At 73.9% G+C, this 55,903-nt stretch carries 49 protein-coding genes and 2 pseudogenes (1 of these 51 only partly in view); 30 read left to right on the top strand and 21 right to left on the bottom strand.

Annotation, left to right across the window (positions count from 1 at the left end; genetic code table 11):
• Positions 1 to 651 carry the 5' portion of a dihydropteroate synthase gene (gene folP, locus MID12_RS08890; protein WP_040248657.1) on the bottom strand. It extends 210 nt beyond the left edge of the window, so the window shows 651 of its 861 coding nt (coding positions 1-651); it begins with the start codon at positions 649 to 651; its stop codon lies beyond the left edge, outside the window.
• 213 nt (positions 652 to 864) lie between these two features.
• Between folP and MID12_RS08885 the strand changes: the two are divergent.
• Together MID12_RS08885 and MID12_RS08880 are read left to right on the top strand one after the other, a co-directional pair.
• Positions 865 to 1,194, top strand: a pseudogene (locus MID12_RS08885) (DivIVA domain-containing protein); the annotation flags it as partial.
• A gap of 335 nt (positions 1,195 to 1,529) precedes the next feature.
• Positions 1,530 to 2,117 (top strand): DNA-3-methyladenine glycosylase I, encoded by a 588-nt coding sequence (locus tag MID12_RS08880; RefSeq protein WP_040248653.1) that lies wholly within the window; start codon positions 1,530 to 1,532, stop codon positions 2,115 to 2,117.
• A gap of 21 nt (positions 2,118 to 2,138) precedes the next feature.
• On the opposite strand, the gene MID12_RS08875 is transcribed toward MID12_RS08880, so the two are convergent.
• A complete protein-coding gene (locus tag MID12_RS08875) occupies positions 2,139 to 2,945 on the bottom strand; it encodes an enoyl-CoA hydratase/isomerase family protein (RefSeq protein WP_040248650.1) in 807 nt (268 codons plus the stop codon).
• 339 nt (positions 2,946 to 3,284) lie between these two features.
• On the opposite strand from MID12_RS08875, the gene MID12_RS08870 reads away from it, so the two are divergent.
• Complete coding sequence (locus tag MID12_RS08870; protein ID WP_003966491.1) at positions 3,285 to 3,452, top strand: DUF3117 domain-containing protein; 168 nt, start codon at positions 3,285 to 3,287, stop codon at positions 3,450 to 3,452.
• Between the two features lie 112 nt (positions 3,453 to 3,564).
• Here the strand turns inward: MID12_RS08870 and MID12_RS08865 are convergent, their stop codons facing one another.
• The gene (locus MID12_RS08865; protein WP_263172998.1) at positions 3,565 to 4,197 is read right to left on the bottom strand and encodes an O-methyltransferase; all 633 of its coding nucleotides are present in this window, start codon (positions 4,195 to 4,197) and stop codon (positions 3,565 to 3,567) included.
• Positions 4,198 to 4,459: 262 nt separating this feature from the next.
• On the opposite strand from MID12_RS08865, the gene sigE reads away from it, so the two are divergent.
• The 5 genes from sigE to MID12_RS08840 all read left to right on the top strand — a co-directional run bounded on the left by sigE (position 4,460) and on the right by MID12_RS08840 (position 10,027).
• Complete coding sequence (gene sigE / locus MID12_RS08860) at positions 4,460 to 5,260, top strand: RNA polymerase sigma factor SigE (RefSeq protein ID WP_078844834.1); 801 nt, start codon at positions 4,460 to 4,462, stop codon at positions 5,258 to 5,260.
• A complete protein-coding gene (locus tag MID12_RS08855) occupies positions 5,257 to 6,198 on the top strand; it encodes an anti-sigma factor family protein (RefSeq protein WP_263165908.1) in 942 nt (313 codons plus the stop codon). The genes sigE and MID12_RS08855 overlap by 4 nt, the downstream gene beginning before the upstream one ends.
• A 152-nt stretch (positions 6,199 to 6,350) precedes the next feature.
• On the top strand, positions 6,351 to 8,447 hold the full coding sequence (locus MID12_RS08850) for a S1C family serine protease (protein ID WP_263165907.1): 2,097 nt from the start codon (positions 6,351 to 6,353) through the stop codon (positions 8,445 to 8,447).
• A gap of 249 nt (positions 8,448 to 8,696) precedes the next feature.
• On the top strand, positions 8,697 to 9,128 hold the full coding sequence (locus MID12_RS08845) for a sec-independent translocase (protein ID WP_040248633.1): 432 nt from the start codon (positions 8,697 to 8,699) through the stop codon (positions 9,126 to 9,128).
• A gap of 230 nt (positions 9,129 to 9,358) precedes the next feature.
• Positions 9,359 to 10,027 (top strand): hypothetical protein, encoded by a 669-nt coding sequence (locus MID12_RS08840; protein WP_040248630.1) that lies wholly within the window; start codon positions 9,359 to 9,361, stop codon positions 10,025 to 10,027.
• A gap of 112 nt (positions 10,028 to 10,139) precedes the next feature.
• Here the strand turns inward: MID12_RS08840 and MID12_RS08835 are convergent, their stop codons facing one another.
• Genes MID12_RS08835 through MID12_RS08825 form a run of 3 tightly spaced genes read right to left on the bottom strand, consistent with a single transcriptional unit; the run spans position 10,140 to position 13,210 of the window.
• Complete coding sequence (locus MID12_RS08835) at positions 10,140 to 11,273, bottom strand: Mrp/NBP35 family ATP-binding protein (protein WP_040248629.1); 1,134 nt, start codon at positions 11,271 to 11,273, stop codon at positions 10,140 to 10,142.
• Between the two features lie 10 nt (positions 11,274 to 11,283).
• A complete protein-coding gene (locus MID12_RS08830) occupies positions 11,284 to 11,883 on the bottom strand; it encodes a DUF1003 domain-containing protein (RefSeq protein ID WP_052482204.1) in 600 nt (199 codons plus the stop codon).
• Complete coding sequence (locus MID12_RS08825) at positions 11,873 to 13,210, bottom strand: magnesium transporter MgtE N-terminal domain-containing protein (protein WP_040248626.1); 1,338 nt, start codon at positions 13,208 to 13,210, stop codon at positions 11,873 to 11,875. Before MID12_RS08825 ends, MID12_RS08830 begins: the two co-directional genes overlap by 11 nt.
• Positions 13,211 to 13,471: 261 nt before the next feature.
• On the opposite strand from MID12_RS08825, the gene MID12_RS08820 reads away from it, so the two are divergent.
• On the top strand, positions 13,472 to 14,221 hold the full coding sequence (locus tag MID12_RS08820) for a hypothetical protein (RefSeq protein ID WP_040248624.1): 750 nt from the start codon (positions 13,472 to 13,474) through the stop codon (positions 14,219 to 14,221).
• Between the two features lie 67 nt (positions 14,222 to 14,288).
• On the opposite strand, the gene MID12_RS08815 is transcribed toward MID12_RS08820, so the two are convergent.
• Positions 14,289 to 14,810, bottom strand: coding sequence for a hypothetical protein (locus MID12_RS08815; protein ID WP_040248621.1), 522 nt, complete (start codon positions 14,808 to 14,810; stop codon positions 14,289 to 14,291).
• 61 nt (positions 14,811 to 14,871) lie between these two features.
• Positions 14,872 to 15,987, bottom strand: a complete 1,116-nt coding sequence (locus MID12_RS08810; RefSeq protein ID WP_040248619.1) for a magnesium and cobalt transport protein CorA — start codon at positions 15,985 to 15,987, stop codon at positions 14,872 to 14,874.
• A 655-nt stretch (positions 15,988 to 16,642) separates the two neighbouring features.
• Here MID12_RS08810 and MID12_RS08805 point away from each other — a divergent pair.
• Positions 16,643 to 17,239 (top strand): suppressor of fused domain protein, encoded by a 597-nt coding sequence (locus MID12_RS08805; RefSeq protein ID WP_040248616.1) that lies wholly within the window; start codon positions 16,643 to 16,645, stop codon positions 17,237 to 17,239.
• Positions 17,240 to 17,268: 29 nt separating this feature from the next.
• Here MID12_RS08805 and MID12_RS08800 read toward each other — a convergent pair whose 3' ends face one another.
• A complete protein-coding gene (locus MID12_RS08800; RefSeq protein WP_263165857.1) occupies positions 17,269 to 18,519 on the bottom strand; it encodes an MFS transporter in 1,251 nt (416 codons plus the stop codon).
• 167 nt (positions 18,520 to 18,686) lie between these two features.
• Between MID12_RS08800 and MID12_RS08795 the strand changes: the two genes are divergently transcribed.
• The 3 genes from MID12_RS08795 to MID12_RS08785 all read left to right on the top strand — a co-directional run bounded on the left by MID12_RS08795 (position 18,687) and on the right by MID12_RS08785 (position 21,291).
• The gene (locus MID12_RS08795) at positions 18,687 to 19,328 is read left to right on the top strand and encodes a DUF6758 family protein (protein WP_040248612.1); all 642 of its coding nucleotides are present in this window, start codon (positions 18,687 to 18,689) and stop codon (positions 19,326 to 19,328) included.
• A gap of 247 nt (positions 19,329 to 19,575) precedes the next feature.
• Positions 19,576 to 20,442 (top strand): PHP domain-containing protein, encoded by an 867-nt coding sequence (locus MID12_RS08790; RefSeq protein ID WP_263165855.1) that lies wholly within the window; start codon positions 19,576 to 19,578, stop codon positions 20,440 to 20,442.
• 240 nt (positions 20,443 to 20,682) lie between these two features.
• Positions 20,683 to 21,291: a MarC family protein gene (locus MID12_RS08785; protein WP_040248607.1), complete on the top strand. Its 609-nt coding sequence runs from the start codon at positions 20,683 to 20,685 to the stop codon at positions 21,289 to 21,291.
• Positions 21,292 to 21,430: 139 nt separating this feature from the next.
• Here MID12_RS08785 and MID12_RS08780 read toward each other — a convergent pair whose 3' ends face one another.
• The gene (locus MID12_RS08780; RefSeq protein ID WP_163011107.1) at positions 21,431 to 21,577 is read right to left on the bottom strand and encodes a hypothetical protein; all 147 of its coding nucleotides are present in this window, start codon (positions 21,575 to 21,577) and stop codon (positions 21,431 to 21,433) included.
• Positions 21,578 to 21,848: 271 nt separating this feature from the next.
• Between MID12_RS08780 and MID12_RS08775 the strand changes: the two genes are divergently transcribed.
• The 3 genes from MID12_RS08775 (at position 21,849) to MID12_RS08765 (ending at position 24,122) form a co-directional block, all read left to right on the top strand.
• On the top strand, positions 21,849 to 22,757 hold the full coding sequence (locus MID12_RS08775; protein WP_263165851.1) for an NYN domain-containing protein: 909 nt from the start codon (positions 21,849 to 21,851) through the stop codon (positions 22,755 to 22,757).
• A gap of 223 nt (positions 22,758 to 22,980) precedes the next feature.
• Complete coding sequence (locus tag MID12_RS08770) at positions 22,981 to 23,385, top strand: hypothetical protein (protein ID WP_263165848.1); 405 nt, start codon at positions 22,981 to 22,983, stop codon at positions 23,383 to 23,385.
• A gap of 32 nt (positions 23,386 to 23,417) precedes the next feature.
• A complete protein-coding gene (locus tag MID12_RS08765) occupies positions 23,418 to 24,122 on the top strand; it encodes a Clp protease N-terminal domain-containing protein (RefSeq protein WP_263165846.1) in 705 nt (234 codons plus the stop codon).
• A gap of 22 nt (positions 24,123 to 24,144) precedes the next feature.
• On the opposite strand, the gene MID12_RS08760 is transcribed toward MID12_RS08765, so the two are convergent.
• Positions 24,145 to 25,065: an alpha/beta fold hydrolase gene (locus tag MID12_RS08760; protein ID WP_263165844.1), complete on the bottom strand. Its 921-nt coding sequence runs from the start codon at positions 25,063 to 25,065 to the stop codon at positions 24,145 to 24,147.
• A pseudogene (locus MID12_RS08755) lies at positions 25,062 to 27,349 on the bottom strand (DEAD/DEAH box helicase). Before MID12_RS08755 ends, MID12_RS08760 begins: the two are co-directional and overlap by 4 nt.
• A 531-nt stretch (positions 27,350 to 27,880) precedes the next feature.
• Between MID12_RS08755 and MID12_RS08750 the strand changes: the two are divergent.
• Complete coding sequence (locus MID12_RS08750; RefSeq protein ID WP_040256640.1) at positions 27,881 to 28,609, top strand: ferritin-like fold-containing protein; 729 nt, start codon at positions 27,881 to 27,883, stop codon at positions 28,607 to 28,609.
• A 129-nt stretch (positions 28,610 to 28,738) separates the two neighbouring features.
• Here the strand turns inward: MID12_RS08750 and MID12_RS08745 are convergent, their stop codons facing one another.
• From MID12_RS08745 to MID12_RS08730, 4 genes are all read right to left on the bottom strand, one after another.
• A complete protein-coding gene (locus MID12_RS08745; RefSeq protein ID WP_040248596.1) occupies positions 28,739 to 29,002 on the bottom strand; it encodes a hypothetical protein in 264 nt (87 codons plus the stop codon).
• A 274-nt stretch (positions 29,003 to 29,276) separates the two neighbouring features.
• Positions 29,277 to 29,504: a DUF3107 domain-containing protein gene (locus tag MID12_RS08740; protein ID WP_040248593.1), complete on the bottom strand. Its 228-nt coding sequence runs from the start codon at positions 29,502 to 29,504 to the stop codon at positions 29,277 to 29,279.
• A 172-nt stretch (positions 29,505 to 29,676) separates the two neighbouring features.
• Positions 29,677 to 30,306: a TetR/AcrR family transcriptional regulator gene (locus MID12_RS08735; RefSeq protein ID WP_040248591.1), complete on the bottom strand. Its 630-nt coding sequence runs from the start codon at positions 30,304 to 30,306 to the stop codon at positions 29,677 to 29,679.
• A gap of 207 nt (positions 30,307 to 30,513) precedes the next feature.
• Positions 30,514 to 30,738 (bottom strand): hypothetical protein, encoded by a 225-nt coding sequence (locus tag MID12_RS08730; RefSeq protein WP_040248589.1) that lies wholly within the window; start codon positions 30,736 to 30,738, stop codon positions 30,514 to 30,516.
• Positions 30,739 to 31,023: 285 nt separating this feature from the next.
• Here MID12_RS08730 and MID12_RS08725 point away from each other — a divergent pair, with 285 nt between their 5' ends.
• From MID12_RS08725 to moeZ, 12 genes are all read left to right on the top strand, one after another.
• A complete protein-coding gene (locus MID12_RS08725; RefSeq protein ID WP_052482201.1) occupies positions 31,024 to 32,001 on the top strand; it encodes an alpha/beta fold hydrolase in 978 nt (325 codons plus the stop codon).
• A gap of 785 nt (positions 32,002 to 32,786) precedes the next feature.
• Positions 32,787 to 33,683 carry a DUF3152 domain-containing protein gene (locus tag MID12_RS08720; protein WP_317633367.1) on the top strand — a complete coding sequence of 299 codons (897 nt, stop codon included), beginning with the start codon at positions 32,787 to 32,789 and terminating at the stop codon, positions 33,681 to 33,683.
• A 68-nt stretch (positions 33,684 to 33,751) separates the two neighbouring features.
• A complete protein-coding gene (locus MID12_RS32255; protein WP_312885288.1) occupies positions 33,752 to 33,844 on the top strand; it encodes an Ms4533A family Cys-rich leader peptide in 93 nt (30 codons plus the stop codon).
• Positions 33,845 to 34,073: 229 nt separating this feature from the next.
• Positions 34,074 to 35,795: an ABC transporter substrate-binding protein gene (locus MID12_RS08715; RefSeq protein ID WP_263165837.1), complete on the top strand. Its 1,722-nt coding sequence runs from the start codon at positions 34,074 to 34,076 to the stop codon at positions 35,793 to 35,795.
• A 2-nt stretch (positions 35,796 to 35,797) separates the two neighbouring features.
• Positions 35,798 to 36,832, top strand: a complete 1,035-nt coding sequence (locus MID12_RS08710; RefSeq protein ID WP_052482200.1) for an ABC transporter permease — start codon at positions 35,798 to 35,800, stop codon at positions 36,830 to 36,832.
• The gene (locus MID12_RS08705; protein ID WP_263165835.1) at positions 36,829 to 37,818 is read left to right on the top strand and encodes an ABC transporter permease; all 990 of its coding nucleotides are present in this window, start codon (positions 36,829 to 36,831) and stop codon (positions 37,816 to 37,818) included. Before MID12_RS08710 ends, MID12_RS08705 begins: the two co-directional genes overlap by 4 nt.
• Positions 37,815 to 39,500 carry a dipeptide ABC transporter ATP-binding protein gene (locus tag MID12_RS08700; RefSeq protein WP_263165832.1) on the top strand — a complete coding sequence of 562 codons (1,686 nt, stop codon included), beginning with the start codon at positions 37,815 to 37,817 and terminating at the stop codon, positions 39,498 to 39,500. The genes MID12_RS08705 and MID12_RS08700 overlap by 4 nt, the downstream gene beginning before the upstream one ends.
• A gap of 190 nt (positions 39,501 to 39,690) precedes the next feature.
• Positions 39,691 to 41,913, top strand: coding sequence for a GT4 family glycosyltransferase PelF (gene pelF, locus MID12_RS08695; RefSeq protein WP_411576927.1), 2,223 nt, complete (start codon positions 39,691 to 39,693; stop codon positions 41,911 to 41,913).
• Positions 41,910 to 43,589 carry a hypothetical protein gene (locus MID12_RS08690; RefSeq protein ID WP_317633366.1) on the top strand — a complete coding sequence of 560 codons (1,680 nt, stop codon included), beginning with the start codon at positions 41,910 to 41,912 and terminating at the stop codon, positions 43,587 to 43,589. Before pelF ends, MID12_RS08690 begins: the two co-directional genes overlap by 4 nt.
• 189 nt (positions 43,590 to 43,778) lie before the next feature.
• Entirely contained in the window at positions 43,779 to 44,738 is a 960-nt protein-coding gene (locus MID12_RS08685) for an NAD-dependent epimerase/dehydratase family protein (RefSeq protein ID WP_040248577.1), read from the top strand.
• Complete coding sequence (locus tag MID12_RS08680; protein ID WP_040248574.1) at positions 44,726 to 45,505, top strand: spherulation-specific family 4 protein; 780 nt, start codon at positions 44,726 to 44,728, stop codon at positions 45,503 to 45,505. Before MID12_RS08685 ends, MID12_RS08680 begins: the two co-directional genes overlap by 13 nt.
• 62 nt (positions 45,506 to 45,567) lie before the next feature.
• Positions 45,568 to 46,746 carry an adenylyltransferase/sulfurtransferase MoeZ gene (moeZ, locus tag MID12_RS08675; RefSeq protein WP_263165828.1) on the top strand — a complete coding sequence of 393 codons (1,179 nt, stop codon included), beginning with the start codon at positions 45,568 to 45,570 and terminating at the stop codon, positions 46,744 to 46,746.
• 133 nt (positions 46,747 to 46,879) lie between these two features.
• Here moeZ and MID12_RS08670 read toward each other — a convergent pair whose 3' ends face one another.
• Positions 46,880 to 47,236, bottom strand: a complete 357-nt coding sequence (locus tag MID12_RS08670) for a winged helix-turn-helix transcriptional regulator (RefSeq protein WP_263165826.1) — start codon at positions 47,234 to 47,236, stop codon at positions 46,880 to 46,882.
• Positions 47,237 to 47,331: 95 nt separating this feature from the next.
• On the opposite strand from MID12_RS08670, the gene MID12_RS08665 reads away from it, so the two are divergent.
• Entirely contained in the window at positions 47,332 to 48,231 is a 900-nt protein-coding gene (locus tag MID12_RS08665; RefSeq protein WP_263165824.1) for an NAD(P)-dependent oxidoreductase, read from the top strand.
• Positions 48,232 to 48,456: 225 nt separating this feature from the next.
• Here the strand turns inward: MID12_RS08665 and MID12_RS08660 are convergent, their stop codons facing one another.
• The 4 genes from MID12_RS08660 to MID12_RS08645 all read right to left on the bottom strand — a co-directional run bounded on the left by MID12_RS08660 (position 48,457) and on the right by MID12_RS08645 (position 55,471).
• Positions 48,457 to 50,001 carry an alpha/beta hydrolase gene (locus tag MID12_RS08660; RefSeq protein WP_263165822.1) on the bottom strand — a complete coding sequence of 515 codons (1,545 nt, stop codon included), beginning with the start codon at positions 49,999 to 50,001 and terminating at the stop codon, positions 48,457 to 48,459.
• Between the two features lie 86 nt (positions 50,002 to 50,087).
• Positions 50,088 to 51,644 carry an alpha/beta hydrolase gene (locus MID12_RS08655; RefSeq protein ID WP_040248563.1) on the bottom strand — a complete coding sequence of 519 codons (1,557 nt, stop codon included), beginning with the start codon at positions 51,642 to 51,644 and terminating at the stop codon, positions 50,088 to 50,090.
• A 230-nt stretch (positions 51,645 to 51,874) separates the two neighbouring features.
• Positions 51,875 to 52,840, bottom strand: coding sequence for a D-2-hydroxyacid dehydrogenase family protein (locus MID12_RS08650; RefSeq protein WP_263165820.1), 966 nt, complete (start codon positions 52,838 to 52,840; stop codon positions 51,875 to 51,877).
• 87 nt (positions 52,841 to 52,927) lie between these two features.
• The gene (locus MID12_RS08645; RefSeq protein WP_411576926.1) at positions 52,928 to 55,471 is read right to left on the bottom strand and encodes a lysylphosphatidylglycerol synthase domain-containing protein; all 2,544 of its coding nucleotides are present in this window, start codon (positions 55,469 to 55,471) and stop codon (positions 52,928 to 52,930) included.
• Positions 55,472 to 55,903: the final 432 nt, after the last annotated feature.

Here is a 55,903-nt window from a genome sequence, read left to right as displayed (position 1 = left end):
CGAGACCAGGACGGGCCAGCCGGTCGCGGTCATCTCGCCGAGGCGGCGGGTGGCCTCCAGGCTGTGCCGGGTGTTCTTGCCGAAGTCGTGGCCCGGGTCGATCAGTACCGACTCGCGCGGTACGCCGAGGGCCACGGCGCGCTCGGCGAGCCCCACGGTGACCCGCAGGATGTCCGCCATCACGTCCTGGTAGCCGATCCGGTGCGGCCGGGTGCGCGGCTCGGCGCCGCCCGCGTGGGTGCAGACCAGGCCCACCCCGTGCCGCGCCGCGACCTCGGCGAGCTTCGGGTCGACGCCGCCCCAGGCGTCGTTGAGCAGGTCGGCGCCCGCCTCGCAGACCGCCTCGCCCACCTCGTGCCGCCAGGTGTCGACGCTGATCACCACCTCGGGGTGGCGCCTGCGGACCTCCGCCACGAAGCCGACCGTGCGGCGGGCCTCCTCCTCGGCGCTCACCTCCTCGCCGGGGCCCGCCTTCACCCCGCCGATGTCGATGATCGCGGCGCCCTCGGCCACCGCCTGCCCGACCCGGTCGAGGGCCGCCTCGTCCTGGAAGGTGGCGCCCTGGTCGTAGAAGGAGTCCGGGGTCCGGTTGACGATCGCCATGATCACCGGCTCGTGCCTGCCGAACTCGCGCCTGCCCAGCCTGAGCATCCCCTGTGCACTCCTCGTCCTTGATCGGCCCGCTCGGCCTCGCCTGCCGGGCCGGGCCCGCGTCGCCGGGTGCCGTTCGCCGCCGATCGACCGCCTGCGACCTTAGCTGTCGGTGCCGCATGGCACGATCGGAGCCTGCCGGTTTCCCCGCCCGCGGTGGGCGGGACGACCGGTGACGCACGCCCGGTCAGTCGAACGTGGGGGCCCTCAGCAATGGTCATGTTCCTCTTCCTCGTCGCGGCGCTCGTCGTGGTGGTCGCCGCGGTGACGCTCGCCGTGGTGGGCCGCGGCGAGGACGGCCCGCTGCCCGAGGCCGCCCCCGACGCCCTCACCCACCCGCTGCCCGGGCACCGCCGGGTGGTCGCGGGCGATGTCGAGGCCCTGCGCTTCCCGATCGTGGTCCGCGGCTACCGCATGGCCGAGGTGGACCGCGCCCTGAACCGCCTCGGCGCCGAGATCGCCGAGCGGGACGGGCGGATCGCCCGCCTCGAATCCGCCCTCGCGGGCATACGCGAGAACGGCCGCCCGCACCTCCCGGAGCCCCCCGCCCCCGCCCCGGAGCACCCGGGCCCCGGGGCGGCGGGCGGCGCGTACCGCGAGGTGCCGGGCGACACCCGCCCGTTCGCCCGCCGGCTCCCGGACGAGGACCCCTTCGGCCCGGGCACCCCGCCGCACGGCGCCCACGCGGCACCGCCCGCCCCCGTCCCCACCTGGGCCGACCGCCACGGGGCTCTCCCGCAGGACCAGGGCGGCCCCCTCGGTGAGGACCAGGGCGGCCCCTACGCCGCGGAGGAGCGCGGCCCCGGCGGGGAAGAGCAGAGCGGCCCCTTGGGCGACGGACAGGACGGAACCGGTACGGACGAGCGAGGTGCCGCGCGATGAGCGGTGCGGCGGTGGCCGGTGCGGACGGCGGGCTGCGCTGCCCGTGGGCGCTCTCGGCCGAGGAGTACGTGGCCTACCACGACGAGGAGTGGGGGCGCCCGGTCCACGGGGACGACGCCCTCTACGAACGCCTCTGCCTGGAGGCCTTCCAGTCGGGCCTGTCCTGGATCACCATCCTGCGCCGCCGACCCGGATTCCGGGCCGCCTTCGCGGAGTTCAAGATCGCCGCGGTCGCGGAGTTCACCGGGGCCGACCGGGAGCGGCTGCTCGCCGACCCCGGCATCATCCGCAACCGCGCCAAGATCGACGCCACCCTCGCCAACGCCCGGGTGCTCGCCGACTGGCCCGCGGGCGAGCTGGACGCGCTGATCTGGTCGCACGCCCCCGGCGGCCCGAGGCCCGCCCCGCGCACCCTCGGCGAGGTCCCCGCGATCACCGAGGAGTCGACGGCCCTGTCCAAGGCCCTGAAGAAGCGCGGGCTGCGCTTCGTCGGACCGACCACCGCCTACGCCCTGATGCAGGCCTGCGGCCTCGTCGACGACCACCTCGCCGACTGCGTGGCCCGGGGCGCCGCCGGTTCCTGACACCCGCGCCCCGGACCGGACCTACCGCCCGAGGTAGCGGGGCTTCTCCTTGTTGAGGAAGGACTGCACCGCGATGGTGTGGTCCTCGGAGGACCCGGCCCGGGTCTGCAGCTCGTCCTCCTTCTCCAGCGCCTCCTCCAGGGTGTGCGAGGCGGCGTAGGCGACGGACTCCTTGAGCGCGGCGTAGGCGACGGTCGGGCCCTCGGCCAGGGTGCGGGCGAGGGTCAGGGCCTCCTCGGCGAGGTCGGCGGCCGGGACGACCCGGTTCGCGATGCCCAGCTCGTACGCCTCCTGGGCGCCGATGTTGCGCGGGAAGAGCAGCAGGTCCGAGGCGCGGCTCTGGCCGATCAGGCGGGGCAGGGTCCAGGACAGGCCCGAGTCGGCGGTCAGGGCGACGCCCGCGAAGGAGGTGTTGAACTTCGCGCTGTCCGCGACGATCCGGTAGTCGGCGGCGAGCGCGAAGCCGAAACCGGCGCCCGCGGCCACCCCGTTGACGGCGGCCACCAGCGGCTTGGGCATCCCGGCAAGCGCCCGGGTGATCGGGTTGTAGTGCTCCTTGACGGTCGACATGACCCCGTCGACCGCCCCCGACTCGCGCGCCTCGAAGAGGGTGCCCACATGCTCCTTGAGGTCCTGGCCCACGCAGAAGGCGCGGTCGCCCGCCGCGGTCAGGAGCACGGCGCGCACCGCGGTGTCGCCGGCCGCCTCCCGCGCCGCCTCCCGGAGGGCGACCTTCAGCTCGGTGTTCAGCGCGTTCATCGCCTCGGGGCGGTTCAGCGTGATCGTCGCGAGCCCGTCGCTCACCTCGTAGAGCACGGTGTCGGCCATGGTGGGGATCCCCTCCGGAGTGCGGTTCGGTCTCTGTCCACGGACAGCATGTCGGAGATCGCCGACGCCCGGATGCGGCCCGACATGTGACCTGTGTCAAAGAATTCCGCCCGCGGGGGAGGGCGCCGCCGGGTGCGGGGGCCCGGAGTATGGCAGTTCCCTCGGCGAATTGAGTGGTTTTGCTCGCGCGCGTTGCACAAGCGATGCCGACCGATGTTGGTCATCGGGTCCTGGCATGCGGGATAATGGCTGGGAAGCAATGTGTTCGACGCCGGAGAAGCGCGCCTCTCCACGGGGCCCTCGGCTGACGATGAGCTGGTTTCAGGAAGGGGAACGAGCATGGCGGCCATGAAGCCGCGGACGGGTGACGGCCCGCTCGAGGTGACCAAGGAGGGGCGGGGCATCGTCATGCGCGTTCCGCTCGAAGGCGGCGGCCGGCTCGTCGTCGAGCTGACCCCGGACGAGGCCGACGCACTGGGCGACGCCCTGAAGAAGGTCGTCGGCTGACGCGAGAGCCCCCTGACTGACTGCCCCCGGCCGCCCGCAGGCGCCGGGGGCAGCGCTCTGCCCCCTCCGAACGCCGCAAGCGGAATCCGGTGGCGCGCGCTGGGGCGAGGGCTCAGCGCCGGACCGCGCAGAGCAGGCCGTCGCCCACCGGCAGCAGCGCGGGGACGAGGTCCTGGCTCTCCCGTACGGTGCGGGCGAGTTCGCGGATGCGGAGCACCTCGGCGGGCTGGGGGCCCGAGCCCACGGTGCGGCCGTCGGCGAAGACGCCCTCGAAGCAGACCAGTCCACCGGGCCGCAGCAGGCGCAACGATTCGTCCAGGCAGTCGAGGTACTCGGTCCGGTCGGCATCGCAGAAGACCAGGTCGTACCCGCTGTCGGTGAGCCGGGGCAGTACGTCCAGGGCCCGGCCGGGGATCATCCGGGCCCGGTTGCTGGCGAAGCCCGCCGCCCGGAAGGCCTGCCGCGCGAACTGCTGCCGCTCGGGCTCGGTGTCCACGGTGGTGAGCACCCCGTCGGGGCGCATGCCGTGCAGCAGATGGATCCCGGAGACGCCGGTACCGGTGCCGATCTCGACGACGGCCTTGGCCGCCGCGGTGGCGGCCAGCATCCGCAGCGCGGCGCCGGTGCCCGGGGACACCGGGCGCAGCCCGGCCTCCCGCGCCCGGTCGCGGGCCCAGCGGAGCGCGTCCTCCTCGGCCGAGAAGGCGTCGGCGAAGGCCCAGCTCGTCTGCCGGTTGCCGGTAATGGCCCTCTCCTGTCCCTGTTGGCCGCAGCTCGGTCGCGGTGCGTTCGCGGGTGATTGCTGGGTACGTGCCTGCGCGTGACTGTATCCGTTGGAGGCGGGAACCCGCAGATGGGACCGGGCGTTTGGAGGGAGAGGGGAAAGAAGTCGCCGAGTGGCCGGGGGACAGATGCATCAGGCCGGACAACACGTGCGGATCCTGGCACCGCGCCGGGACCGCAATCCGCGTAAGGACACTTACCCGGAGCTAACGGGCGAGGTGGCTATGGTAGGGGCTCCGCTGGACACCACCAGAGCCGACAGGGGAGGTGCGGCTGAGCCCGGGGATCGAAGGGGAGTGCTGAGGCGCTTGCTCGGATCCGCGGGAGAGCCGAGATCTGTGACCGACACCGCTGACCGATCCATCTCGCACGGCCTCTCGCGCACGGGGGGTGCCCAGACCACCGACACCGCCCAGACCGCGGGTTTCTCCGCCGACGCCGAGACGTGGACTCCGCCCAGCTGGGAGGAGATCGTCAGCACGCACAGCGGCCGCGTCTACCGTCTCGCCTACCGCCTCACCGGCAACCAGCACGACGCCGAGGACCTCACCCAGGAGGTCTTCGTCCGGGTCTTCCGCTCCCTGTCGACGTACACCCCGGGCACCTTCGAGGGCTGGTTGCACCGCATCACCACCAACCTCTTCCTGGACATGGTCCGGCGCAAGCAGCGCATCCGCTTCGACGCCCTCGGCGACGAGGCCGCGGAGCGCCTGCCCAGCCGCGAGCCCTCCCCGCAGCAGGTCTTCAACGACACCCACTTCGACGCCGACGTCCAGCAGGCGCTCGACACCCTCGCCCCGGAGTTCCGCGCGGCCGTGGTGCTGTGCGACATCGAGGGCCTGTCGTACGAGGAGATCGCGGCCACCCTCGGCGTGAAGCTCGGCACCGTGCGCAGCCGTATCCACCGCGGCCGTTCGCAGCTGCGCAAGGCGCTCCAGCACCGCTCTCCCGAGGCGCGCGCGGAGCGTCGCGCGGTGGCACCGAGCCCGGTGCCCGCGCTGGGAGGAGGGGGCACGCCCGCGTGAGTGGATCACGTCCCACCCCGGCCGAGCAGCACCTCGGAGACCGGCTCGCCGCCCTGATCGACGGCGAGTTGGACCATGACGCCCGCGAGCGCGTGCTGGCGCACCTGGCGACCTGTACCAAATGCAAGGCGGAGGCGGACGCCCAGCGGAGCCTGAAGAAGGCCTTCGCCCAGGCCGCCCCGCCCCCGCCCACCGAGAGCTTCCTCGCCAGACTGCAGGGCCTGCCCGCGGGCGGCGACGACACCCCCCGTGACGGCTTCGGCGGCGGGGTCTTCCCCCTGCACCCGGAGCCCTTCGCCTACGCGCCCACCCAGGGCCACGGTGTCCTGCCGCCCGCCGACCGCGGCTTCCGCATCCACCCCATGGGCCGCGCCGAGGCCGAGCGCGCGGCGCCTGTCGGCGGTCGCGGGCGCCGGTTCGCCTTCGCCGCGGCCGGGGCGGTCTCGCTGGCCGCCATCGCCCTCGGCGGTGTCTCCGCCAGCTCCGCGGGCACCGGCGGCGCCGGCGGCGGCGAGGTCCGCGGCTCCGGCAGCAATGCGACCCCGCAGCGCACCCAGGGCACCGCGGCCGGGGCGAGCGCCGACACCAGCCGCAGGCGCGCCGCCGAGCTGGTCGCGCAGGAGGGCCGCGGACATCGCCAGGAGTACCAGAACGGGCACACGGCGCCCGCGCCCGCCGAGGTCCTCGGCGCCGGTCAGGCGCTCACCCCGCTGCTGGCCGCCGGGATGCGCCCACCGGCCCCGGAGCCCGCGGCCGCGGCGAGCCGGCGCCCGCTCTCCCCGCTCCTGGCCGGGATCACCGCGGACCCGCATCCCTTCCTGCGGTCCGCCAACGCGCCCCGGGCCGCCCTGCTGGCCCCGCTGCTCGCGGCCCCCAGCGAATCGGCCACGGCGATGACGGAGCCCTCGCCCTCGTCCGCCTCCTCGCCGCTGCGCTGACCGGGGCCCCTGCACGGCAGCGGGCGAACCTGGTTGAATTCCCGGGCGGGTCGCGCCCGGGAAGCAGCCGGAGCGCGGCATCGGTAAGGCATAGGTGCGGCGGGCGCCGCGGTCGTCCGCGGGCCGGGCCCGAGTCGGCTGTTGGGGAGACGATGGACGAGCAGAGGCCGACCAAGGCGGCATGGTGGAGCCGTCCCGGGCCGGTCACGGCCCCGGGTACGGACTCCACGGCGAGTGACCCGGCGGGGACCGGCACCGCCGCGACGGGCCCCACGGACGGGGACTCCACCAGCCGGGACACCGCGGCCAGGGGCTCCACGGGCCCGGCCGCCGCGCACCCGGACCCCGGCACCGCGACCCCCGGAACCACGCCCCCCGCCGCCGGGGACTCCGGCACCGGTGCGGTACGGGCCCCCGCCGCCGAGGAACCCCGGGACGCGGTCCCCGCCGACCGCCCCCGCCCCCTGCACGACCCCGACCCGTACAGCACCCCGCCCTACGGCGAGCCCGGCCCCTGGGCCCCCGCGCCCCCGGTCCAGCACCCCCGGGCCACCCCGGCCCACGGCACGGTGCTCCCCGAGCAGCCGGGCCACCGCACCGACGGCCTCGGCACCCCCCTGCCGGGCGCGACGGCGCGCCACGGCACCCCTCCGCCCGGAGCCACCCCGCCTCCCGGCGCGACTCCGGGCCACGGCACCCCGATACCCCCGGGAGCCCAGGGGACTCCGGCCCACGGCATCCCGGCGCAGGGGACTCCGGCCCACGGTGTCCCGGCGCAGGGGACTCCGGCTCACGGTGTCCCGGCGCAGGGGACTCCGGCTCACGGCATTCCTGCGCAGGGCACCCCGGCCCACGGCGTCCCGGCCCAGGGCACTCCACCTCCGTACGGCACCCCGGCCCCCCTCGCGGAGCCGACCCAGCAGATGCCCCCGGCGCATCCCCACCCGGCGGGCGCGCACCCTCACCAGACGTCCGCGCACCCTCAGCAGGCCGCCCCGCACACCGGTTCCGCCCCGTACGCCGGGCCCGCCGGTCAGTCGCAGCAGCCCGGTGGGCACTGGCAGCAGTACGACCCCTGGGCCGCGCCGCTGCAGCAGACCGGGGCCGCCGCCGAGACCGCCGAGGGGCGCAGGAAGCGCAGGCGGCGCGGGCTTGTGCTCGGCGCGGTGGTGATCGCGCTGGTGTCCGGCGGGGTCGGCGGGGCGATGGGCACGTATCTGGAGCGCAACGGCGGGGTCGGCGGCGGCGTGGAGCTGAGCCAGTCCGGGGAGGGGCCGAAGGACAGGTCGCCGGGTTCGGTGGCGGGCATCGCGGCGAAGGCGCTGCCCGGGGTCGTCACCCTGCACGTGAGCGGCTCCGACGCCTCCGGTACCGGCACCGGCTTCGTGCTCGACGGCCGCGGCCACATCCTGACCAACAACCACGTGGTGGAGCCCGCCGGTTCGGGCGGCGAGATCACGGTGACCTTCAGCGGCGGGCAGTCGGCCCGGGCCAAGGTCGTCGGCCGGGACAGCGGCTACGACCTCGCGGTGGTGAAGGTCAGCGGCGTCCGCGGGCTGAAGCCGCTGCCGCTCGGCAACTCCGACGGGGTGCAGGTCGGCGATCCGGTGGTGGCCATCGGCGCCCCCTTCGACCTGGCCAACACGGTCACCTCCGGCATCATCAGCGCCAAGGAGCGGCCCATCACGGCGGGCGGCGAGAAGGGCGACGGCACCGACGTCAGCTATGTGGACGCCCTGCAGACCGACGCCCCCATCAACCCCGGCAACTCCGGCGGGCCGCTGGTCGACTCCGGGGGCCGGGTGATCGGCATCAACAGCGCGATCCGGTCCGCGGACGGCGGCAGCGGCCCCGGCGGGGAGGGCCAGTCCGGCTCGATCGGGCTCGGCTTCGCCATCCCGGTCAACCAGGGCAAGCGGGTCGCCGAGGAACTCATCAACACCGGCAAGGCCACCCACCCGGTGATCGGGGTCACCCTCGACATGGAGTACGCGGGCGACGGCGCCCGGGTCGCGGCCAAGGGAGCCGAGGGCGGACCGGCGGTCACCCGCGGCGGGCCAGGCGACAAGGCGGGCATCCGCTCCGGGGACCTGATCACCGCGGTGGACGGGCAGTCGGTCGACTCCGGGGAGGCGCTCATCGTGAAGGTGCGCGCCCACCGGCCGGGCGACCGCCTGAAGTTGACGGTCGAGCGGGACGGCAAGGAGCGCGAGGTCTCGCTCGTGCTCGGCTCCGCGGGCGGCGAGTGAGCGCCCCCGGCGGCGCGCGCCCGCCCGGTGCGGCAGCCGCCGCGCGCGGGCCGGGCGGCGGCCGGGTGCGAAGGTCCGGGCGGCGGCCCGCGGCGGCCCCGGGGACCGGCCCGCGGCCGCGGGGGAGTCGGGACCGTACCGAACTGGGCGCCTCGGGCAGTACCGAACTGACCGGGCGGCCGGGTACCGTGGAGCGGGCCCGGACCACGGAAGGCAGCGGCGGGCGAAGGGCATCGCAAGGAGCGCAGGATGTTCAATGATCTGGGACCTCTGGAGCTGGTCACGCTCGTGGTCCTCGCCGTGCTCGTGTTCGGTCCGGACAAGCTGCCCAAGCTGATCCAGGATGTGTCGCGTTTCATACGCAAGGTGCGCGAGTTCTCGGACAGCGCCAAGAACGACATCCGCACCGAACTCGGGCCGGATTTCAAGGACTTCGAGTTCGAGGACCTGAACCCCAAGACCTTCCTGCGCAAGCAGCTGGACAGCGATGAGCTGGGGCTCAAGGAGATCCGCAACGGCTTCGACCTGAAGAAGGAGATGGCCGAGGTCGCCGACTCGGTGAACAGCCCGGGCGGTGAATCCCCGGGTCCCAAGGGCTCCGGTGGCCGGATCGACATGACGAAGAAGGACGAGGCGTCCGGATCCGACGACCGCCCGCCCTTCGACACCGACGCCACCTGAGCCCGCCGCCCGGCGACCGGATTCCCGCGCTGACCTGCTGCGCGGCCACTCCGGGTGCCCGGCGGCCGTCCGTGCGGCCGCGTAGCCCGGGCGGCCCACAGCGGGGGCGATTTCCCGGCTCCCGGATGCCGTGTGGCTATCCTGCCTAGTTGTGCGTGGACCGGACGCTCAGAACGCCCGAGGGGGGCGGGCCCGGTGCACGGCCACGAGAAGCGAGGAGGCGTCCGGGCATGGAGTCCACGAAGCAGGTGAGCACGCGGGCCGAGGCCCCCGAGGGCGGCAGACGCAATCCCGCTGCCCTGCGGACCCTCGACAGCTACCTTCTCGCGCCGTTCCCCTGGTACGGCCTCGACGAGGCGTTCACGGGGCCGCGGCGCCTGATGCAGGTCGGCACCGCCGCGGACGGCAGCGTCGAGCACGGGTCCACCGGGCACGGCGACCCCTCCTGGGTGCGTGCCGAGGGCCGCGGGGGCGGGGAGCGGGAGCGGTTCGCGGTGGTCGTCACGGTCGGCGCCAGCCCCGTACGCAAGAGCCCGGACGGCACCGGCACCCTGGAGGCCACCTCGGTCTCCTCGGCCGCCTGGCTGGCCGGGGTCGGTCTGCTCGGCGTGACCTGGCCGGAGCGGATGGACCACAGCCTGCGCGACGACTGGCTGGACCAGCAGGCCGAGACCGCCTGGACCCTCGCCGACGACCTGGCGGGCCCGGACTGGTCCGAGCTCTCGCTGCCGGTGGACGGCGTCCCCTCCCCCTTCCACTACCGCGAGACGGAGTACGGCTGGATCCTCGCGGGCTCCACGCCCACCGGCACCCACCTCGGTGCCTACGGCCGCGGGCTGAGCGCCTACGGCCTCGGCTTCTGCGTGATCAAGGACCTGACGGAGTACGCGGAGGACTGAGTCCGCTCGGCCGGGTGCGCGGGACCCGGCCCCGCGCACGCCGAAGGGGCGGCCCCTGGGAGCCGCCCCTTCGTCAGATGCGCACCGGAAGTGCGCAGGAAGTGCGCCGGAGTCAGAACTTGTTGCGCGGGGTGAGCCCCAGCGACATGCCCGACAGGCCGCGCTGGCGGCCGCCGAGCTTGCCCGCGATGCCGCGCAGGGCCGCGCCCGCCGGGGAGTCCGGGTCGCTCAGCACGACCGGCTTGCCGTTGTCGCCGCCCTCGCGCAGGCGGACGTCGATCGGGATCGAGCCGAGGACCGGCACGGTGGCGCCGGTGGTCCTGGTGAGGCCGTCCGCGACCAGCTGGCCGCCGCCGGTGCCGAAGATGTCGACCATCTCGTCGCAGTGCGGACAGGGCAGCCCGGACATGTTCTCGACCACGCCGGCGATCTTCTGGTGGGTCTGCACCGCGATCGCCCCGGCCCGCTCCGCGACCTCGGCCGCGGCCTGCTGCGGGGTGGTGACCACCAGGATCTCGGCGTTCGGGACCAGCTGGGCGACCGAGATGGCGATGTCGCCGGTGCCGGGCGGCAGGTCGAGCAGGAGGACGTCGAGGTCGCCCCAGAAGACGTCCGCGAGGAACTGCTGGAGGGCGCGGTGCAGCATCGGGCCGCGCCAGACGACGGGGGCGTTGCCCGGGGTGAACATGCCGATCGAGATGACCTTCACGCCGTTCGCCGAGGGCGGCATGATCATGTTCTCGACCTGGGTGGGGCGGCCGTCCGCGCCGAGCATGCGCGGCACGCTGTGCCCGTAGATGTCGGCGTCGACCACGCCGACCTTCAGCCCGTCCGCGGCCATCGCCGCGGCGAGGTTCACCGTCACCGAGGACTTGCCGACGCCGCCCTTGCCGGATGCCACGGCGTAGACCCGGGTCAGGGAGCCGGGCTTGGCGAAGGGCACCTCCCGCTCGGTCTGGCCGCCGCGCAGCGCGGAGGCCAGCTCCTTGCGCTGCTCGTCGCTCATCACGTCCAGCGAGACATCGACCCGGCTGACGCCCTCGACCGCGGAGACCGCGTCGGTGACGTTCTTGATGATGGTCTCGCGCATCGGGCAGCCCGAGACCGTCAGATACACGGCGACCGCGACAGCGCCGTCCGCGCCGATCTCCACCGACTTGACCATCCCCAGCTCGGTGATGGGCCGCTGGATCTCCGGGTCGTTCACTGTCGCCAGTGCTTCACGCACCGCGTCTTCCGTAGCCATGAACCCGAGTTTACGGGCCTTCGCGGCTCCCCCGGAAAGGCCCTGCGCGGTCGTCTACATCACGTCCGCCCTCACCCTCCGCAGGGAATACGGCACGCTGCTCGTCCAGCTCCCGCGCCAGCTGCTTGACCAGGTCCTCCAGCTCGCTGCGGATCCAGTCCCGGGTGGCGACCTCGCCGAGCCCCATCCGCAGCGCCGCCACCTCCCGGCTGAGGTACTCGGTGTCCGCGATGGAGCGTTCGTTCTGCTTGCGGTCCTGCTCCAGGTTGACCCGGTCCCGGTCGTCCTGCCGGTTCTGCGCGAGCAGGATCAGCGGGGCCGCGTAGGAGGCCTGGAGGGAGAGCATCAGGGTCAGGAAGATGAACGGGTACTGGTCGAAGCGCAGCCGCTCCGGCGCCGAGACGTTCCACACCACCCAGGCGATGATGACGAAGGTCATCCAGACGATGAAGCGGCCGGTGCCCAGGAAGCGCGCGATGCGCTCGGAGAGCCGCCCGAAGGCCTCCGGGTCGTAGTCCGGCAGCAGCCTGCGGCGCGGGGCCCGCGGCTGGTCCAGGCGGATGCGCCCGCGGGCACTCTCCGTCCGCACCTCGCGCTGTTCAGCGACCACCGCGCACCCCGTCCAGCTCCCCGAGCGGCTCCTCCGTCACGAAGTCCGACTCGCGCCAGTCCCCGGGCAGCAGATGGTCCAGTACGTCGTCCACCGTGACCGTGCCGAGCAGCGAGCCGCTCTCGTCGACCACCGGGGCGGCCACCATGTCGTAGGTGGCGAAGAAGCCGGCGACCGCGGGCAGCGGCGTCTCCGGCGAGAGCGAGAGCAGGTCCTCGTCGATCAGCGAGCTGACCAGCGTGTACGGGGGGTCGCGCAGGAGCCGCTGGAAGTGCACGGTGCCCAGGAACTTGCCGGTCGGCGTCTCGTCCGGCGGGCGGCAGACGTAGACCTGCGCGGCGAGCGCGGGGGACAGGTCCTGGTTGCGCACCCGGGCCAGCGCGTCGGCGACCGTGGCGTCCGGGCGCAGCACCACCGGCTCGGTGGTCATCAGCCCGCCCGCGGTCCGGTCCTCGTAGGCCATCAGGCGGCGGACGTCGGCTGCCTCCCCGGGCCGCATCAGGGCGAGCAGGCGCTCCTTGTCCTCCTCGGGCAGCTCGCCCAGGAGGTCGGCGGCGTCGTCGGGGTCCATCGCCTCCAGGACGTCCGCGGCCCGCTCCTCCTTGAGCTTGCCGAGGATCTCGATCTGGTCGTCCTCGGGCAGCTCCTCCAGGACGTCCGCGAGCCGCTCGTCGTCGAGGGCGGCGGCGACCTCGGCCCGGCGCTTGGGGGAGAGGTGGTGCAGGACGTTGGCGAGGTCGGCGGGGCGCAGCTGCTCGAAGGTGGCGAGCAGGCTCTCGGCGCCCTGGCCGTGCTCCTCCAGGGCGAAGCCGGTCACCGCCGACCACTCGACGGTGAGCGCCTCGCCCTTGCTGCGCCGGAAGGCGCCGGTCTTGCCCTTGCGGACGAAGACCCGGTCGATCTCCCAGTCCCGGCGGGCCGGCAGCTGCTGCACCGAGATGTCCAGGACAGTGACCTCCTCGCCGGTCTCCACCAGGCGCACCCGGCGGTCGAGCAGTTCGCCGAGGACGAGCCGCTCGGTCGGCCGCTGCTCGAAGCGCTGGACGTTGAGCACCCCGGTGGTGATGACCTGGCCGGACTCGATGCCGGTCACCCGGGTCATGGGCAGGAAGATGCGGCGCCGGGTGGCCAGCTCCACGACCAGGCCGAGCAGCCGGGGCGGGCGTCCGGCGGGGGCCAGGGCGCGGCCGTCCGGGCCGGTGCGGGCGCCCTGGATGCGCAGCATCGCCACCAGGTCGCGGACCCGGCCGACCTGGTCGCCGTTGGGGTCGAAGACGGCGGTGCCCGCGAGATGCGAGACGAAGACCCTGGGCGCGCTCGCCGCCATCTCCGCGCCTCCTTCGCCCTGGTCGCCGCACGCCCTCGCGTGCCGTCCGCGCAGCCCGCTGGGCTGTTCGCGTAGTTCAGGCTAGTCCGTGGCGGTCGCACCCGCCTTGGCGGGCGGTCCACAAGGACTCCTGACACCGCCCGCGCGGCGCACCGGTACGCTGCCGTAGCGCCGCGCGCAGCGGACGGCACGGCTCCGTTCCGGCCGCCGCCTGCTGCCCGCGCCACCGTACGTCCCGCTCGACGAGAGGCAGCGCCACCAGTGAGCCCCTTCCCCCCGCGCCGCAGCAGCCGAGCCACCCCGGCCCTCGCCCTGTGCGCGGGTCTCGGGCTCGCGGTCGCCGGGGGCACGCTCGTCGCCTGCGGCGCGGACGACCCGGACGCCGGGACCAACGGCGTGGGCAAGCTGGCGGCGCCGGAGATCCAGCGCAAGTACAAGGCGGCGGCGAACGCGGCCGGGGCGGTGCACATCTCCGGGACGCTGGTCAGCAAGGGCGTCGCGTACAAGCTCGACATGCGGCTGAAGAACAACGGCGGCACCGGCGCGGTGAGCACCAAGGGCCGCACCTTCCGGCTGCTGCGGGTCGGCGAGCGGATGTATCTGAAGGCGGACGCGCAGTTCTGGCGCGGCGACGGCAAGAACGACTCGGCGGCGGCGCGCAAGCTCAGCGGCATGTACGTACGGGTGCCGACGGACGACCCCGCCTACGACCGGCTCAGCGGCTTCACCGACAAGAAGACGCTGCTCGACGGGGTGCTCACCCTGCACGGCAAGCTCGACAAGGGCGAGCGGGCCCGCAACTCCGGGGTGCGCACCGTCGAGCTCACCGGGGACGGCGGCGCGGGCGGCATCCTCGATGTCAGCCTGGAGGGCCGGCCCTATCCGCTGGAGCTGGAGCGGGCCGGGAACGCGGGCACCATCCGCCTCGCCGAGTGGAACAAGGAGTTCCGCCTCGCCGAGCCGCCCGAGGACGACCGCGTGGACTACGGCGCGAAACTCCCGAACTCCTGAGCCGGGGACGGCGGTCGGGCCCGCTGGCCGGTCCTGCTGAGCCGTTCCCGGTGCTCCTGGGCGCCCGCTAGCCGCGCTTCTTGCGCCCCCGCAGCAGCAGCCGCGGCAGAGCCTTCGGGATCGGGCGGCGGGTGGTCGCGGTGGTCGGCAGGGGAGCGGCGGCGAGGCTGCCGTCGGGCAGCGGGGGCGGCTCGGCCGGGGGGTCGGCCGGTTCCAGGCGCAGGACGCGGCACTCGCGGGCCCAGCGCTCGGGCATCGCCTCGCCGTCGGGCGCGTTCAGCCGCTTGCCCTTCAGCTCGCCGACCGCGGCCTCCCACCGCTCGCTCCCCGGGGCCAGCTCCACCACCCGGGCCTGCCAGCCGACCAGGCGCCCGCCCTTGTCCTTGCTGCGCACGGTGACGGTGGCGGTGCCGCCGTCGGTGAGCCCGGGCAGCGGCTGCTCGCCGGGTCCGTCGCCCACCAGGAGGGCGGCGCCCTCGTGCCAGACGTGCCACAGGCCGCGGGCGGGGCCGGTGCCGCGTACCCAGATCAGGCCGGACTTCTTGGTGGCCTCCTCGACGAGGGCGCGGCCGAGCAGCTCACGTGTCATGGGGACAGGGTAGTGAGCCGCCCGCCGGGCCCGACAGCGGACCGGCCCGAGGGCCCGCGGCTCACAGCCAGCCGTTGCGCTTGAGGGTGCGGTGGATGGCGAAGCAGATGGCGACCGTGACCAGGGCCACGGTCGGATAGCCGTAGCGCCAGCGCAGTTCCGGCATGTGGTCGAAGTTCATGCCGTAGACCCCGCAGACCATGGTGGGCACCGCGATGATCGCCGCCCAGGAGGTGATCTTGCGCATGTCCTCGTTCTGCGCGACGGAGGCCTGGGCGAGGTTGGCCTGGAGGATCGAGTTGAGCAGCTCGTCGAAGCCGGTCACCTGCTCCTGTACGCGGGCGAGGTGGTCGGCGACGTCCCGGAAGTACTTCTGGATCGCCGGGTCCACCAGCCGCATCGGCCGCTCGCTCAGCAGCTGCATGGGGCGCGCGAGCGGGGCCACGGCCCGCTTGAACTCCAGTACCTCGCGCTTGAGTTGGTAGATGCGCCCGGCGTCCACACCGCGCGAGGTGCCCTTGCCGGGCGCGGAGAAGACCTCGGTCTCCACCTCGTCGATGTCGTCCTGCATCGCGTCGGCCACCGCCAGATAGCCGTCCACCACGTGGTCGGCGATGGCGTGCAGCACCGAGGAGGGTCCCTTGGCGAGCAGTTCCGGGTCGTCCTGGAGGCGGTGGCGCAGGGCGCGCAGCGAGCCCTGGCCGCCGTGCCGGACGGTGAGGAAGAAGTCCCGTCCGGTGAAGCACATGACCTCGCCGGTGGCCACGATCTCGCTGGAGGCGGTGAGTTCGGCGTGCTCGACGTAGTGGATGGTCTTGAAGACGGTGAACAGGGTGTCGTCGTAGCGCTCCAGCTTCGGCCGCTGGTGGGCGTGGACGGCGTCCTCCACGGCGAGCGGGTGCAGCCCGAACTCGGCGGCGATACCGGCGAATTCGGCCTCGGTGGGCTCGTGCAGCCCGATCCAGGCGAAGCCTCCCTCGCTGCGCACCTGGAGCATCGCCGCATGGGGCGAGAGCCCCTCGCTGCCGGTGACGCGCCGCCCGTCGCGGTAGACCGCGCAGTCGACCACGGCCGAGGGGGTGGCGGGGTCGCGGGTGGTGTCGTAGCCCCCGGACGGGGTGCCGTCCTTGCGGGCGGCGGGGCGTACGGCAGCGCGGAGGTCACGGATCATCGACATGGGCAGGCTCCTTCGCTGAAGCGCCGCCGACAGGGCCCCGAGGGGCGGAACCACCCGGAATGAGGACGTCCTGCGGAGATCTCCGACCCCTCGTGCGGGGAGGGTTTGCTACGTCCACAAAGCGGGGAGCACCGCATCGTCGCGGTGGCGGCTGCGCTGGTTGCACACGGGATCGTGCGGGTGATGCAGGCGGGACGAACTGCTCTTCCGTCGCACGCCGGAGAAGGGCGAGGGGGAGCCCGTGGCGTCGGCGCGCGGGCGGTGGCTCTCGGGAGCTACTTGCCGTGCGGCGGGAAGAGCGGGTTGGTACTGGCAGGTCGACTTCGATCCACTGCAGTCCCACCTCCTCCGGCCGGTCCCCCGTGGGGGAAGTCTGGTCGGGGTCCGCGCGGAGGCGACTCCGCGGCTCGCTCGGCAGTGGGTGGGAGCCCTCTGCTGTGCTGCCCCGACGGCGCGTCAAGACTATCAGCCGGCGGAAGTGTCAAGGCCCGCCTTTGCCCTTTGCATACGCCTCCGCGGCGGCCTCCCCGGGCGTCTGCGCCCCCTGGACGCACGGTTCTTGACGCTCTCTTTGCGCGCGACGGCCGCCGTACGGGTGCTCCGGTCCGCCGCCCGCCCTCCACCGCGCCCCGGACGCACCCTCTAGGCTCACCGCATGTCTGACGTACTTGCCCTGGTCGAGGCCCGGCTGCACACCGCGCTCGGCGAGCCGGACGCCCGCGCCGCGGTGACCTTCCTCGGCACCGACCGCATCGAGGTGCTGCGCTTCACCGACCCGCGGGACGGCGGCCTGGTGCGCTACGCCACCCTGGGCATGTCGGCGCAGCCCATGACCGACCCCTCCGCCGCGCTCGCCGACCCGGTCGCGGGCCCCCGCGCGGAGCTGGTCCTCTCCCTGCGCGCCGGACGCGCCGACACCGACAAGGTGCTCCGCCCGCTGGCGGTGCTCGCCGCCTCGCCCCAGGTGGAGGGCCTGGTGGTGGCCCCCGGCGCCTCCCTCGACGTGGGCGAGGAGCTGTGGCCCGGGGCGCCCTTCACCTCGGTCCTGGTGGGCGAGCCCGGCGGACTCGTCGAGGACGTGGAGCCGGTGGCCGAGGGCATGGAGCCGGTGCGGATCCTGCCGGTGCTGCCGCTGACCCCGAACGAGGCCGCCTTCAAGCGGGTGCACGGCGCCGCCGCCCTGGAGGAGCGCTGGCTGCAGCACGGAACGGACCTGCGCGATCCGCTGCGCAGGTCCGTACCGCTGGACTGAGCCGCCCGGTCCCGAGGGCGGCGGCTCGCTCAGCCCGCGAACACCGAGACGCCGTCCTCGGTGGCGTGCCGGGTCTCCCGCTCCTCGGCCTCGTGGGTGAGCGACTTCCTGCGCACCGCGACCACCGCGGCGCCGAGCACCGCCGTCACGGCCGCGACCACGAAGGGCATCCGCGGGTCGCTCCACTCCTCGATCTTCGGCGCGAAGTAGGGGGCCGCCGCGGCGGCGAACCAGCGCACGAAGTTGTACCCGGCGCTGGCCACCGGCCGCGGGGCGTCGGAGACGCCGAGGGCCAGCTCCGTGTAGACGGTGTTGTTGACGCCGATGAAGGCGCCGGAGGCGATCGTCCCGGCGATGGCGGCGGCGTGGTTCCCGTAGCCGATGAGCAGCACGTCCGCGGCGAGCAGCACCAGCGAACCGGCCAGCACCTTCAGCGAGCCCAGCCGCTGCTGCAGCCGCGGGGCGACCAGCACCGAGAACACGGCGAGCAGCACGCCCCAGGCGAAGAAGACCGCACCGGACTTGTACGGGGTCATGTCCAGGACGAAGGGCGTGAAGGCCAGGACCGTGAAGAAGGTGTAGTTGTAGAAGAACGCCGAAGCCGCCGCGGAGGCGAGACCGCCGTGCCCGAGCGCCTTGAGCGGGTCCAGGAGCGAGGTCTTCCGCGCGGGCTTCGGCTGCTCCTTGAGCAGGGCGGTGACGGCGAGGAAGCCGACGGCCATCAGCGCCGCGGTGCCGAAGAAGGGGTAGCGCCAGCTGGCGTTGCCGAGCACGGCGCCGAGCAGCGGGCCGCAGGCCATGCCGAGGCCGAGCGCCGACTCGTAGAGCAGGATCGCCGCGGCGCTGCCGCCGGCCGCGGCCCCCACGATCACCGCCAGTGAGGTCGAGACGAAGAGGGCGTTGCCGAGCCCCCAGCCGGCCCGGAAGCCGACGAGCTGGTCCACGCTGCCGGAGGTCCCGGCGAGCGCGGCGAAGACCACCACCAGGGCGAGCCCCGCGAGCAGGGTCTTCTTGCCGCCGATCCGGCTGGAGACGAATCCGGTCACCAGCATGGCCACCGCGGTGATCAGGAAGTACGAGGTGAACAGGAGGGACACCTCGCCGGGTGTGGCCTCAAGCCCCTGGGCGATCGAGGGGAGGATCGGGTCGACCAGGCCGATGCCCATGAAGGCGACGACCGCCGCGCCCGCGGTGGCCCAGACCGCCTTCGGCTGGCGCAGGATGCCGCCCGCCCCCGCCTCGAACGCATCCCCTTCCGCGGGACCTCCTGTGCTGCTCATGTTGCTGCTCCTCCGTCTCGGACGGGACGTGATGGTTGGTCTATACACACATTAAGTTAGAGACGCTAATAAATGCAAGCTACATCTAAATCCGGGCTTCCCGGCCGGGCCTCCGGACGGGTGATCGTCCTTGACGCGAGGGATGCCGGGGAGGACCGTGGGGTGGCATGAGGGGCGAACCCAGTTGCCCGAAGTGCGGTGGCCGGGTACGGGCTCCCGGTCTCTTCGCCGATTCCTGGCAATGTGATGTGCACGGCGCCGTGCACCCACTGCAACCCGTGATCCCGCCCAGCGTCGAGGCGCTCGGGGTGGTCGTGCACCGGGCCGAGGTGCCGGTCTGGATGCCCTGGCCGCTCCCCGTGGGCTGGCTGTTCACCGGCGTCGCCTACGCGGGGGACGACCGCAGCGGCGGACGGGCGACCGCGGTGGCCTGCTCGGGCCCCGGGCCGCTCGGCGGCATCGGCGAACTCGTGCTCGTCGCCGAGGAACTCGGGGTCGGACTCGGCGCCCGCTACGCCGGACTCGACGGCCCCGACCCCGGCGCCCACCTCGACGTGGGCAAGCCCCCGCAGGCCAAGGTCCTTGCCGCCGGGCGGCCCACCCCGCTGTGGCACATCGCCGAATGCCCGCCCGACCGGGCCGTGTTCGCCGGAGAGGCCATGGGCCTGTGGGTCTGGGCCATCGTCTGGCCCGAGCAGTCCGGCCTGCTGATGTACGACGAGCTGGTCCTCACCGATCTGCGCGAGGCCGGCGCCGAGGTCGACCTGCTGCCCTGCGGCGCCCTCACCCCGCGCATCCTCTCGCCCTGAGCCCTCGGCCCCCGCCGCGCCGCATCGGGACCGCGCCGCATCGGGCCCGCGCCGCATCCGGACCGCGCCGCATCCGGACCGCGCCGCATCCGGACCGCGCCGCATCCGGCCCGCGCCGGTCCCTCGCGTCCGGCCCGGGCGGTGCCCGGGGAGTGCGCGAGCGCACACCGCTCAGGGCCCTGGCGGGGGTGCCTGCCCCGTTACCCTGGAGCGTCCCCTTCCGTCCCGCAGAGCTGGAGCGAGCGTCGTGCGCGTCGACCTGCACACCCACTCCACCGCCTCGGACGGCACGGACACCCCGGCCGAACTCGTACAGAAGGCGGCCGCGGCCGGTCTGGACGTGGTGGCGCTGACCGACCACGACAGCACCCGCGGCCACGCCGAGGCGCGCGCGGCCCTGCCCGAGGGGCTCACCCTGGTCACCGGCGCCGAACTCTCCTGCCGCCTCGACGGCGTGGGCCTGCACATGCTCGCCTACCTCTTCGACCCCGCGGAGCCGGAGCTGCTCGCCCGCCGCGAACTCGTCCGCGACGACCGGGTGCCGCGCGCCAAGGGCATGATCGCCAAGCTCCGGGAGCTGGGTGTGCCGGTCACCTGGGAGCAGGTCGCGCGGATCGCGGGCCGGGGCTCGGTGGGCCGCCCGCACCTCGCCGAGGCGCTGGTCGAACTCGGCGTGGTGGACACCGTCTCGGACGCCTTCTCCCCGCAGTGGCTCGGCGACGGCGGACGCGCCTACGTGGACAAGTTCGAGCTGGACCCCTTCGAGGCGATACGGCTGGTCAAGGCCGCCGGAGGCGTGACCGTCTTCGCGCACCCGGCCGCCGTCAAGCGCGGCCGGACCGTCCCCGAGGAGTCCCTCGCCGCCCTCGCCGCCGCCGGGCTCGACGGCCTGGAGGCCGACCACATGGACCACGAGCCCGCCACCCGCGCCCGGCTGCACGGACTCGCCGCCGAACTCGGCCTGCTCGCCACCGGCTCCAGCGACTACCACGGCAGCCGCAAGACCTGCTCCCTCGGCGACTTCACCACCGACCCCGAGGTCTACGGTGAGATCACCCGCCGCGCCACCGGCGCCTTCCCCGTCCCCGGCACCGGCGGAACCGTGAACTCCTGAGCCCGGGCGGGCACTTGGGGCCGCTCAGCCCCTCGCCCCCGCGTCGACCGCGGGACCCTGACGCCCGTCCGCTGCCACCCGGCGGTTCTCCCGCCACCCGGCGGTTCTCCGCCGGGACGCCTCCCGTACGGTCCGGCCGCCACCCCGCGGCCGGTTCGCCCTGCCCGGCACGCCTCGGCCCCTGCCGCCCGTGCCCGGCCCCCTGTGTCCACCGCTCCACCGCTCCCGCAAGGCTGTCCCGTGTTCGATGTCGCCGTATTCGCCTCTCTCTTCGTCACCCTCTTCGTGATCATGGACCCGCCCGGGATCACGCCGATCTTCCTCGCGCTGACCGCGGGGCGGCCCGCCAAGGTGCAGCGCCGGATGGCCTTCCAGGCGGTCTGCGTGGCCTTCGGTGTGATCGCCGTCTTCGGGCTGCTCGGCCACCAGATCCTCGACTACCTGCATGTCTCGGTGCCCGCCCTGATGATCGCGGGCGGACTGCTGCTCCTGCTCATCGCCCTCGATCTGCTCACCGGCAAGACCGACGAGCCGAAGCAGACCAAGGAGGTCAATGTCGCGCTCGTCCCGCTCGGCATGCCGCTGCTCGCCGGGCCCGGGGCGATCGTCTCGGTGATCCTCGCCGTGCAGGACGCGGACGGCTTCGACGCGCAGTTCTCCGTATGGGCGGCGATCGCGCTGATCCATGTCGTGCTCTGGCTGGTGATGCGCTACTCGCTGCTGATCATCCGGGTCATCCGGGACGGCGGCGTGGTCCTGGTGACCCGGCTCGCCGGGATGATGCTCTCGGCGCTCGCCGTGCAGCAGATCATCAACGGCGTGACCCAGGTGGTCCAGGGCGGCGCCTGACCCCGCACGGGCGAAGCCCCCGCCCGCTCCGTGGAGCGTGCGGGGGCTTCGGCGAACCGGCTGCCTGTCGATCAGGCTGCATGGGACGGCGTACGGACAACAGCAAGGTGCTCGGTAACGGCCGTGCGGAATACGGGAATTACGAGGCCGCTTCGGCGGGCCGGATGTAGAGGCGCTGCCCGGTGGCGGCGGCCTGCTGCACGATCCCGTTGACGGAGGCGGCGTCCACGACGGTGCTGTCGATCGCGGCACCGGCGTCGTCGAGGCGCATGATTTCGAAGCGCACAGGCTTCTCCCTTCCTCGGGTGATCCTCCTGGCGGAGAACTGCTGCCGCGGGCACGATTCTCTGCCCGCGGGTGGATCGGGGCGGTTGCCCGCCCGTGAAGAGTGGATTGCGAGGCCGCTCGGGGCCTCGCGCACACTCCCTACAACCGGCTGGAGTACCCAATGATTCCCTACGCTAAAGAAAATTTTCGCGTATCTAATTACTGACACGTAAGCATCGCGGCCCTCGCGGCTTGTGCACCCCGCGCCGCCGCCCGGACAATGGGCCGCGATGAACGAGGACAACCGAGTCGACGAGGCCGCCCTCGCGGCACGCCTGGACCGCACCAACGAACTGCTGCAACGCGTGCTCGCCGAGGTGGCCAAGACCCCCTCCACCCACGCGATCTTCGTGGACGCGGGGTACGTCTACGCCGCCGCCGGGCGCCTGGTCGCGGGGACCGAGGACCGGCGCTCCTTCGACCTCGACGCGGAAGGGCTCATCGAGGCGCTGATCGACAAGGCCCGCACCCTCTTCGCCGACAGCAGGCTGCTGCGCGTCTACTGGTACGACGGCGCCCGACGCCGCATCCACACCGCCGAGCAGCAGTCGATCGCCGAACTGCCCGACGTCAAGGTCCGCCTCGGCAACCTCAACGCCAACAACCAGCAGAAGGGCGTCGACTCCCTCATCCGCAGCGACCTGGAGTCCCTGGCCCGGCACCGCGCCATCAGCGACGCCGCCCTGATCGGCGGCGACGAGGACCTCGTCTCGGCGGTCGAGGCCGCCCAGGGCTACGGCGCCCGGGTCCACCTCTGGGGCATCGAGGCCCCGGACGCGCGCAACCAGGCCGAGCCGCTGCTCTGGGAGGTCGACAGCCAGCGCACCTTCGACCTCGACTTCTTCAAGCCGTACGTCACCCGCCGCACCCTGAGCGTCCCCGAGACCCCCACCGGGCAGCGGCCCACCCGGGAGGACGTCCGCTTCGTCGGGGCCCAGATCGCCGCCCGCTGGCTGGCCGCCAAGGGGCGCGAGTCCCTCGCCGAGCTGCTGCCGGGGCATCCCTATCTGCCGGGTTCGGTGGACCAGGACCTCCTGGTGGAGGCGGAGGGGCTGCTCCAGTATTCGCTGCGCGGCCAGTCCGACCTGCGGCGCGTCCTGCGGGACGGCTTCTGGGAGCACGTACAGACGCTGTACTGAGTGGACGGGCGGACGCTGTACTGAGCGGACGGGCGGACGTTGTACTGAGTGGACGGGCAGAGGCTGTACTGGGCGGGCGGGCGTGCGTGCGGGTGGATGCCCGCCCGGCGGTCGGTCGTCGCCCGCTCCCGGCCCGTCCGCGCCCGGGCCGTCTCTGGCGGTGGTGCCGCCCGGCACGCAGGATGGGGGCACCACCGACGCCGTTCCGAGAGGCCGCGCCCGTATGAACGCCCCGCCGCCCCACCCGCCCCCGGGGCCCCGGCTGCCCCGGCAGCCGCAGGGACCGGAGGGCTGGCCGGACCAGTGGCCGCCCCAGCCGCCGCTGCGGCCCGCCAAGGCCTGGTACCTCCTGGTCGCGCTGCTGATGATGTGCGGGGCGGGCTTCACCGGACTGGGCGTGGTGGCGGGACTCTTCCTCAAGGCGGGCAAGTGGGCGGCCTGCGACATCACCGCGGACTGCGCCCACCACCCGAACGACCCCGGCTACCGCGAGCCCGGCTATCCGCTCTGGCCCTTCGTGACGGCCGCGGTCCTCGCCGCGCTCGCCCTCGGCCTCTTCCTCGTCCTCTTCCTGGCCCGCCGCCGCAACGCGCGCGCTCAGGGCGGCCCATCGTCAAGAACAGATTGACGATCCGCTCATCGTCAATCTACGCTTGACGCATGAGTCCCCTCGACATCAGCCTCGCCGACCTGATCGCCCGCCTCGACGAAGAGTTCCCCGACGCCGACCACCTGGCCCGCATCAGCGAGGCCCAGCTGCGCAATCAGACCCTGGCCGACCTCGGTGACCAGCTCGTCGACCACTACGTGGGCCGGGCCAAGCGCGCCGGTGCCTCCTGGAGCGAGGTCGGCGAGGCCATCGGGGTGTCCAAGCAGGCCGCCCAGCAACGCCATTCGCCCGCCCCCTTCGACCGGTTCACCGAACGCAACCGGCACAGCATCGTGCTGGCCCAGGAGGCCGCCCGCACCCACAAGCACGACTTCATCGGCACCGAACACCTCCTGCTCGGCCTGCTCGGCGAACGGCAGGGCCTGGCGTACGAGGTGCTGCTCGCGAAGACCGGCGCGGAGCGGCGCGTCCGCGAGGCTGTCGAGGCGGCCCTGCCCCCGGCCGGGAAGAAGGCGCCGCGGGGGCACATCGCCTTCCGGCCGGAGAGCAAGGAGGCCATCGAGCAGGCCCTCGCCGCCGCGGTCGACCTCGGCCACGACCGGGTCGGCACCGAGCACTCGCTCCTCGGCCTGATCCGCGTCGAGGCGAGCCCGGCCGCGGGAATCCTGCGCGAACTCGGCTTCACGCCCGAGGAGTTGCGCGAGACGGTCCGGGCCGAGGTCGCCCGGCGCTCCACCGGCAGCGAGGAGGCCTAGGCCGCGTCCGGAGGGCCGCCGGTCAGCCCTGCTCGCCGTACGGCTCCACCTCGTCCCAGAAGGCCGCGAGCGCCGTCGCCGTCGGCTTCGGCCGGTCGGTGTTGGGGGAGTGGTCGGCGCCCGGCACGATCGTGCGCCGGGCGCCGAGCCGCAGCGCCATCTCGTCCAGGAGCGGCACCGGCCAGATGCCGTCGGTGGCGCCGGAGATCACGTGCAGCGGCAGCGGAATCCGGGCGAGTTCCCCGACCCGGTCCGGCTCGGTGCACAACTGCCTTCCGGTGGCGAGGAGTTGGGCCGGTGAGGTGAGCAGCCAGCGGCGCCGGAAGCGGTCCGGGTCGGCGGCCTCGGGCTGCTGCCGCGCGGGGCCCGGGTCGAGCACGCCCTCGTCGACGCCGGGCTCGCCCTCCTCCGGCGGCTCGAAGGCCTGGATGGCCTCCCAGACCTCGGCCATGTCGATCTCGCCGAGCACACTGCCGAGCAGCCGCACCCGCTCCTGCTGCGCGGCCGAGATCTCGGCGGGGCCGGAGGACATCAGCGTCAGGGAGCGGAAGGGCGTGTGGTCGTCCAGCACCGCGGCCCGGGCGATCTGCCCGCCGAGCGAGTGCCCGAGCAGGTGCAGGGGGGTGCCGAGCGCGGCCGCCTGGGCGTGCACATCGGCGGCCAACTCGGCCTGCGCATACGCCGATTGGTCGTCCTTCGGCCCGGCGGACTCGTGCTGGCCGCGGCCGTCCACGGCGACCGTGCGGTACCCGGCCGCGTTGAGGATCTCGTGCAGCGGGCCGAAGTCCTCCTTGGAGCCGGTGTAGCCGGGCAGCAGCAGGGCCGTGCCGCGGACCCGCTCGGTGGCGGCGGGGGAGTCGACCACGGCGAAGCCGCCGCGGGCGGTCTCCAGCCGGTAGACGCGGGCGCGGGGCGGCGGGGCGAAGGTCGGGGGCCTGCTCATGCGCCGAAGGCTATCCGGCGCTCCGGTGCGGGCGTACGGGCCCCGGCCTTTGACATGCAGCCCTCACCTGGCCCGGCAGCCGGTGAGCGAGCACCTGGCACACCTTCACCCCGGAGTTCGCCGAGTCCGCCTCGATGGGCGAGGAGGTGCGGGCGCGGAGGGCGGCCGAGCCGCGGTCCCGGGTGACCTTCGGGACCGAGCAGCTCGGCGAGAGGGTCGGACGCACCGTGACCCACGAGGGCTTCGGACCCGGCAGCACCGTCCCGGAGTTCGATGCGCACCGGCTGGCACCGGCTGCTCTCCGGCCTCAAGACCCTCCTGGGGATCGGCGAGGTCCTGCCCGCCCCGGAGTCCTGAGCGGCCCGGCCCTCCCGGGGCACGCGAACGCCCCGGGCCGCCCGGAGCACGCGAACTCCCCAGGCCGCCCGGGAGCACGCGAACGGCCCGGATCCCTCGCGGGGTCCGGGCCGTCCGGTTGCTGCCTCAAGTCCCGTACCGCGTCGGCGCCTTACCGTCTGCGCGCCTGCGGCGGGAGTGCGGCGGGCTCAGCCCTCCACGGCCGCCTCGGCGACCGGGGCGCTCTCCGCGCTCTTACGGGCGCGGGTGCGGCGGCGCGGCTTCGCGGCCTCGCCCTCCGCGGTGGCCGCGGGCTGCTCGGCGCCCTCGGCGGCGGACGCCTTGGCGCGGGTGCGGCGCCGGGGCTTGGCCTCCGCGCCGTCCTGCTGGGCGGGCACCTCGGCGGCCTGCGCGGCCGGGGCCGCCTCGGCCGCCGACTCGGCGCTCTTGCGGGTCCGGCGGCGGCGCGGGTTGGCGGCCTCGCCCTCGGCGGTCTCGACGGCCGCCACGGCGGCGGCCTCCGGCTGCTGCGGGGCGGCCGCCTCGGGCGCCGCGCCCGCGCGGGTGCGGCGGCGACGGCGCGGGGGGTGCGCGGCTCGCCGGACTCCTCGGCGGCGGGTGCCTCGGTGGCCGGTGCCTCGGCGGTGCCGCTGGCCTTGCCCTCCAGGCCGCCGCGGGTGCGGCGACGGCGGCGCGGGGTGCGCGCCGGGCGCTCGCGCTCCCGCTCCTGGGTACGCGGCGCGCGGCCGCGGCCCCCGGTCTCGCCGAGGTCCTCGACCTCCTCGGCACCGAGTCCGGCGCGGGTCCGCTCGGAGCGGGGCAGTACGCCCTTGGTGCCCGCGGGGATGCGCAGCTCCTCGAAGAGGTGCGGGGAGGTGGAGTAGGTCTCGACCGGGTCGTTGAAGGCCAGGTCCAGCGCCTTGTTGATGAGCTGCCAGCGCGGGATGTCGTCCCAGTCGACCAGGGTGATCGCGGTGCCGGACTTGCCGGCCCGGCCGGTCCGCCCGATGCGGTGGAGGTAGGTCTTCTCCTCCTCCGGGCACTGGTAGTTGATGACGTGCGTGACGCCCCCGACGTCGATGCCGCGGGCGGCGACATCGGTGCAGACGAGCACGTCCACCTTGCCGTTGCGGAAGGCGCGCAGCGCCTGCTCGCGGGCGCCCTGGCCCAGGTCGCCGTGGACCGCGCCGGAGGCGAAGCCGCGGCGCTGGAGCTGCTCGGCGATGTCGGCGGCGGTGCGCTTGGTGCGGCAGAAGATCATCGCCAGACCGCGGCCCTCGGCCTGCAGTATCCGGGCGACCATCTCCGGCTTGTCCATCGAGTGCGCCCGGAAGACGTGCTGGGCGGTGTTGGCAACGGTGGCGCCCTCGTCGTCCGGCGCGGTGGCGCGGATGTGGGTGGGCTGCGACATGTAGCGGCGGGCGAGGCCGATCACGGCGCCCGGCATGGTGGCCGAGAACAGCATGGTCTGGCGGCGCACCGGCAGCAGGTTGATGATCTTCTCGACGTCGGGCAGGAAGCCCAGGTCGAGCATCTCGTCGGCCTCGTCCAGGACCAGGCTCTTCACATGGCCGAGGTTGAGCTTCTTCTGGCCCGCGAGGTCGAGCAGCCGCCCGGGGGTGCCGACGATGACGTCGACGCCCTTCCTGAGCGCCTCCACCTGGGGCTCGTAGGCGCGGCCGCCGTAGATCGCGAGGACCCGGACGTTGCGCACCTTGCCCGCGGTGAGCAGGTCGTTGGTGACCTGGGTGCACAGCTCGCGGGTGGGGACGACGACGAGGGCCTGCGGGGCGTCGGTGAGGTCCTCGGGGGCGGCCCGGCCGGACTCCACGTCGGCGGGTACGGTGACCCGCTCCAGGAGGGGCAGGCCGAAGCCGAGGGTCTTGCCGGTGCCGGTCTTGGCCTGGCCGATCACATCGGTGCCGGAGAGGGCGACCGGGAGGGTCAGCTCCTGGATCGGGAAGGGAGTGGTGATGCCGACGGCCTCCAGGGCCTCGGCGGTCTCGGCGAGGATGCCGAGGTCTCGGAAAGTCGTGGTCTGCGTAGGCTCGGTACTCAGGGTGATGCCTCTTCTGTGAGACGCGGCGCGAGGCGAACGCGGGGGTCGTGACCGTGCCGGGAAACCGGCCACCTGCGAGGCGGGCCGAGTGGCAAGGGACCACTGCCGACGCTCGAGCGCTCTTACCGCGGAGGGCCCCTCCTGAGCCGTACGCGACTGTGCCGTACCGCCGGAGGGCTGTCGGGTCGGAGCCGATCGGGCCACCGACCGGGCATCCTCATTCGTGACTGCCCGCCGGGACGCGTCGCCAATCCGCCGACCCGGAACAGGCCGGGCGAAAAGGCTGCGCAATCCTGCGGGCGCTTTACCACCATACCCCGGATTGACGCATCTGCGAATGGCCGATCGACTCGCGTAGCCGTCGTCACACTCGATGACCAGGAACTTCCGGGCCCCTGAGAGACGGCTATCGTGCACTCCATGACGACGCCTGACAACGCCCCCGCCGAGCCCGCCCCCGTCGCTTCGCAGGACTGGGCGGCGGCCTCCCGCAACCCGCAGTACCGCGCGGCGGTGGTCGACCTGCTCGGGGCGCTCGCCTACGGCGAACTGGCCGCCTTCGAACGGCTCGCGGAGGACGCGAAGCTGGCGCCGAGCCTCGCGGACAAGGCGGAGCTGGCCAAGATGGCCTCGGCGGAGTTCCACCACTTCGAGCGGCTGCGGGACCGGCTGGCTTCGATCGGCGCGGTACCGGGCGAGGCCATGGAGCCCTTCGTCTCCGCGCTGGACGGCTTCCACCGCCAGACCGCGCCCTCGGACTGGCTGGAGGGCCTGGTCAAGGCCTACGTCGGCGACTCGATCGCCAGCGACTTCTACCGCGAGGTGGCCACCCGCCTCGACTCGGACACCCGCGACCTGGTGCTCGGGGTCCTCGACGACACCGGCCACGCCAGCTTCGCGGTCGAGAAGGTGCGCGCCGCGATCGAGGCCGACTCCCGGGTCGGCGGGCGGCTCGCGCTCTGGGCCCGCCGCCTGATGGGCGAGGCGCTCTCGCAGTCGCAGCGGGTGGTGGCGGACCGCGACGCGCTCTCCACGATGCTCGTCGGCGGCCTCGCGGACGGCTTCGACCTCGCCGAGGTCGGCAAGATGTTCTCGCGGATCACCGAGGCCCACACCAAGCGGATGGCCGCCCTCGGCCTCGCCGCCTGAGCGGTCAGCGGTACACGCGGCTCACCTGCACATACGGAAGTGAACGGCCTCAGACGTACGCGGTCTGAGGCCTACGGAGTCCGAGGCCCACGGAGTCCGAGGCGGCGCGCTCTCTTCGGCGTACGCGGCTCAGGCGTGCGCGGAGTGGTGCATCCGGCGGGGCCTGATCAGCAGCGAGAGCACCGCCGCGGCCACCAGGACGCCGCCCGCCAGGGTGGCGAGCAGATGGCCCGCGCCGAGCGCGCTGTGGGTGAGGAAGGCGCCGAGCAGTCCGCCCGCGAGGCCGGTCGGCAGGACCAGATTCCGGCCGGGAAGCCGGTCCGCGAGCAGGCGTCCGGCCAGATAGGCCAGGGCCAGGCCGAGAAGTGCGGAGCCGAGCGCCTCGACGATCATGAGTGGTCCCTCCCGCGCAGGCCAGGTGCGTATCGGTCACTGCCGGTCTACCCCCGGACGGCAAAGCGCAACCCTGCCCTGTGGGGAGGATGTGCCCGGCCGGTGCGTACGGGGTGCGCACCGCTCCGTGCGCACCGCTCCGTACGCACCGGCGGCGAAGACCGCGGCGCACGGCGGAGTCCCGCGGGACACGGCGAAGGCCCGGCGGTCGACGGACCACCGGGCCTTCCTCCGTGCGCGGGCCCCGCCGCGGCCGTTCCCCGGCCGGGAGGCCTCAGAGTGCGCTGAAGCCCACCTTGCGGGCGGTGGGCTCGCCGATCTCCACGTACGCGAGCTTCTCCGAGGGCACCAGGACCTTGCGGCCGTGGTCGTCCACGAGGCTCAGCAGGGGCGACTTGCCCGCCAGGGCCTCGGCCACCGCGGCCTCGACCTCCTCGGCGCTCTGGCCGCTCTCCAGAACGATCTCGCGCGGCGCGTACTGCACGCCGATCTTGACCTCCACGGCTTTGTCCCTCCGACGGTCAGTGATGTGCGCGGCCGTCCGCGCGGTACCTGGCACACCCTAGCCGGGCCGCGGGACCCCTCAGGCGCCGTGCGCACATGCCGGTAGCGAACACCGGACGGGAACAGCGGCGCGGCCGGGCCCTGGTCGGTGAGCGGGAAACCGCCGGGCCCTAGTTGGTGAGCGGGAAACCGGCGATGCCGCGCCAGGCGAGCGAGGTCAGCAGCTCCACCGCCTTGTCGCGCGGGATGCCGCTCTTGCTGGAGAGCCAGTAGCGGGCGACCACCTGGGAGACCCCGCCGAGGGCCACGGCGAGCAGCATCGACTCCTGCTCGGGCAGACCGGTGTCCTCGGCGATCACCGCGGAGATGGCCTGCGCGCAGTCGAGGCCGACCCGCTCCACCCGCTCGCGCACCGCGGGCTCGTTGGTCAGGTCCGACTCGAAGACCAGCCGGAAGGCGCCGCCCTCGTCCTCCACGTACGCGAAGTAGGCGTCCATGGTGGCCGCCACCCGCAGCTTGTTGTCGTTGGTGGAGGCCAGCGCCGCGCGGACCGCCTGGAGCAGCGACTCGCAGTGCTGGTCGAGAAGGGCCAGGTACAGGTCCAGCTTGCCCGGGAAGTGCTGGTAGAGCACCGGCTTGCTGACGCCCGCGCGCTCGGCGATGTCGTCCATCGCCGCCGCGTGGTAGCCCTGGGCGACGAAGACCTCCTGGGCCGCGCCCAGGAGCTGGTTGCGACGGGCACGCCGCGGCAGCCGTGTTCCCCGCGGGCGTGCTGCCTCTGTCTGCTCTGTGGCTGTCACGCCGCCTCCCAAGATCGACCAGGCGCGAGGTGCGCCGGCACGCCATCGTACTTTTCGGTAACCCGGCTGTGCGTGGTGCGGGCACAGAAATTCAGGCCGGGGCCGGGCCGGAATGGGGCGATAGCCAGGCAAAAGGTGAGGTCCGGCCGCCGCCATGGAGGAATCGTGACGCTGCCCCGGGCCCTCGGCGGTGCCCGCCGGCGGTCCTCAGCGGTAGTCGTCCTCGTCCAGGGCGACCACCCGGGACTGCTCGGCGCGGTCCGCCTCGTCCGCCTCGTCGGTGGAGCGCTCGGGGGGTACGGGTTCGTCCCGCAGCGGGGCGAGGTCGGCCTGCTGCTCGGCCGCGTCGCCCTCGGAGGCCTCGGCCTCCACGGGGTTCGCGGGGACGGTGCCTTCCTCGAAGGTCTCGGGATCGGTCGGGTCGACGGTCATATGTCCTCTTCCCGGGTCGCGGTCTGCGGCTGCCGGGCGCGTGCCCGGTACGGGGCCGGGTACACCAGCCGCCTTATCTGTGCCCGTGGCCGCTCCGGCAGCGTCCGTCTCCTGTGTCTCTGCCGCGGCAGCCCGGCGAACACCGGCGACACCCGCGTACGCATGTGCCCATTTTGCCCCGGGGAGCCGCCCTTACGAGGGTAGGAGACGGTTCAAACCCGCGCCAGGCAATCTGTGACGCCGAACACACGGTTCTGTGCGTGATCGTCTCGTAACATTGCCCCCATGTCTTCGACCGACCTGCCCGGCGCACTCGCCGCCGCCGTGCCCACACCGGCCCCGGTGCGGGCCGCCGAGGGCGAGCGGGTGCGGTCGGTCGCGCTGCCGGGGCTCTCCCTGACGGTGCGCGCGCGCCCGCCCGCCGCCGAGGGGCTGCCGCGGGCGCTGTACGTGCACGGGCTCGGCGGTTCCTCGACGAACTGGTCGGCGCTGATGCGGCGGCTCGACACCGCGGTGGACGGCGAGGCGCTCGACCTGCCGGGCTTCGGGCACTCCCCGCCCCCGGACGACGGCGACTACTCGATCAGCGGCCACTGCCGCGCGGTCATCCGCTACCTCGACTCCCGCGGCCGGGAGCCGGTCCACCTGCTCGGCAACTCCATGGGCGGGGCCGTCGCCACCCGGGTCGCCGCCCTGCGCCCCGATCTGGTGCGCACCCTCACCCTGGTCTCCCCGGCCCTGCCGGAGCTGCGGGTGCAGCGCACCGCGGTGCCGACCGGACTGCTCGCGGTGCCCGGAGTGGCCAGGCTCTTCACCCGCATCAGCCGCGACTGGACCCCCGAGCAGCGGGTACGCGGCGTGATGGCCCTCTGCTACGGGGACCCGCGCCGGGTCACCCCCGAGGAAGTCACCGCCGCCGTCGAGGAGATGGAGCGGCGACTCGCCCTTCCGTACTTCTGGGACGCCATGGCACGCTCGGCTCGTGGCATCGTCAACGCCTATACGCTCAGCGGCCGGTACGGCCTGTGGCGGCAGGCCGAACGGGTCCTCGCACCCACGCTCCTCGTCTACGGCGGCCGGGACCAACTGGTCGCCTTTCGCATGGCCCGGCGCGCCGCCCGCGCCTTCCGCGACGCCCGACTGCTCACCCTGCCGGAGGCCGGACACGTGGCGATGATGGAATACCCGGACACCGTGGCCGACGCCTTCCGTGAACTCCTCGCGGAGACAGGCGAGTTGAGCCGCGCGGCGACGGGGAGCTGAGGCAGGGAAGTGGGACGTCACAGGCGCCGCGGACCGGCGGACAACAGCGACACAGGTGCCCTCCCGGTAGTGCCGGGCGCGGCCGGCGGCAGAGGCCGCAGGCGCCGCGACGGCGCCACCGACACCCCGCCCGGCGGCACCACCCCCCCCTCCGCCCCGAAGCGGCCCCGGCCTCGCGGCCCACCCCGGCCCCCCGCCCCACCGCGGGCCCCTCGGCAGCCGCCCCACCGCCCGGCACCCCCCGCCCCCGCACCGAGGGCACCCCCGCGCACGGCACCCCCCGCCCCTCCTTCGACGGCACCCCGGCACACGGGATGCCCCGCCCGCCGTTCGACGGCACCCCCGCCCACGGCACGCCCCGTCCCCGTACCGACGGAACTCCCGCCCGCGGCACCCCCCGTCCGCCCTTCGACGGCACCCCCGCCCAGGGCACCCCCCGGGTCCGCGGCGGGCACCCCGAGCAGCGGGAGGCCGGGGGCGGCTGGGGCCGTCTCGGCGGGGCGCCGGGGCAGGCCGGTCCGCCGCGCGGCTCCGCTGCGACCGCTCCTCCCGGGCGGCCGGTCCCCTCCGCTCCGTCCGCTCCGGCCCAGGCGACCACCTCCGGTCGCGGGGCCGCCTTCATACCCGCGCCTCGTCCCGGCGGTCCGCGTCAGGAATACCTCGACGCCTTCGACGACGAGTCCGTGTTCACTCCGCGCAGCGGAGCCCCCACCTCGTCCGCCACCGGGTCCTCCACCGCTCTTCCCCCCGACCCGACCCCGGCAGCTGAACCGGAGGACGAAGACGTGGCACTCGACACGCGGACGACACCGCCGACCACCGACGACACCGCCGACCAGACCACCGGCGAGCCCCGCCGGGCCCGCGCGCGGAGCAAGAGCCGGGCCATGACCGGAATCGCCGCCGCGGCGGTGACCACCGTGCTGGCCGTCGTGGTCGCCGGGCAGTTCACCGGCCGCGACGGCGACGCCCGGGCGCAGGGCGCCGCGGGCGGCGAGCGCGACAAGGAGGACTCGGCCTCGCGCTCCGACCGCAGGCCCACCCCCGCCGACAGCAAGCCGCACGCGGACCCGAAGCCGGTGACGTACGCGGAGAAGATGGCGACGGTCTTCCCGCTGGACGCGAAGCTGGACGGCCCCGGCGACTTCGAGGCGGTGCCCGGCTTCGCGAAGGCGCCCGGCAAGGGCCAGCTCTTCCGCTACCGGATCGACGTGGAGAAGGGACTCGGCCTGGACAGCCGCCTGTTCGCCACCGCGGTGCAGAAGACCCTGAACGACGAGCGGAGCTGGGCGCACGGCGGCGGCCGGACCTTCGAGCGGGTCTCCTCCGGCACCCCCGACTTCGTGATCACCCTGGCAAGTCCCGGGACCACCGCGGACTGGTGCGCCAAGTCCGGCCTCGACACCACCCAGGACAATGTCTCCTGCGACTCGGCGGCCACCGACCGGGTCATGATCAACGCCTACCGCTGGGCGCAGGGCGCGGAGACCTTCGGCGACAAGCTGATCCACCCGTACCGGCAGATGCTGATCAACCACGAGGTCGGCCACCGGCTCGGCTTCAACCATGTGACCTGCACCCGGGACGGCGCCCTCGCGCCGGTCATGCAGCAGCAGACCAAGTTCCTCAGCTACGAGGGCATCAGCTGCAAGCCCAACGCCTGGGTGTATCCCAACAGTTGACGTGCGCCGGAGGCGAGTGCGCCGGAGCCGCGTTGACATCCGGCGCGAACTCGTCCATATTTCTGCGCATGTCGTCCCACCGTGCTGCCCAGAACGCCGCTCTTGAGCTGGCGCTCTTCGGCGTGACCGCACTGTGCGTGGCCGATATCCACTGTCGCTGACCACCGCCCCCGGCGCGTACGTCAGCTTCTCCCGCCGTCCCGGCCCGGCCCGCTCCAGGGCCGCCGCGCGGCTCTCCCCGTGATGTCGCGGGCACCGGTGTGCTCCGGTGCCCGCTGACCTCCTCGACGTGCCCGCCCAGGGGCGGAACCGGCTCTTCCGTGATTCCCGTGTTCCCGCTCGCTCCCGCTCTTCGCGGTTCCCGCAGCACTCCTGAGAGGTCGCCTTCCGATGCGTCAATCGTCCGTCATAGCCCGCCGCGTGGCAGCGGCATCCGTCTGCCTGGTCCTGGCCTCGGGCGCTGCCGCCTGCGGACCTGAGGACAGCGATGCCGCCTCCGGCGACGACGCGAAGCCGAAGAAGGGCGGCACCCTGCGGGTCCTCAACTCCGAGCCCCAGACGGACTTCGACCCGGCCCGGCTCTACACCTCCGGCGGCGGCAACGTCCCCTCGCTGGTCTTCCGCACCCTGACCACCCGCAACCGCGAGGACGGCGCCAAGGGCACCGAGGTGGTCCCCGACCTCGCCACGGACACCGGCAAGGCCAGCAAGAACGCCACGGTGTGGACGTACACCCTGAAGAAGGGCCTGAAGTACGAGGACGGCTCGCCGATCACCTCGGCGGACATCAAGTACGGCATCGAGCGGTCCTTCGCCGCCGAGCTCTCCGGCGGGGCGCCCTATCTGCGGGACTGGCTGATCGGCGGGGCCGACTACCAGGGCCCGTACAAGGACAAGGGCGAGAAGGGCCTCGACTCGATCGAGACCCCGGACGAGCGGACGATCGTCTTCCGGCTGAACAAGCCCGAGGGCGAGTTCCCGCTCCTCGCCACCCAGACCCAGTTCGCGCCGGTGCCCAAGGCCAAGGACAAGGGCAGCAAGTACGAGGAGCACCCGGTCTCCTCGGGGCCGTACCAGGTGGTCGAGAACGAGAACGACGGGGAGCGGATCACCCTGAAGCGCAACCCGCACTGGTCGCGGGAGACCGACGAGGAGCGGTTCGCCTACCCGGACCGGATCGATGTGCGCTCCGGACTCGACCCCTCGGTCGTCAACCAGCGCCTCTCCGCCTCCACCGGCGCCGACGCGGCGGCCGTCACCACGGACACCAACCTCGGCCCGGCCGAGCTGTCCAAGATCACCGGCGACAAGAAGCTGGCCGCCCGGGTCGGCACCGGCCACTTCGGCTACACCGACTACATCGCCTTCAACCCGAAGGTGAAGCCCTTCGACAACCCGAAGGTGCGCCAGGCGATCGCCTACGCCGTCGACCGCACCTCCGTCGTCAACGCGGCCGGCGGCTCCTCGCTCGCCGAGCCCGCCACCACCTTCCTGCCCGAGCAGAAGGCCTTCGGCTCCACGGGCCACGACCACTTCCCGGCCGGGAAGACGGGCAACCCGGCCAAGGCGAAGAAGCTCCTCGCCGAGGCCGGCTACAAGAACGGCCTGAAGGTGACGCTCACCCACTCCAGCACCAAGGTGGGACGCGGCAACCCGGAGACCGCGGCCGCCCTCCAGGACGCCCTGAAGAAGGCCGGAATCACCGTGTCCCTCAAGGGACTCGAGGACAACAAGTACGGCGACGTCATCCACAGCGTGAAGGACGAGCCCGGCTTCTTCCTCACGGGCTGGGGCGCCGACTGGCCCTCCGGCGGCCCCTTCCTCGCCCCGATCTTCGACGGACGGCAGATCGTCCGGGACGGCGCCAACTTCAACACCGGCCAGCTGGACGACCCCGCGGTCAACAAGGAGATCGACGAGATCAACAAGCTGACCGACCTGGACGAGGCCGCCGGGCGCTGGGGAGCCCTGGACGAGAAGATCGGCAAGCAGGCGCTGGTCGTCCCGCTGACCCACCCGGTCTACAAGCGGCTCTACGGCAAGGACGTCCGGAACATCGTGATCAGCGACTGGACCGGTGTGCTCGACATCTCGCAGGTCGCGGTCAAGTAGGCATGAGTGAGGCTCAGTCGGTCTCCCCGGTCGGGGTGGACGCCGTCGCGGTGTCCGCCCCGGCCGCCGGGGCCGGGACGTTCTGGCGGCGGCTGCGCGCACAGCGGGCCGCCCTCTTCGCGGCGGCGGTGGCGGGGGTCCTCGTACTGCTCGCCCTCACCGCCCCCCTGCTCATCCTGCTCGAAGGCGCGGACTCCACCACCTACCACCCCGAGCTGGTCGACTCCGCCCGCGGCGGGGTGCCGATCGGCTCCTTCGGCGGCGCGAGCGGGAGCCACTGGCTGGGCGTCGAACCGCAGACCGGGCGCGACCTGTTCGCCCGGCTCGCCGAGGGCGCCCAGGTCTCCCTCGGGGTGGCGCTCGGCGCGACCCTGATCCAGGTCGCGGTCGGGGTCTCGGTCGGGCTCGCCGCCGGGCTCGGCAACCGGTGGGTGGACCAGCTCTTCGACCGGCTCACCGATGTGGTGATCGCGCTGCCGCTGGTGGTGATGGCCCTCGCCATGCTCGCCGTCGTGCCCGAGGACTTCCCGCGCCCGCTGCTCGTCGCGCTGATCATCGGGCTCGTCGCCTGGGGCACCATCGCCAAGATCGTGCGGGCCCAGACCATCACCCTGAAGTCCCTCGACTACGTGGCCGCCGCGCGGCTCAGCGGCTGGAACACCTGGCGGATCGCCCGCCGGGAACTGCTGCCCGGACTCGCGGCGCCGGTGCTCACCTACTCGGCGCTGCTCTTCCCGGTCAATGTCGTCATCGAGTCCGCGCTCTCCTTCCTCGGCGTCGGCGTCAAGGCGCCGACCGCCTCCTGGGGGCAGATGCTCGCCTCCGCGGACGTCTGGTACCAGGCGGCACCCCAGTACCTGCTGCTGCCCGCCGGACTGCTCTTCACCGCCGTGCTCGCCCTGACCGTGCTCGGCGACGGGGTGCGCACCGCGCTCGACCCGCGGGCCGCCGGACGGCTGCGGGTCGGCACCCGCGCGGGGCAGGGCCCGGCGGCCCCGGCCGTGGACACCGCGCCGCGCAAGGACGGTGCCGCATGACCTCTTTCGTGCTGCGCCGCCTCGGCGGACTCGTCCTCACCCTCTTCGTGATCTCCGTCCTGGTCTACGCCGTCTTCTACCTGGCCCCCGGCAACGTCGCCCAGCTGAGCTGCGGGCCCCGCTGCTCGCCCGAGCAGGTCCGGCAGGTCGCCTCCCAACTCCACCTGGACGACCCGCTCTACGTCCGCTACTGGCACTTCCTCACCGGCCTGTTCGCCGGGCAGGACTACTCGACCGGTACGGCCGTGCTGCACTGCGACGCCCCCTGCCTCGGCCTCTCGTACCAGAGCGACCAGGAGGTCACCGAGCTGCTTCTGGACAAGCTCCCGGCCAGCGTCTCGCTCGCCGCCGGGGCCGTGGTGCTCTGGCTGATCCTCGGGGTCGGCACCGGAATCCTCTCGGCCTGGCGGCGCGGCGGGCTCACCGAGCGGGTGCTGACCACGCTGACCCTGGCGGGGACCGCGGTGCCGGTCTTCGTGGTCGGTCTGGTCCTGATGGTCCTGGTCTGCGGGCAGTGGGAGCTGCTGCCCTTCCCGCAGTACGTGCCCTTCGGGGAGGACCCCGAGCAGTGGGCCTGGAACCTGCTGCTGCCCTGGGTGACCCTCGCCCTCGCCGAGGCCGCCACCTTCGCGCGGATGACCCGCTCCTCGATGCTGGAGACCCTGGCCGAGGACCACATCCGTACCTTCCGGGCGTACGGGGTCCCCGAGCGCACCATCGTCGGGCGGCACGCCCTGCGCGGCGCGCTCGCCCCGCTGATCGCCCTCAACGCCAACCACATCGGCGCCCTGGTCGGCGGCTCGGTGCTGACCGAGTCGCTGTTCGGTATCCCCGGCATCGGGCGTGAACTGGTGCACGCCGTACAGGTGGTGGACCTGCCGATCGTGGTGGGCGTGATGCTCGCCGTCGGCTTCGCCGTGGTGTTCGCCAACGCCGTCGCCGATCTGCTGTACGCGGTGGCCGACCGACGGGTGGTGCTCTCATGAGCCTTGTCCACGTCCAGGACCTGACGGTCGACTTCGGCGGACTGCGGGCCGTCGACGCGCTCTCCTTCCGCCTCGACGAGGGCGGCGCGCTCGCCCTGGTCGGCGAGTCCGGCTCCGGCAAGAGCACGGTCGCGGCGGCCCTGCTCGGGCTGCACCACGGCACCGGGGCCCGGCTCTCCGGCTCGGTGGAGGTCGCCGGTGTCGACGTAGGGGCCGCCGGGGAACGGGAGTTGAGGCGGCTGCGCGGCGGGCTCGCCGCGATGGTCTTCCAGGATCCGCTCTCCTCGCTCGACCCCTACTACGCGGTCGGCGCCCAGATAGCCGAGGTGTACCGGGTGCACCACAAGGCGGGCCGGCGGGCGGCCAGGGCCCGGGCGGTCGAGGTGCTCGACCGGGTCGGCATCCCCGACGCCGCCCGGCGGGCGCGCTCCCGGCCGCACGAGTTCTCCGGCGGCATGCGCCAGCGCGCGCTGATCGCGATGGCGCTCGCCTGCGAGCCGCGGCTGCTTGTCGCCGACGAACCGACCACCGCCCTCGATGTGACCGTGCAGGCCCAGATCCTCGACCTGCTGCACCAGTTGAGGCAGGAGACCGGTCTCGGACTGCTCCTGGTCACCCACGACGTGGGGGTCGCGGCGGAGAGCGTGGACGAGATCCTGGTGATGCGCGGGGGCCGCGCGGTGGAGCGCGGCCCGGTCCGCGAGGTGCTCTCGGCGCCCCGCGAGACGTACACCCGGGAGCTGCTGCGCTCCGTACCGCGGCTGGAGGACGCCCGCGAGCGCCAGGTCGCCGAGGCGGAGCCGGTGCTCCAACTGGACGGACTGCGCAAGGAGTTCGGCCGCGGGCGGCACCGTTTCGCGGCGGTCGAGGATGTCTCGCTCACCCTGTACCAGGGGCAGACGCTCGGCGTGGTGGGGGAGAGCGGCAGCGGCAAGTCCACCCTCGGGCGGATGATCGTCGGCCTGCTCGAACCGACCGCGGGGCGGCTCCAGTTCACCGGTCAGGAGCCGGGTGCGGGATCGGGTCAGGAGGGCGGCCGGGAACTCGGTGAAGACTCCGGGCCGGGCGAGACCCGTGCCCGGAAGCAGGCGGGCGAACGGCGGCAGGGCGGGCGGCCCCGGCTCCAGATGGTCTTCCAGGACCCGGTCTCCTCGCTCAACCCCCGGCGCAGCATCGGGGAGTCCATCGCCGACCCGCTGCGCGCCCAGGGGCGGCGGGACGAGGAGGGCATCCGCGAGCGGGTCACCTCCCTCCTGGAGCGGGTGGGCCTCCGGGCGGACCACTACGACCGCTATCCGCACGAGTTCAGCGGCGGCCAGCGCCAGCGGGTGGGCATCGCCCGGGCGCTCGCCGCCGAACCGGAGATCATCGTCTGCGACGAACCGGTCTCCGCCCTCGATGTCACCACCCAGGCCCAGGTGACCGCGCTCCTGGCCGAACTCCAGCGGGAGTTGGGGATCGCGCTGGTCTTCGTGGCGCATGACCTCGCCGTGGTGCGGCAGGTCAGCGACCAGGTGGCGGTGATGCGCGGCGGGCGGATCGTGGAGTACGGACCGGCCGAGCAGGTCTACGGTGCGCCGCAACACCCGTACACCAAGGAGCTGCTCGCGGCGGTCCCCGCGCTCGACCCGGACGCGGCGGCGGAACGCCGCGCCGTCCGCAAGGAGTTGGCCCTCACCTGACACCGGGTGACCGAACTGCCCCTCTCGCGGGTAAACGTCATACCTCTGGGAAAGTTACGCGCGTTCACCCCTTCTGATGGCGCGACGGACGGTTGTCCGTCGCGCCATCGACATGTCCGCATACGTTCGTCTCCGCTGCGGGCCGTGCGGTCAACCACGGCTCCCCTCAACGGAGATCGGAGGTGTGCGCGTGCGTATCGGACTGCTGACCGAGGGCGGCTATCCGTATGTGAGCGGCGAGGCGAGACTCTGGTGCGACCGGCTCGTACGCGGGCTCGGGCCGCACGAATTCGACCTCTACGCGCTCAGCCGCAGCCGCCGCCAGGAGGAAGAGGGCTGGGTCCGGCTGCCGCGGGGGGTCGCCCGGGTGCGGACCGCCCCGCTGTGGACGCCGCCCGAGGAGGGCCCCGCGCTCGGCAGGCGCGCCCGCCGCCGCTTCGCCGCGCTCTACGCCGAGCTCGCCGCCGCCCTGACCGAGCCCCGGCCGGTGCCGCCGGGGGAGGAGCACGCCCCCCAGGCGGACCGTTTCCGCAACGCGCTGTACGGGCTCGCCGACCTCGCCCGCACCGAGGGCGGACTCGCCGCCGCCCTGCGCTCCGAGACCGCCGTACGCGCCCTCGAACGCGCCTGCCGCGCGCCCGGCGCCCCGCGCGCCGCCCAACTCGCCCGCGTCGGCGACCTGTTGGACGTCACCGCGCACATCGAACGCGCGCTGCGCCCGCTCTCCCTGGACTGGTACGCCGAGGACGGGCTCGCCGCCGCCGACCTCAGCCACGCCGCGAGCGGCGGCAGCGCGGCCCTGCCCGGACTGCTCGCCCAGCGGCTGCACGGGGTGCCGCTGCTCGTCACCGAGTACGGCGTGCAGCTGCGCGCGCACTACCTCGGCGCCGGGGACGCCTCCCGGTCGGGACCCGCGGTACGGGCCCTGCTCGCCGCCTTCCACGGCCGCCTCGCCGAGGAGGTCTACGCGCGCGCGGCGCTGATCACCCCCGGCAACTCCCATGCCCGGCGCTGGCAGGAGCGCTGCGGCGCCGAGCGCGCCAAGCTGCGCCTGGTCTACCCCGGCATGGACGCCGCCCGCTTCGCCGAGGCGGGGGAGAGCACCGGCCGCGGCGACCGGGAGACCCTGGTCTGGATCGGCCGCGTCGACCCCGCCAAGGACCTGGTCTGCCTGCTGCACGCCTTCGCCGCCGTCCGCAGGGAGCGCCCCGGCGTCCGGCTGCGGGTGATCGGGGCGCCCGCCGAGGGGGAGGAGGCCGCCGCCTACCTCGCCCAGTGCCGGGTGCTCGCCGCCCAGCTCTTCCCCGACGAGGCCGCGGGGGCGCACGAGGTCGGGGTCAACCCCGTCTCCTTCGAGGAGATCGGCTCGCCCGAGGTCCCGGACCTGGCCGCCGCGTACACCGCGGGCGCCGTGGTCGTGCTCTCCAGCGTGGTGGAGGGCTTCCCGATCAGCCTGGTCGAGTCGATGTTCTGCGGCCGGGCCACCGTCTCCACGGACGTCGGCGCCGTGGTCGAGGTCATCGGCGGTACGGGGCTCGTGGTGCCGCCGCGCAATCCGCGGGCGCTCGCCGAGGCGTGCCTCGGCCTGCTGCGCGACCCCGCGCGCCGCGAGCGCCTGGGCGCGGCGGCGCGTGCCCGGGCGCTCGAACTCTTCACCGTCGAGCAGAACATCGAGGCCTTCCGCGCCCTCTACCTGGAGATCGTCTCGCACTGCCCCGTCCCCCGCGAACTCCTCGACGCCGCCGGTGAACCCCTGCCCTTCGCCGTCCCCGCGGAGGCCCACCTCCCCGGCCACTGGACGGCCGCCGAAGCCACCGAGAGCGGCGCGAGACCCGCGCGCTGGCGTGAAGGGCATCCGGGGAGACCGAGGTGGGCCCGGACGCCTACCTCCTCGGGGGACCGCGCGAGGGCTGGTACGGCGGGCGGCGGGACGGCCGGTGGACCGGCTGGCGAAACGACTCAGCGGGGGTGGGGGGCGGCTGGGCCGGGGGGCCGTGGACCGCTGAAGTCCCTTGCGGGGGGCGGTACTTCGGGTGCCGACTCCGATGTCGACACTGGCCCCGACACCGGTGCCGATATCGACACCGCCTCCGACACCGGTCCCGCCCCCGACACCGGCCCCGTTCCCGACATCGATGCGGCTGTCGACGCCGCCCGGGCCGCCGCCAGAGCTACTGCTACCGACGCCCGCCCGGAGCCCATGGGTCACGCTGCCGCCCAGAGCGGGAAAGCCCCGGCGGGCGAGGGCCCCCGAGCTGCCGGGGATCCCCAACTGGGCCGGGAATTGCTGCCATTGGCCCAGGAATCCCCGCCGGAGGCCGATCCGCGGACCGCTGATCTGGGGACTGCTGATCCGCGGACCGCCGATCCCCGGACCGCTGTCCCGGTGGCCGCCGGGGAGGTGGCCCGATGAGTCGCGAACGGCACTCCGCACCGCCGGACTCGCCCGGCACCCCCGCCAGCCCCGGCGCCTGGGACAGCGCCTCGGAACAGGCCCTCGACAGCCCGGCGGCCACCCCGACCGTCCCGGGTCCCGCCCGGCCGGTACCCGGTCCGCCCGGCCCGGACCCCGCCGACGGCTCCACGAGCCCGGAGCAGGATCCCGGCCAGGGGAGGCCCAACCTCCCCTCACCGGGCGGCCGTTCGGCCCCGGCACCCGGCGGCTCGGGCGGCCCCGGCACCCCCGGCCCCTCCGTACCGACCGCCCGCGACCCGGAGCCGTCCGCGCGCCAGGAGCCATCCGCGCACACCGAACCGTCCGCGCGCACCGAACCGTCCGCGCCCGCCGAGTCGCCCTCGCCCCCCGAACCCTCTTCGTCCACCGAACCACCCCCGCACCCCGCCCCCTCCACCCCCGCCGAGCCGCCCCTCTCCGCCCAACACCCCGCCTCCGCCGAGCCGTTCGCCTCGGTCGCGCCGCTCCCGCCCGCCCCGATCCCCGTGGACGCACCGGGTCCCCCCGACCCCGTAGCAACTCCGGAACCCTCCGAAGCCTCCGAACCCCCCGCCCCCACCACCACGACCGCCCGCCGCCCCGCCGTCGACCCGGTCAAGGCGCTGCTGCACCGGCACCGGGAGCTGTGTGAGCGGGCCGTGGATCCGCTGGAGATCGCGGCCGGGTTGGAGGCGCACGGGATCACCGACCGGACCGCGGCGCGCTTCCGGCACCGGGATGTCTTCTCGCTCGCCGAGGAGATGTACGCCCGGGTGCCCCGTGAGCCGGAGGTCGGCCAACTCCCCGCCGCGCGTGTCGAGTCGGGCAACCGGCCCGGCTGGGCGCTCACCGCGCTGCTGCCCGGGGCGGCCTGTGCCCTGGCGGTGCTCGGGCTCCAGCACACGGACGGGCAGCTGCACTTCGCGGTGGCCGTGGCCGGGGTGCTCGCGGTCGCGCTCGGGCTCGTACCGGCGCTGGAGCGGGGGCCGCTCGGCGGGCGGCACCACTTCACCCCGGGCACCCGGGTGTGGATCTGCTGGCTGCTCACCTACGCCCTGGCCGGGGACGGGCTGCTGTGGGCCGCCGTCACCGGTGGGCCCGATGTACCGGGGCCGGTGGCGAGCGCCCCGCTGCTCGCCCTCGCCTGCGCGGTGGCGCCCGCGATCTGGTGCGCCCAGCTCTTCGCCTCCGCGGCGGGGCGCAGGCTCGCGGGCAGCCGGGGACTGGCGGAGTTCACCGCGCGGGCCCGGCCGCTGCTCCTCGGCTGCCTCGCCCTCTTCCTGCTCGTTCTCGGCCTGCTGCTCACCCTCACCGCCGAACTGCTCGACCAGCGCCCGGGCTACGGAGCGGCCGGCACGCTCGGCGCCCTCCTGCTGCTCTCCCGGCTGCTGCTCGCCCGCGGCTTCACCCACGCCCCGGCGGTGGTGCTCGCCGCCGCCGGTCTCACCGAGGCCCTGGCGCTCGCCACCGTCTTCGCGGGGCGGCTGCCGGGCTGCGAACTGCTCGCCGTCCCCGTACAGCGCCTGGTCGAGCGGCAGGGTCCGGGCCTGGTGCCCGCCCTGATCCTCGGCGCCGGCGCGCTCGTCCTGCTCCTGCACGCCCTGCGCACCCTCACCCGGGCCTCGGCCCACGCGCACCGGGAGGACGCGCCGTGACGGCGACCGACCCCCACTGACCGGACCCCCACCGACCGGATCCTCGCGGTCCTTCGGACCCCGGGGACCGCGCCACCCCCCGACTTCCGATCCACGGCAACACCTCGAAGGGACACCCAAGATGACTGCTCTTCCTCCTGGGACGACCGTTCTCCCACCGCGGGAGCGCACCACCCGTGGAGGTGCCCGATGAGGGTGCTGCTGATGGGAGCCAACGGATACCTGGGCCGCTTCGTCGCCGAGCGGCTGCTCGCCGACCCCGCCGTGCAGCTCACCGCCCTCGGCCGGGGCGACGACGCGGATGTGCGCTTCGACCTCGCGGGCGGCAGCCCGGGCGCGCTGACCCGCTTCCTGGACGCGGTGCACCCCGGCGTGGTCATCAACTGCGCCGGGGCCACCCGCGGCGGCGCCCGCGAGCTGACCCGGCACAACACCGTCGCCGTCGCCACCGTCTGCGAGGCGCTGCGCCGCAGCGGCTGCGGGGCCCGGCTGGTCCAGCTGGGCTGCGGCGCCGAGTACGGGCCGAGCCAGCCCGGCTCCTCCACCGCCGAGGACGCGGTGCCCCGGCCCGGCGGCCCCTACGGGGTGAGCAAGCTGGCCGCCACCGAGCTGGTACTCGGCTCGGGTCTGGACGCGGTGGTGCTGCGGGTCTTCTCGCCCGCGGGGCCCGGCACCCCGGCGGGCTCCCCGCTCGGCAGGCTCGCCGAGGCGATGCGCCGGGCCATGCAGTCCGGCGACGGCGAGCTGAAGCTCGGCGGGCTCGGCGTCCAGCGCGACTTCGTCGACGTACGCGATGTGGCGCGCGCCGTGCACGCCGCCTCGCTCTCCGCCGCGCAGGGCGTGGTCAACATCGGCTCCGGCCGCGCGGTGCGGCTGCGGGACGCCGCCGCCACCCTCGCCCGGGTCGCCGGGTACGGCGGCACCCTGCACGAACTCGACGGCCCCCAGCACCCGGTGCGCGGCCCCATCGGCCACCCGCGCGGGGAGCACCACGACCACCCGGGGCCGGTGAGCCCGTACCCGGACGGCTGCGGCAGCTGGCAGCAGGCCGATGTGCGCACCGCCCGCGACCGGCTCGGCTGGCGGCCCCGGATCGTCCTGGAGGAGTCGCTCGCCGACATCTGGATGGAGGCGGCATGCCGCATCTGATCAGCCCGCGCGCCGCCGCGGCCACCGCCCCCTCCGGCGTCGGCATCGGGGTCCCGGGGCTCGCCCACCCGCTGCTCGCCCCGGCCGAGTGGGCCGAGCTGACCCGGCCCGGCACCCCGGTGGACTGGGTCGTCCTCAACGCGGGCCACGGCCCCGGCGACCGCCCCGACCCGCACTGCCTGGCCGCCGCCGGACGCCTGCGCAAGGCGGGGGTGCGGGTCCTCGGCCACCTCGACCTCACCTACGGGGCCCGCGCCTTCGGCGAGGTGGTCTCCGAGGCGCACCGCTACCTCGACTGGTACCTGGCCGACGGCTTCCTGCTCGACCGGTGCCCCACCGAGCGCGCCGCCCTGCCGGAGGTCCGCCGCACCGTCGCCACCCTGCGCGCGCTCGCCGCCGCCGGGCGCGAGGGTCCCGGCCGGTCCCCGACGGCGCATGTGGTCCTCGGGCACGGCGGCCACCCGTACCCGGGATACGCGGAGAGCGGGGACCAGCTGATCACCTTCGAGGGGCCCTGGAGCGACTACCGCTGGTCGCAGGCGGCCGAGTGGACCGCGGACTACCCGCCGGAGCGGTTCTGCCATCTGGTCCACTCGCTGCCCGCGGGCCATCTGGAGGAGGCGCTGCGCATCGCCCGCTGGCAGGGCGCGGGCACGGTCTGCTTCACCGACCGTACGGACCGCGGATCGGCCGCCGCGCCCTGGGAGACCATGCCCGGCTACTGGGACGCGTTCGTCTCGCACGGCGGGACAGGTGTCTCGGAATGAAGAAGCGCGTGGCAGTGTTACGGCAAGAACTGCCGTTTTGACATCCGACCAACGGAGCCCCCGTGTCGCTGCCACCCCTGGTCGAGCCCGCATCCGAGCTCACCGTAGACGAGGTCCGCCGGTACTCCCGCCACCTGATCATCCCCGATGTGGGCATGGACGGGCAGAAGCGGCTGAAGAACGCCAAGGTGCTCTGCGTGGGCGCGGGCGGACTCGGCTCCCCGGCCCTGATGTACCTGGCCGCGGCCGGCGTCGGCACGCTCGGCATCGTGGAGTTCGACGAGGTCGACGAGTCGAACCTGCAGCGCCAGATCATCCACAGCCAGGCCGACATCGGCCGCTCCAAGGCCGAGTCGGCCCGGGACACCGTCAAGGGCATCAACCCGTACACCGAGGTGGTCCTGCACCAGGAGCGCCTGGAGTCCGAGAACGTCCTGGAGACCTTCGGCCAGTACGACCTGATCGTCGACGGCACCGACAACTTCGCCACCCGGTACCTGGTCAACGACGCCTGCGTGCTCCTGAACAAGCCCTACGTCTGGGGCTCGATCTACCGCTTCGACGGCCAGGCCTCGGTCTTCTGGTCCGAGCACGGCCCCTGCTACCGCTGCCTCTACCCGGAGCCGCCGCCGCCCGGCATGGTCCCCTCCTGCGCCGAGGGCGGCGTGCTCGGCGTGCTCTGCGCCTCCATCGGCTCGATCCAGGTCAACGAGGCCATCAAGCTGCTCGCGGGCATCGGCGAGCCGCTGGTCGGCCGCCTGATGATCTACGACGCCCTGGAGATGCAGTACCGCCAGGTCAAGGTCCGCAAGGACCCGGACTGCGCGGTCTGCGGCGAGAACCCGACCGTCACCGAGCTCATCGACTACGAGGCCTTCTGCGGCGTCGTCTCGGAGGAGGCCCAGGAGGCCGCCGCCGGGTCCACGATCACTCCCAAGCAGCTCAAGGAGTGGATCGACGACGGCGAGAACATCGACATCATCGACGTCCGCGAGCCGAACGAGTACGAGATCGTCTCCATCCCCGGCGCCCGGCTGATCCCGAAGAACGAGTTCCTGATGGGCACCGCGCTCACCGGCCTGCCCCAGGACAAGAAGATCGTCCTGCACTGCAAGACGGGTGTCCGCAGTGCGGAAGTCCTCGCGGTGCTGAAGTCCGCGGGCTTCTCCGACGCCGTGCACGTCGGCGGCGGCGTGATCGGCTGGGTCAACCAGATCGAACCGGACAAGCCGGTCTACTGAGCCGCGGCGGTCCAGCGGACCAGCAGCGCACCAGCGCAGCAGCTCAACGGCCCCTGCCAGGGGGCTACTTGCGCGGGCCCGTCCTCTCCGGCGCCATCGGAGGGTGCGGGCCCGCGGCGTGGGCGCGCACGGCTCAGGTGCCCCGGGGCGCCCGTACGACCTGCCGTCCCCGGCCCCAGGCGGCCAGCGGACCCAGCGCCTGGTTGAGGCGGGCGCCGTCCTCGGTCAGCGAGTACTCGACGCGGGGCGGCACCTCCTCGTAGGAGACGCGGCGGACGATGCCGTCGGCCTCCATCTCGCGCAGATGGGAGGCGAGCACCTTCTCGGTGATGCCCGGGACCTCGCGGCGCAGTTCCCGGAAGCGGCGGGCGGGCCGCTCCTGGAGGGCCCAGAGGATCAGCACCTTCCACTTGCCGCCGATGATCTCCATCGCGGTGTCGATCCCGCAGGCGTGCGCACCCGGTGTGTCCGGCCGGTTCAGCGTCGTCATGGCCACCCCTTGGACCTCCTCGCTCACCCGCGGGTAAGCGCCCACTCCGAAGTGCGTACTTGAACCCTCCGGCATCGGTGACCAGCCTAATCGGCATGGCACAGAACGCAGTCGAGAAGACGCCCCTCACCCTGCTCGGCCTCGGTGCGATGGGCACCGCGCTGGCCCGCGCCTGGCTCGCCGCCGGTCATCAGGTCACCGTCTGGAACCGCACCCCGGGCCGGGCCGCGCCCCTGGTGGCCGAGGGCGCCGTGCTCGCGGAGAGCGCCGCGGCGGCGGTCGCGGCGAACTCCCTGGTCGTCCTCTGCCTCCTCGACGAGGCCTCGGTCGAGGAGGTGCTCGCCGGTACCGAACCGGCGGGCAAGGACCTGGTCAACCTCACCACCGGCACCCCCGCCGAGGCCCGCGCCCGGGCCGCCTGGGCGAGCGCGCGCGGCGCCCGCTGCCTGGACGGCGGGATCATGGCCGTCCCTCCGATGATCGGCGTCCCGGCCTCCGGTGCCTACGTCTTCTACAGCGGCTCCCACGAGCTGTTCACCCGGCACCGGGAGACACTCGCCGTCCCGGCCGGGACCACCTGGACCGGTACGGACCCCGGTCACGCCGCCCTGCACGATGTGGCCCTGCTCAGCGCCATGTACGGGATGTTCGCCGGTACCGCGCACGCCTTCGCCCTGATCCGGGAGGAGGACATCGACCCGGTGGCCTTCGCCCCGCTGCTCGCCGACTGGCTCACCGCGATGGCCCCGGCGGTGCACCGGACCGCCGAGCGGCTGAAGAGCGGTGACCTCACCGGGGATGTCGTCTCCGACCTGGCCATGCAGACGGCCGGGGTGCCGACCTTCCTCGGCACCGCCGAGCAGCAGGGCGTCAGCCCCGAACTCCTCCGCCCCTACTTCGCCTTGATGCGCCGCCGACTGGCCGAGGGCGGCGGCGGGGAGGACCTGGCCGGTCTGATCGACCTGCTGCGCCGGGCCCCCGGAACCGCCGCCTGACCCGGGGCCGTACCGCTGCCCGCGACGCTCCGCCCGGCCCGCCGTCGCCCCGGCGGACGGGGCGGGGAGCAGGCCCGGCGGAAGGAGCGGAGCCGACCGCCCCCGGCTCCACCGCCCGTACGGCTTGCCTCCCCTGCGCCTGGGTGACCGCCGCCGTCCGCGGGGACGGCGGGAACCCGCCAACCGCCCTCCCCACCAGCGGAGTTTCCCGGGTGCGGGCGCGGCTCAGCCCGCGCAGACCTTCCCGTCCTTGGGCGCCTCGCCCCGCAGCAGATAGCCGTCGACCGCCCCGTCCACGCAGGAGCTGCCGCTGCCGTACGCGCCGTGGCCCTGGCCCTTCCAGGTCAGCAGGACGCCGACGCCCTTGCCGAGTTCGTCGGCCATCTTGCGGGCGCCCTCGTAGGGGGTGGCCGGATCGCCGGTGTTGCCGACGACGAGTACCGGTGCCGCGCCGGGCGCCGCGACCTCTGGGGTGGCGCGGGTGCCGGGCACCGGCCACTGGTGGCACCAGCCCGCGGTGTCCCAGTTGAGGAAGTCGCCGAAGACGGGGGAGAGGCGGCGGAACTCCGCCCCGCGCCGCTTCGCCTCGGCGGCGGTCGGCCGGTCCTTCGCGTCCCGGCAGGAGATCGCGCGCTGGGAGTGGCTCTGGGTGTCGTAACGCCCGCTCTCGTCACGGCCGTTGTAGTTGTCGGCGAGGCGCAGCAGCGGGCCGCCGTCGCCGTCCTCGGCCGCCTGAAGGGCCTCGGTGAGCACCGGCCAGTTGGACTTGCTGTAGAGGGTGACGGCGATCCCGGTGGTGGCCAGGGTCTGGTTCAGCTTCCGGTCGCCGTCGCCGCGCAGCGGCTTCTGGTCCAGGCGGGCGAGGAGTCCGGCGATCCGGGCGGTGCCCTTCTTGGGGTCCTCGCCGGTGGAGCGCAGATAGTCCTCCAGCGCCCGCTGGAATCCGCGCGCCTGGTTCCTGGCGTGGCCCACCGAGTCCGCCGTGGGGTCGACGACCGCGTCCAGGACCAGCCTGCCGACCCGCTTCGGGAACAAGTGGGCGTAGGTGCCGCCGAGTTCGGTGCCGTAGGAGATACCGAAGTAGGAGAGCTCGCGGTCGCCGAGCACCTGGCGCATCAGGTCCAGATCGCGGGCGGTCTCGGCGGTGGACAGATGCGGCAGCAGCGCGGCGTCCTCGCGGGCGCAGCCCTTGCCGAAGTCCGCGGCGTCCCGCAGGAAGGCCCGCTCCTCGGCAGCCGTGTCCGGGGTGGCGTCCACCGACTCGGCGGCCTGGAGCGCCCGGTCGTCGCGGCAGCGGACGCCCTCGCTCGCGGCCACCCCGCGCGGGTCGAAGCTGACCAGGTCGTAGCGGCCGCGCAGCCTCTCGTACTCCCCCGCGAGCGCGGGCAGGGTCTTCAGGCCCGAGCCGCCGGGGCCGCCGAAGTTGAAGAGCAGCGAGCCGATGCGCTCCTTCGCGCCGCCGGTGGACCGGGCGCGGATCAGGGCGATCCGGAGCTGGGTGCCCTCGGGCTCGGCGTAGTCGCGGGGCACGCGCAGCCGGGCGCACTCCCAGTCGCCGCCGGGTGCCCGGCCGGACTCGTCCGCCGCACAACGGCCCCAGTCGAGCTTCTGCCCGGTCAGCGAGGCGGGCAGGGACTGGCCGCCGGGCGCCGGTTCCGAGGGCCCCTTGGCATCGGGTGAGGGCCCGTCCCCGCCGTCGTCCCCGGAGCCCCCGCACCCGGCGATCAGCAGGGCGGCCGCACCGGCGGCCAGCGCGCGCAGCAGACGCATGACTTCTTCCTCCCCCTGAGCGGGCCCCGGACGGCACCCCTCGCGCCGGGCACCCCGGTGCCCGGACGGTGCCGCCATCGTAGGCGTCAGCCGCAGACCGTCCCCGACCTGGGCACCCGCCCGTCGAGCAGATAGCCGTTCACCGCCTTGCGCACACAGGCGTCCCCGCTGTCGTACGAACCGTGCCCCTCGCCCTTGTACGTCAGCTCCACACCGACCCCCTTGCCGAGCGCCCGCGCCATCTTGCGGGCGCCCTCGTAGGGAGTGGCCGGGTCCCCGGTGTTGCCGACCACCAGGATCGGGGCCGAGCCGGGGGCGCTCACCTCGGGGTGCTCGGCCGCGCCCGGGACCGGCCAGTCGGTGCAGGTGAGCATCCCCCAGGCCAGGTAGTCGCCGAAGAGCGGCGCGGCCTTGCGGAAGGCGGGCAGCTGCCGCTCGACGTCCCGCACCGCCTGCCGCTCCTTCTCGTCCGAGCAGTTGATGGCGACATTGGCGGCCTGGATATTGCTGTACGAGCCGTCCGGATTGCGCCCGTTCATCGAATCCGAGAGCAGCATCAGGGTCTGGCCGTTGCCGTCGTAGGCCTCCTCCAGACCCTGGGTGAGGTACTCCCAGAAGTCCTTGGAGTAGAGGGACTGGGCGATGCCGTTGAGCGCGGCGGTCTGGGTGAGGCGGCGCGGGAAGGCGCCGGGCAGCGGCTTGGCGTCGAGCCGCTTCAGCAGGGCGGCGATACGGCGCTTCACGTCCGCCGCGGAGTCGCCGAGGGTGCAGTCCTCGCCCTTGGCGGCGCAGTCCTCGGCGAAGTTGTCCAGGGCCAGGGTGAAGCCGCGGGCCTGGCCGAGCGCGCCCTGCTCGGTCGACTCGGTGGGGTCGACGACCGCGTCGAAGACGGCCCTGCCGACCCGCTTCGGGAACAAGTGGGCGTAGACACCGCCCAGTTCGGTGCCGTAGGAGACGCCGAAGTAGTACAGCTTGCGGTCGCCGAGCACCTGGCGCATCAGGTCCAGGTCGCGGGCCGCGTCGGTGGTGCGCACATGCGGCAGCATCTCGCCGGAGTTGTCCTCGCAGGCCTTGTTGAACTCCCGGGTGTTCGCGAGGAGTTCGCCGCGCTCGGCCCGGTTGTCCGGGGTCGAGTCCTGCTGGAAGTACGCGTCCAGGTCCTCGGCGTCCTCGCAGAGCACCGGGGCGCTGGCGCCCACCCCGCGGGGGTCGAAGCTGACCAGGTCGTAGCGGGCGCGCAGGCTCTTGTACTCGTCGCCGAAGGAGGGCAGCGTGGTCACGCCCGAGCCGCCGGGGCCGCCGAAGTTGAAGAGCAGCGAGCCGATGCGCTCCTTCGCGCCGCCGGTGGAGCGGGCCCGGATCAGCGCCAGGTCCACCGTCTTGCCCCGCGGCTCCTTCCAGTCCCGGGGCGCCTTCATCGTCGCGCACTGCCACTCGCCGCCGCCGGCCGCGCCCCGCGGGGCCTTGCCGCCGCCCTGGGCGTCCTCGGGAGCCGGGCAGTCCCGCCAGTCGAGCTTCTGCCGCGGCAGATCCTCGGAGGCCGAGCCGCTGTCGCCGCCGCCGTCCCCGCAGCCGGGCAGCAGCGCCGCGAGGAGGACGAAGGAGGCGAGGGCGGCGGCACGCAGCGGGCGGGGCTTCGGCATGCGTCCATCCTCGGCCGGGGGCGGCGGGCCCGCCCGGGGCCGCGGGCCGAGCGGGTGAGGGCCGGGGCGGGACCCGGTTCCCCCGGGGGGCGGGGAGCGGGCCGGGGCCAGCCGAGGACGCGGGCCGCGGGGGTCGGCTGAGGGCGCGGGCCGGGTCGGCCGAGGACGCCGGGCCGGGGCCGGCCGAAGGCGCGGGTCGGGTCAGCCCAGGACACGGACGCGGGCCGGGGTCAGCCCAGGACGCGGATCGGCGCACCGGCCAGGAAGGCCTGGATGTCCTCGACGGCCTGGGAGTAGTACGTGGCGTAGTTGGCGCGCGAGACATAGCCGAGGTGCGGGGTGGCGAGCAGCCGGGGCGCGGTGCGCATCGGGTGAGCGGCGGGCAGCGGCTCCTGGTCGAAGACATCGACGCCCGCCCCCGCGATCCGCCCCTCGCGCAGGGCGGCGAGCAGCGCCTCCTGGTCCACGATCGCGGCCCGGGAGGTGTTCACCAGGTAGGCCCCGGGCCGCATCAGCGCCAGCTCCCGGGCGCCGATCAGCCCACGGGTGCGCGGGCCGAGCGCGAGGTGCACGGAGACGAAGTCGGCACGGGCGAGCAGCTCCTCCTTGGAAGCGGCGAGGCGGACGCCGACCTCCTCGGCGCGGGCGGGGGTGAGGTGCTGGCTCCAGGCGAGCACGTCCATGCCGAAGGCGAGGCCCACCCGGGCTACCTTGGCGCCGATCTTCCCGAGGCCGAGCAGCCCGAGGGTGCGGCCCGCGAGGTCGGTGCCGACGCTGCCCTGCCAGGGCCCGCCCTCGCGCAGCGCGGTGCTCTCCGGCACCAGCTGCCGGGCGAGGCCGAGCAGCAGCGCCCAGGTCAGCTCGGTGGGCGGGGTGCTGGAACTCTCGGTGCCGCACACCGTGACCCCCGCCGCCCGGGCCGCCTCGTAGTCGATCACCGAGTTGCGCATCCCGGAGGCGATCAGCAGCCGCAGCCGGGGGAGCCGGGTCAGGAGGGAGGCGGGGAAGGCGACACGTTCGCGCAGGGTGACCACGATGTCGAAGTCGGCGAGCGCCGCCGCGAGTTCGTCCTCCGTACCGAAGTGCTCGGTGAAGGAGACCGCCTCCACCCGGCCTTCGAGCACCGACCAGTCCGCACCGGCGGCCGCGGCCCGCTGGTAGTCGTCGAGCACGGCACAGCGCAGTGCGGTCCCCACGGTGCTCCCCTCCGACCGGCCCGGAACGGTCACCGGGCCGCTGACCTCACCGTACGCGGCGGTCCCTTGGGGGAGGGGCCGGGGGCGTCAGAGGGCGCCCTTGCGGGTGAGGTGGTTGAAGAAGAGCCAGCCGGGGAGCACCGGCAGCCACAGGGTCAGCAGCCGGTAGAGCAGCACGGCGGGCGCCGCGACCTCCTTGGGCAGGCCCACCGCGATCAGCCCGACGGTCAGGGTGGCCTCGACGGCGCCCACTCCGCCGGGGGTCGGGGCGGCGGAGCCGAGGGCGTTGCCCGCGAGGAAGACCACCGCGACGCTGGCCAGGCTCAGGGTGGAGGCGTCGTCCTTGCCGAAGGCGCGGATCGAGGCGTCCAGGCACATCACGAAGCAGGCGGTGAGCAGCAGCATGCCGCCGATGCCGGTGAGCAGCTTCTGCGGACGCTGGAGCACGTCCAGCATGCGCGGCACCACCCCCGCGAACAGCGAACGCACCCGGGTGGAGACGAATTTGCGCAGGAACGGGATCGAGGTCACCACGAGCACGAGCACAGCCACCGTCAGCAGACCGGCGATGACCGTACGGGAGGGGGAGAGCGAGGGGGTCTTCTCGGTGCCCGTCAGATAGCCGAAGGTCAGCAGGAGGACGACATGGCTGCCGAGCCCGAAGAGCTGCGAGGCGCCGACGCTGGCCACCGCGAGCCCGGGCCGCACCCCGGAGCGCTGCAGGAAGCGGGTGTTGAGGGCGACCCCGCCGACCGCGGCCGGGGCGACGATCTTCACGAAGGACCCCGCGACCTGCGCGGCCACGGTCCGCAGGAAGGGCACCCGCTCCGGCACGAAGCCGAGCAGGCTCATCGCCGCCGCGAAGTAGCTCAGCGCCGAGAAGACCACGGCCGCGATGACCCAGCCCCACTGGGCCTCGTCGAAGAGGGTGCCGAACTCGATGTGGGTGAGCTGCGAGAGCAGGAAGTACGCCCCGATCGCGCCCGCGATGAAACTGACCAGGGTGCGCGGCCTGATCCGCTCCAGCCGGGCCGGCTCCACCGGGGCCTGCGGGCGGATCCGGAGCACCTGGTGGCGGATCTGGGTGAGCAGGTCCTCCTCGCGGGCCTCCTCCAGGGCCTCGTCGATGGCCCGCTTCTCGGCCTGCTTCTCGGCCCGGACCGCCTTCTTGCCGCGCTCCGGCGTGCGCGCCGCGCTCTCCTCGCCGCCGCTCTCCTCCAGCCGCGCCTGCTTGGCCCGCTGGGAGGCTTCGAGAACCGCCTCGCGCTCGCGCTGCGCCCGCTCCCGGGCGAGCTTGCGCAGGGTCGTACGGGTGGCCCGGGTCAGCGCGATGGGCTGGAGCATCGGCAGGCAGTCGGCGACCGCGTCGGGGCCCAGCACCGCGAGGGCCGAGGCCACCGAGCGTTCGGCGCCCACCCGCAGGCCGAGGGTGGCGAGGAGCTGGGCGATGTCCATCCGCAGGCCGAGATCGCCGGCCGCGATCTCACCGCCGCGCAGATCGGTGAGGATCACCTTGCCGGAGCGGTCCACCAGGAGGGCGTCGCCCGCGAGCCTGCGGTGCGCGATGCGCCGCGACTGCAGCGCCTTGACCTGCCGCCAGATGTCCGCGAGGAGCGCGTCGGTCAGCTCCTCGTCCGGCAGCGAGTCGAGGGTGCGGCCGCCGGTGTGCTCGTAGACCAGCATGACCGCGTCGGGGCCGAGCTCGGAGGTGGCGATCAGCTTGGGGGCGTTGGCACCGGCCGAGATCACCGCATAGGCGAGCAGGGCCTCCTGCTCCAGGGCCTGCCGCAGGGACTGCAGGCTGCTGCGGGTGGTGATGCCGCGCAGGGTGATCCGGCGCCAGGCGCGATAGAAGAAACCTTGCGCCTGCTGTTCCCGGTCGACCACCGTGACATCCAGGGGCGGCCCGTCCTCCAGGGTGACGAAATAGCGCCGCCCGCGGTCCGCGTGCTCTATGCCGTCCTGGGCGGGCTCGACCTCCTGGCGGGCCGCGCTGAGCGGCCGGAACCCGACCCGGCGCAGCCCGGTGAGCAGGGTCCGCCCGGTGGGCCGGACATTCGGGGAGCCGACGGTGTAGAGGGTGCCGTAGGCGACCGACCAGCCGATCAGCAGCGTCAGGATGATCGAGAACGGCGTCGTGTACCCGGTCACCAGCATCGCGAAGGCGTCGAGCAGCAGCACCGCCCACAGCACCACCCGCCACCGCGGCCGGCGCGACATCCCGACCGCCGTCATATACGCGATCACCGGCGCGAGATAGCCGTGCACGGGATCGGTGAGGGCGTGCACGTCCCCCGGCGCGGGCTGGGTCAGCGCGTCCTTGATCGACCCGGGCGCCGACTTCGCCACCCACAGATCGGTCGCCAGGGTGACGCCGTGCGCGAGCACCGCCGCGAGCACACCGTCCGCGATACGCAGCCCGTCCCGCTTGATCAGCCGCTCGATGGCGAAGGCCACCGGCACCAGCAGGACCGCGATGCTGGAGGCCAGCCCCGCGAACTTGATCAGCAGATCGGGCGCCTGGCCGGTGCCCTTGCTGATGTCCTGTTCGAGGCCCGAGGTGGTGCCGTGGGCGAAGGCGGCGATGGCGAGCACCACCGCGATCGCGAGCACCCCCACCAGCAGCCGCATCAGATCCGAGGGGCGGTGCACCCGCGCCGCGAGCAGCGGCTCGTCGCCCTCGACCTCGTCGGCGTGCGCACCCCCGCTGCGGATCGAGGCGTTCTCCCCGTCGGCGTGGGAACCGAGGCGGGGTGGATGTGTGGGGGGTGGGCGGGTGCGTGGGGGCGGGGGGGGGTGGTCTGGGCGGCCGGGGTGGTCGGGGTGGTCGGGGGCGCCGGAGTGGGCTGGGTGGCCGGGGGCGTGGGGGAGCTCCGGGGGGGAGGGGGTGGCGGGGCCGTGGTGGAGCTCGGGGTGGTGGGAGTGGGCGGGGTGTCCTGGCGTGGGGGTGTGGTCGCGGGCTTCCCGGGTTGGGCTTCTCCGGGGGTCGTCCCGGAAGCGGTACCGGGGGCGGTGGTGGGTGCGGTCCGGGGTGCGGCGGTGGGTCTCGGGGATGCCTCCGCC

Source organism: Streptomyces sp. SCSIO ZS0520 (genome assembly GCF_025643355.1).
Classification (GTDB): domain Bacteria; phylum Actinomycetota; class Actinomycetes; order Streptomycetales; family Streptomycetaceae; genus Streptomyces; species Streptomyces physcomitrii.
The sequence above is the reverse complement of the archived record's forward strand: the minus strand, read 5'-3'. Positions and strand labels throughout refer to the sequence as shown.

What these genes read in the sequence shown, in the direction of transcription:
- MID12_RS08880 (WP_040248653.1), top strand. Translation starts at nt 1,530, where the DNA reads ATGAGCGGTGCGGCGGTGGCCGGTGCGGACGGCGGGCTGCGCTGCCCG.
- MID12_RS08875 (WP_040248650.1), bottom strand. Translation starts at nt 2,945, where the DNA reads ATGGCCGACACCGTGCTCTACGAGGTGAGCGACGGGCTCGCGACGATC.
- MID12_RS08870 (WP_003966491.1), top strand. Translation starts at nt 3,285, where the DNA reads ATGGCGGCCATGAAGCCGCGGACGGGTGACGGCCCGCTCGAGGTGACC.
- sigE (WP_078844834.1), top strand. Translation starts at nt 4,460, where the DNA reads ATGGTAGGGGCTCCGCTGGACACCACCAGAGCCGACAGGGGAGGTGCG.
- MID12_RS08850 (WP_263165907.1), top strand. Translation starts at nt 6,351, where the DNA reads ATGGACGAGCAGAGGCCGACCAAGGCGGCATGGTGGAGCCGTCCCGGG.
- MID12_RS08845 (WP_040248633.1), top strand. Translation starts at nt 8,697, where the DNA reads ATGTTCAATGATCTGGGACCTCTGGAGCTGGTCACGCTCGTGGTCCTC.
- MID12_RS08840 (WP_040248630.1), top strand. Translation starts at nt 9,359, where the DNA reads ATGGAGTCCACGAAGCAGGTGAGCACGCGGGCCGAGGCCCCCGAGGGC.
- MID12_RS08835 (WP_040248629.1), bottom strand. Translation starts at nt 11,273, where the DNA reads ATGGCTACGGAAGACGCGGTGCGTGAAGCACTGGCGACAGTGAACGAC.
- MID12_RS08825 (WP_040248626.1), bottom strand. Translation starts at nt 13,210, where the DNA reads ATGGCGGCGAGCGCGCCCAGGGTCTTCGTCTCGCATCTCGCGGGCACC.
- MID12_RS08815 (WP_040248621.1), bottom strand. Translation starts at nt 14,810, where the DNA reads ATGACACGTGAGCTGCTCGGCCGCGCCCTCGTCGAGGAGGCCACCAAG.
- MID12_RS08810 (WP_040248619.1), bottom strand. Translation starts at nt 15,987, where the DNA reads ATGTCGATGATCCGTGACCTCCGCGCTGCCGTACGCCCCGCCGCCCGC.
- MID12_RS08805 (WP_040248616.1), top strand. Translation starts at nt 16,643, where the DNA reads ATGTCTGACGTACTTGCCCTGGTCGAGGCCCGGCTGCACACCGCGCTC.
- MID12_RS08800 (WP_263165857.1), bottom strand. Translation starts at nt 18,519, where the DNA reads ATGAGCAGCACAGGAGGTCCCGCGGAAGGGGATGCGTTCGAGGCGGGG.
- MID12_RS08795 (WP_040248612.1), top strand. Translation starts at nt 18,687, where the DNA reads ATGAGGGGCGAACCCAGTTGCCCGAAGTGCGGTGGCCGGGTACGGGCT.
- MID12_RS08775 (WP_263165851.1), top strand. Translation starts at nt 21,849, where the DNA reads ATGAACGAGGACAACCGAGTCGACGAGGCCGCCCTCGCGGCACGCCTG.
- MID12_RS08770 (WP_263165848.1), top strand. Translation starts at nt 22,981, where the DNA reads ATGAACGCCCCGCCGCCCCACCCGCCCCCGGGGCCCCGGCTGCCCCGG.
- MID12_RS08765 (WP_263165846.1), top strand. Translation starts at nt 23,418, where the DNA reads ATGAGTCCCCTCGACATCAGCCTCGCCGACCTGATCGCCCGCCTCGAC.
- MID12_RS08760 (WP_263165844.1), bottom strand. Translation starts at nt 25,065, where the DNA reads ATGAGCAGGCCCCCGACCTTCGCCCCGCCGCCCCGCGCCCGCGTCTAC.
- MID12_RS08750 (WP_040256640.1), top strand. Translation starts at nt 27,881, where the DNA reads ATGACGACGCCTGACAACGCCCCCGCCGAGCCCGCCCCCGTCGCTTCG.
- MID12_RS08745 (WP_040248596.1), bottom strand. Translation starts at nt 29,002, where the DNA reads ATGATCGTCGAGGCGCTCGGCTCCGCACTTCTCGGCCTGGCCCTGGCC.
- MID12_RS08730 (WP_040248589.1), bottom strand. Translation starts at nt 30,738, where the DNA reads ATGACCGTCGACCCGACCGATCCCGAGACCTTCGAGGAAGGCACCGTC.
- MID12_RS08725 (WP_052482201.1), top strand. Translation starts at nt 31,024, where the DNA reads ATGTCTTCGACCGACCTGCCCGGCGCACTCGCCGCCGCCGTGCCCACA.
- MID12_RS32255 (WP_312885288.1), top strand. Translation starts at nt 33,752, where the DNA reads ATGTCGTCCCACCGTGCTGCCCAGAACGCCGCTCTTGAGCTGGCGCTC.
- MID12_RS08715 (WP_263165837.1), top strand. Translation starts at nt 34,074, where the DNA reads ATGCGTCAATCGTCCGTCATAGCCCGCCGCGTGGCAGCGGCATCCGTC.
- MID12_RS08710 (WP_052482200.1), top strand. Translation starts at nt 35,798, where the DNA reads ATGAGTGAGGCTCAGTCGGTCTCCCCGGTCGGGGTGGACGCCGTCGCG.
- MID12_RS08705 (WP_263165835.1), top strand. Translation starts at nt 36,829, where the DNA reads ATGACCTCTTTCGTGCTGCGCCGCCTCGGCGGACTCGTCCTCACCCTC.
- MID12_RS08700 (WP_263165832.1), top strand. Translation starts at nt 37,815, where the DNA reads ATGAGCCTTGTCCACGTCCAGGACCTGACGGTCGACTTCGGCGGACTG.
- MID12_RS08690 (WP_317633366.1), top strand. Translation starts at nt 41,910, where the DNA reads ATGAGTCGCGAACGGCACTCCGCACCGCCGGACTCGCCCGGCACCCCC.
- MID12_RS08685 (WP_040248577.1), top strand. Translation starts at nt 43,779, where the DNA reads ATGAGGGTGCTGCTGATGGGAGCCAACGGATACCTGGGCCGCTTCGTC.
- MID12_RS08680 (WP_040248574.1), top strand. Translation starts at nt 44,726, where the DNA reads ATGCCGCATCTGATCAGCCCGCGCGCCGCCGCGGCCACCGCCCCCTCC.
- MID12_RS08670 (WP_263165826.1), bottom strand. Translation starts at nt 47,236, where the DNA reads ATGACGACGCTGAACCGGCCGGACACACCGGGTGCGCACGCCTGCGGG.
- MID12_RS08665 (WP_263165824.1), top strand. Translation starts at nt 47,332, where the DNA reads ATGGCACAGAACGCAGTCGAGAAGACGCCCCTCACCCTGCTCGGCCTC.
- MID12_RS08660 (WP_263165822.1), bottom strand. Translation starts at nt 50,001, where the DNA reads ATGCGTCTGCTGCGCGCGCTGGCCGCCGGTGCGGCCGCCCTGCTGATC.
- MID12_RS08655 (WP_040248563.1), bottom strand. Translation starts at nt 51,644, where the DNA reads ATGCCGAAGCCCCGCCCGCTGCGTGCCGCCGCCCTCGCCTCCTTCGTC.
- MID12_RS08645 (WP_411576926.1), bottom strand. Translation starts at nt 55,471, where the DNA reads ATGCGGCTGCTGGTGGGGGTGCTCGCGATCGCGGTGGTGCTCGCCATC.